Here is a 42,607-nt window from a genome sequence, read left to right as displayed (position 1 = left end):
CAACAGCAACAGCAACAGCAACAGCAACAGCAACAGCAACAGCAACAGCAACAGCAACAGCAACAGCAACAGCAACAGCAACAAAAGTCTCAAAACGAAGGGAAAGAAGCGCAAGGACAACAATCACAAAATCAGCAAGATTCTGAAAATAAAAAAGAAAAACAAGAAACGGAACAACATCAACCGCGACGAGATGACAAGCAAGCGAAGGATCAAGGTGAACCAATACAGGCTAAAGCGCATCCCGAAAAAATGCATCAGGATGATCCTGAGTTCCGTCGACTAGAAGCAGTAGAAAGTGCTCGCGACCCAAGCTTTTTGATCCGTGCGCAAATGCAACTTCAAGCGCAACAAAAACAACCTCCACAACAATCTCAAAAGGAGTGGTAAGCCTGTGATGAACAAAGGCGTAAAACTGGTCTTTATTTTTGTGGCCAGCCTAATATCCAGTTTCTCGGTGATGGCACAGACACTTCAAGCTAGTGTGAATAAAACACAAGTAGCCAAGAATGAAGTGATTAACCTCAGAATCATTTCAGATACTGAGCTCAGCTCAGACTCAATCGACTTCAGTGTTCTAGAGAAAGACTTCTTCTTGGGTCAACCTCGTTATGGCCGCTCTAGCAATAACATTAACGGAAGAAAATCAGTGCGTACCGAGTGGAGTATCTCAATTGCACCAATGAAAGAAGGTGTTCTGACTATTCCAAGTTTTTCCGCTGATGGTATGAGAACGGAGCCGATCAAACTGCGTGTCAACGCGAGCCAAACAGACCCCAATCTTGATGATCTATTTAGCTTCAATATTACGGTCGACAACAGTACGCTCTACCCTCAGCAATCTGCAACATTACGTATACAACTTCTAGTTAAAGCGGACACTCGACGCCTAGATAACCCGCAAATAGTACCTCCGCAGATTAAAGGCATGAAGCTTGAGGCACTGGGTGGCTTACAACAAAGACAGAAGATCTTAAATGGGTTAGAAGTAGCGGTCATAGAGCAGTCGTTTCGCTTAACGGCCAATCAACCAGGCACTTATACCTTGATAGGTCCTAAACTGACTGGTTCTTATATTTATGGCGACAGCTTGACGGGCTCAACCAAAATAATGCCTATCAACACCAAAGCGGAACGCATGCCAATCACGGTCAAACCGATTCCGAGCGAATTTAAAGGTGAATGGCTTCCTGCTTCAGCGTTAGAAATGACACAGAGCTGGCAAGACGATCAAGGTAATCTACTGTCGACTAACGCGATCAACACAGTAAAACAAGGCTCTTCACTCACTCGAACCATTCAAGTTAAGGCTCGCGGTACACAAGCCGAATATCTGCCACGAGTCAATATTAGTTACCCGAGTTCACTGCGCGTGTATCCCGAACAACCTAAGTTCGATAGCGCGAGAGATGGCACCGTTACCATGACGGTGAAGCAAGTCATTATTCCTACAGAGGCCGGGAAATATACCTTACCAGGATACGACGTGAACTGGTGGGACAGTCAAAATGATGAAGCGAAGAAAACAACGTTACCAGAGCTAACATTAGACGTAGAGAAAAATGACACTGGGCTAATCACGTTGCCGGAATCGCCTCTTTCAGCGCCTTTAGTGCCAGCCCCTAGTCCTGAATCAAGCGGCGGTGTAAACAGTCTCTGGCGAACGTTAACCTTTGTTTTCTTAGGGCTTTGGATAATGACATTGGGAATCGCAATTTGGGCATGGAAAAAGCGGTCAATAACAGCGAGTGGAACGGTTTCAAATACTGAACAACCACTTTGCATCGACGCGCTAAAAAAAGTCATCGAAGAGGGCGATGCTGCGAAAATTGAACGCTCTGTAAATGAGTATTTAACCACTCATCAAGACAGGTTAAACCCTGGTGACGTACAAGCAATTAAGCAAGAGCTTAATGCCATGAATCAAGCGCGTTTTAGTGCTAACCAACAACCTTGGAGCCCTGATTCGCTGTTAGCGAAAATTCAAAACCTTGGCAAAGCAAACGTAACGAAAACCGACCACCAACTCGAAAAGCTATAAATAACTAGATAACAATGGCAGCTCTCATGAGCTGCCAATTCTCTTATCCGGCCAAATTTTGCTTTAGCGGTTTTATCTAGAGCACCAACCGCCGCTTCTTCCCTATCAAGTTGCTCTTATGAACATCACTTACTCAACAAAACTTGGGGCTCGTATTCGTATCGCCTTACACAATTTCGCCCATGATTCTTCGCTTGATAGAGTGCCTTATCCGACAACTGATATAAATGGTCGAAATTAAAGTCTTTGCCTTTCGCTTTATAACAGGAGTAACCGACTGAAACGGTAAGTAACTCCCCTTCTGGGTTATGTCGATGCTTTATCCCCTCGCCCTCGATGCACTGACGAATGCACTCTGCTCTCAGTCGGACCTCCTCTTGCTCAGAACCAATCATGAGCAATGCAAACTCCTCACCTCCGATACGGCAAAAAACTTCATCTTCACCTTTGGTATGATGATCCAAGATATAGCCAATTCGCATCAATGCGATATCGCCTTCGAGATGACCATAGTGATTATTGAATAAGCCAAAATGGTCAATATCAATCAGGATCAGGCCAAACGACATGTCGTCTTCACACTCTAGGGCACAATATTTTTGCATCACATGTTCTAACATGCGGCGATTACCAAGACGCGTCAAAGGATCGAGCTTAGAAAGTACCTCAAGCTGTCGATTGGCTTCCTCCAACTCTTTTGTTCGGTTCTGAACCTCCAGCTCTAAGTTTTCGTTTAATTCGCGAATCGCCTCTTGAGCTTGAGTACGTTGCAATACTTCAGCTAAGCTGGACGCGAACATACGAATCACTTCACGTAACTGAGAAGTTAACGGCGCACGTGTCAGCAAATTATCAACAGCGATAAAGGCGATAGGACCACTGCTATTTGAAGTCAATACCGTCATCGCAGCCCAACCAAAGCCAACAATATTACAGTCATGATAAATAGGCACTGATTCTTCAAATGCGACTTCGTTTGGCATTGAGCGAGCCAAATTTATAAGAGAGAAATCTTGGGTTTCGCCAAAGAAGTAAGATTCATCCACCACGTTACCTTGAATATCGGTACCCCACGTTCCTTGCATGTAAGAGCAATTTTCATCAGTTAAAAACACCGCCATTCGATCAATACCAAGATTTTTAATGGCGAAAGTGACGGCCGATTTGCATACTCCACTGACAGTAGTGCAACGTGATAACTCAACCATGCTTGAATGCAACATGCGTACGTTTTGTTCTTGGCGCTTACGAATGTAAATTTGAGAGAAGAGTGAACCAAACGAGTCCAACATCTGTTTTTGATATGCCGTTATCGGCTTACGATGAATAAAGTTATCTAGCGCGAACCACCCAAACGGTTCATTGCCATCGCGTAAAATCAACATCGCATTCCAGCCCTGCCCGATGACCTTGCCTGCTGTGTATATTGGCGCGTCTTCTACAATCACTAAGTTGCTCTCAAGGCTAGATAACGCGGTGATATACTCCTCGCTAAGTTGATGTAAATCGTATTGTGTGTGAAATTCATCAATCGTAATTCCTGACTCATCCGTGCCGTATGTACCACTGAAGCTGCGCTTTTTCATATCGAGAAGCATCAGTGTAGAGCGATCAAACCCAAGTCGTTCACGTAACGCTTCGACGGCTTTGTAGTACAAGTCCTTTAAAGAATCAGGATTAGAGATTTCGAGTGCAACTTGCTGAACTAACTTCATATTTTCGATAAAGCGCTCGCGTTGGCTAATCTCATCAACATATTGCGCTTCACGAATATCTCTGTGCCTGATCTCTTTCGAGGCATTTTTTTCGGCACGAATACATTGCCAACGCGCCGCTGCAAGCTGCATTGCGTCGTAACTTTCTTCATAGATATTATGTGCCGTGCGAGCATGAACAGATTGAATCAGTAGGTAGGTACGTTTGATAGGCGTGTTGTCGAGCATCATGATGTAACTATCACCACCTAAATCTCGGGTGTGATTCCAGTTACAAGTGTTGATCGCCAGAGGTATGATGCTTTCAGAGGTATCAAACTGACTTGCCCACTCCCAGAATGTCTCAGGATAGTTTTGGGTTGGGTAAAGCTCTCCGCGAGAGAAGCTCATCGAATGACGAGGGTTAATTGAAGGATCTTCAAAAATAGCGAGGGCTTGAGGGGAGAACAGACTCTCTAAATGATCAAAGATTGCCTCCGCTAGCAACCGATGGTCCCTCGTTGAAGACACTTTTCTTGTAAAACTTCTTAAACTCACCCTACCAACCTAATCTACTTTTTTATCCTCGATAAAAAACTACTTAGGCCATGATATGCAATCAATACGTTCAAATTTGAGCTGTTAAGTCATTCGCAAAATTATCAGACTTAGTGTTACATTCGAGAGCTCTTCAGCACTTTTAAAGCCATGTTTCACATAAGTTACATACTTTATAAACTGGGGAGGAAAGTTGTACTTATTTACAAGATTTTTTGTGTTGGTAGGCGTTATAAGCCCACGACTTAAAAAGAAAAAGGCCCCTCATCAAGAGGGGCAAAGTTACCATCGCTTATAGTTATTTAGTTATGCTTGTAAATACGGTGGATTAACCGAAATCACCATTTACGTAGCCTTGAGTACGGTCGTCTTGAGGGTTGCTAAAGATCACTTGCGTATCGTTGTGCTCGACCAGTTCTCCCATTAGGAAAAACGCAGTGCGGTCAGAGATACGACGCGCCTGTTGCATTGAGTGAGTCACGATAACGATGGTGTAGTTCTTCTTTAGCTCTTCCATCAACTCTTCGATTTTGTGTGTCGCAATTGGGTCAAGTGCCGACGTTGGTTCATCCATCAGAATCACATCAGGCTCCATCGCGATTGTACGTGCAATACATAAACGTTGCTGCTGACCACCAGAAAGACCGAATGCGTGTGATTTAAGGCGATCTTTCACCTCATCCCAAAGTGCAGCACCGCGCAGCGAACGCTCTACCACTTCATCAATTGTCTTTTTGTCTTTGATACCTTGAGCACGTAAGCCGTAAGCCACGTTCTCGTAAATGCTCATCGGGAATGGGTTTGGCTTTTGGAATACCATGCCGACTTTGATGCGAAGGTCAGCAACATCAATGTTGCCGTAAATATCTTCGCCGTCCATCGCCAATTTACCTGTAATTTTCACGCCTTCGATTAGATCATTCATTCGGTTCAAACAGCGTAGAAGCGTTGATTTTCCGCAACCTGACGGGCCGATAAGTGCAGTTACTTGGCGAACTGGAATTGGTAAGTTGATCGATTTCAGTGCTTGGTTGTCACCGTAGAATAGGTCTAGGTTTTCAATATCAAATTTGTTCATTGTCTTAATCTCTTAATTCTTGAATTCGTGTCTTTTAACGTGCGTTCTTAATTAGTGTTGTTAGTAAGTTGCGGTGTTAAAACGTCTAGCAATCAGTTTCGTTACCATGTTGATCAAGAGAACAACTACGATAAGCACTGTTGCCGTACCGTAAGCCTGATTCCATTCTTCAACGGTAAACAGTTCGGTAGTCAGTTTGTATAGGTGAACGGTTAGCGTACGACCTGAATCCAATAAAGAATCCGGAATACGTGCAACCATACCTGCTGTCAGGAATACTGGAGCAGACTCACCAATGACACGACCAATACTTAGAATGACCGAGGTTAAGATACCTGGCATTGCGCTTGGAAGAATCAAACGCCAGATAGTGTAAATCTTAGAAGCACCGAGGCCATAAGAGCCTTCACGGTACGTTTGTGGTACTGCCATCAACGCTTCTTCCGTTGTACGGATGATAACTGGCAGGATTAGGATACTTAGCGTCAATGCACCCGACAGAATCGAGAAGCCAAGGCCAAGAATCGCCACGAAGAAAGTCATACCAAACAGGCCGAAAATGATCGACGGGATACCCGCCAATGACTCGGTACAGAATCGGATGATTTTCACCAAACGACTGCCCACTTTCGCGTATTCGGTCAAGTAGATTGCCGTCATGATACCGAGTGGCGCTGCCACTGCGATAGAAGCGATAACCATGTAAATGGTCGCCACAATCATTGGGAAGATACCGTGCTCTTCACCTGTGCGCGTATAGTTATCAGTAATGAAGTTCCAATCTACGTGTTGTAGACCGTTTGATAGGATGTACCAGATAATCCAGAACAAAAAACCTACCGTTAGTGCTGCCGAGATCCAGACAAATGCGTTAAAGACATTATCTTTGAACTGGCGTGCTTTTTTTAGTTTTGCGCGATCCATAATAGTCACCTTTAACGAGCGATTACTTCGCTTTTTCTCGGTTTAGGTACAGTAGTACAGCGTTCAACGACATGATGAAGACCAGAAGTACTACACCTGTAGCGTAAAGTGCGTTCGCGTGAACACCACTTGCGTAAGACATTTCAATAGCGATGTTTGCAGTTAGTGTACGAGCCGAATCAAGGATGCCTTCTGGCATTGCCGGCGCGTTACCCATAACCATGATAATCGCCATGGTCTCACCCAATGCACGACCGATACCCAGTATCACACCTGTCATGATGCCTGAGCGAGCCGCTGGAACGAGCAACTTAAAGATGGTGTAGATTTTCGATGCGCCCAGTGCCAAAGAACCTTCTTTATAAGTACGAGGGACAGCGCGGATAGACGTTTCAGAAACCGTAATTACTGTTGGTAGAATCATCACACCAAGAACAATAATACCGGCCAAGATAGTGTTACCTGCAGGTACATCAAATACTTTCTGAATCAATGGAACGATAATAACCAGACCGAAGAAACCGTAGACCACTGAAGGAATACCGGCTAGCAGCTCAACCGCTGGACGGATGATGTCTGCTAATCGCTTTGGTGCGATTTCAGCGATAAAAATGGCGGTCAGAACACCAATTGGAACCCCAACAATGACAGCACCAGCCGTCGATACGATAGATGCCACAATCATGGTTGCGACACCGTAAAGCGCAGGTGGTAACCAGTTTTGTCCTAAGACAATGCCCGATACGCCTGCTTCTTGGAATGCCGGAATACTCTCTCGAACGATGAAGTATGCAATAACGGCTAATGAAACAATGCCGATTACGGCACTCGTTAGGAACAAGCCGTGGAAGATGCGCTCTTTCCAGTCTACACGACGCTTCTCGCGTAGGCCTGACTTGCTGATAGCTCTAGCGTCAGTATTCATAAGCTTTTCACTATTTGTTGCGATGGTCATTTAAAAATCTCACGGTTCTGGGCAATGCCGTTGAACACAATGGATAGAAAAGGCTCAGCCCGAAACGTTGGGCTGAGCAAACTTTAGAGTCCCGATGGGATTAGTTAACTGAGATGTAACCTTTTTGGTCAACTAGCGCTTGCGCTTCGTCAGTTAGCATCCAGTCTAGGAATTTTTGCGTTTCTGTTGATGGCTTGCCTTCTTTGTAAAGAACAAGGAATGGACGCGCTACTTTGTAAGAACCGTTTTTAACGTTAGCTACCGTTGCATCAACGCCGTCGATTGCTAGCGCATTAACAGTGTTGTCTACAGTACCAAGAGAAATGTAACCGATTGCGTATGGGTTAGATGCAACCATTGTTTTCAGTGCGCCGTTACCGTTCGCAACTTGAGCACGTTGAGAGATAGCTGATACCTTCTTACCAGAAATCTTCATTTTTAGAGACATGATGTCTTCAAATGCGCCACGAGTACCAGAAGCTGTGTCACGAGTAATGGCTACGATTGGCTTGTCTGCACCACCGACCTCTTTCCAGTTTGATACTTCGCCTTTGTAGATTGCAGTCACTTGCTCGGCTGTTAGACCTGGCAGTTTGTTTTGTGGGTTAACAACCACTGCAATACCATCACGAGCAACCACTTCTTCGATTAGTGTTGATTCTTTTTCAGAGTCTTTTAGATTACGAGAAGACATACCAAGGTCTGCTGAACCATTTTTCGCTGCTTTTACACCAGCTGAAGAACCAGGACCTTGAACTTCGATAAATACGTTAGGGTTCTTCTTCATGTACGTTTCAGAGAAAACTTCCATCAGTGGAGTTACGCTGCTAGAACCCACTGCAGAGATAGTTTCTTTAGCAGAAACAGGAGTCACTGCCATTGCGCCTAGAAGTGCGATTGCACCGATTACTGTCTTTTTCATCACAATTTCCTTAAGTGGCTTTATTGCCGTTGTGTTTCACTTGAACGGTGCTCACTTTAGAATTTGAATATGACAGTTGTGTTTCACTTAGTTGAACCCTCTATGACACGTTGTCATTTCTAACTATTAATTCCGCGACTTATCCCTCTCTCAATTTGAACGTAACGTTTTTATAACGTTGCCTCATGTTCAAGATGATAACCCCATCGATTTTGGTACATTTCATAACAATTAGATATGAGTAACTCATTGATTTGGCAAATGTAACAATTAAAATCGAAATGCTTATTTATAAAAAAGATAATAATCAAACCGATAGAGGGTCAATCTCATGCGTCAATTTCTTAGTACGCTTTCTATTAAACTTCAGGTTTTTCTGCCTGTTCTATTCACAGTTATATTACTCATCATTGGACTGAGTGTCGGAATCGGTAAACTCGATCAAGCATTCAATAAGGTTTCGGCTTCCACCCATAAGCTAATCATTCACAAAGAGGAACTTAGCCGCATCGTAGACAACACTTACGCCATGCGCATCAAAGCCATTTATAGTCTATTTAGAGCCGAAGATGTTCAGTCTCTCAACCAAGAGCTTTCTGAGCGACAAAACAAAAACCGCGATTTTCTTAACTCCATCGACAATCTCCCTGGCGTTCAAAATGAAGTCAATGCTATGCGTAAGGCCATGAATCACTATGTTGATTTCACTCGCGTTACCATGACACCTCTGCTCACCACTAAACACACTTCTGATTACACCACCTCTGATTTCAATCAAAAGTACGAATCTGCAATGGCTGAGTATCGATTAGCTGGCGAAGCGATGATCAACGCCATCGACAAACTATCTAAACAATTGAATCAAATCGTCACCGATGAAGTCGAAACGAATGGCGAACAACATTCAACCACGCTAACTTACAGCGCCGTCTCGCTTGCGGTGATCTTGAGTGCCGCTTCACTTATTAGTTGGGTACTCGCCAGCTACATCGTTGCGCCGATTCGTAACCTTCAAGTAACGATGCAGGAAGTCGCGAAGGGAAACCTACTAGTTAAGGCCGAAGCCATCGGGAAAAACGAAGTGTCTCAGCTGGCTCGAGATGTAAACCAGACCATAGAAAAACTACGTGAAACTGTAAGCGCATTGGTTCGCATTAGTGAAGATGTGGCATCAGCATCAACCGAGTTAGCAACTGTTATGACTCAAAGCAGCGTCAACTCGGATCAAGAAAAGCAAGAAGTTGAGCAAGTAGCCTCGGCGATCAATCAGCTAGAGTCGACCGCAGCTGAAGTATCGACCAATGCACAAGAAGCCGATAGTGCATCAAATCAAGCACGTACGTTAACCTCACAAAGTATAAGCATGTTTGGGGAAAGTACTCGCGCAAGTGAAAAGATGGCGGAACAACTTAACGAAGCCGCTGCCGTCGTGACTTCGCTAAAAGATCAATCAGAACACATTGGTCGCGTGATCGAAGTGATTGAAGGTATTTCTGAGCAAACGAATCTACTTGCACTGAATGCAGCGATTGAAGCTGCACGAGCGGGCGAAAGTGGCCGAGGCTTTGCGGTAGTGGCCGATGAAGTACGTATGCTGGCAGCGCGAACTCAGGAGTCCACCAAAGAGATCCAAACCATTATAGAAGAGCTACAGCAACAATCTGGTCACGCAAATGAAAGTATGCATTCCAGCTTAGCCATGTTGTCAGACAACCAAGCTCTGACACAAGAAGTTAGCCAATCACTTGCTAATATCAGTAATGCTATCGCCGATCTGAACTCAATCAACACTCAAGTTGCAACCGCATCAGAAGAGCAGAAACAGGTCACGGCTGATATCAACAACAACTTAACGAACATCTATGAACTAGTGAGCCAGAACGTCACTGGCATTACGCAATCCGCTGCTGCCGCTCAAGAGTTGTCTGGTTTAGCAGAAAATCAAAAACATCAACTTAAGCAGTTCCAAGTTTAAATACTCTGCTCAACACGATAAGTTCCAAAGGTTAGAAAAGAAAAAGCTCCGCACTGGCGGAGCCTATCATAAAGGCAAAGCTATCAACCCTTATTAACGTAATAATTATTATTCATCTGTCACTAACAAGAGAGAGCTTTTGAAACTTGAGTTTAACGGATCTCTATTGAAAACCTCACCATTAGTCGTATCAAAAGTTGCAACATGCTTACCGTCGCCATTAGGTGTGTTGCTCCAGACATAACGCCCTAGAACATCATCTCCATCTTTCAGACTATAGCCGCTAGCAAACCCTGTACTATTTATGGCTGGGCTGTGGCAAGCTCGCTCAGTTAGAGATACTAGCTCTTTGATATTTGCTAGTCGCCAATTTTTTTTGTCAGCAAAATTGTGAAGAGGATGGTTGCCGTCCTTATTACGAATTTGTTTGGCTGTGGAGAGAGCGAGTTGCCATGACATTGTAGATCGCGTCCCCTGGCATTCTTGGTTTCCTACATTCCATGTCATACCAACTGGACAGCGCATCCATGTTAGACCTGTTTTCAGGTCAGTTACGGTACCGCTCTCAGAATATGTATAACGCGTGTTAGGTGCCGTTTTAGCAAAGTCAGTAGAACACTCTTGTGCAGCTATTGCAGTTTGAGAAGCCAAAGTAAGAGATAGTACAGTTATTAATTTCTTCATCTTATTGCCCCTTAACTGCGACTAGACGGATTGGGAATTGGTAAGAATCATCGGCACCCGCACTTGTGTTGCTTGATCGAATCTCGACGTATGAAATAGTGCCTCTATCTTTGCCCCGGGAGACAATCGCAGGGAAATAAATCTCGCCATCAATAAGTTGTGATGATGCATTCGTAAACTTAAAGTCGCTATGCCAAAACGCACCATATCCTAAATAAGGGCTACCTATGGTTTGCTGTGGAAAGTATTTAACATTAAAACCATAGACGTTGTATTTTGCATATTCATCGTTCGGAGCAAACAGTGTTTGTTCACCAAAGTCTAGTAAGTCATAAGTCTCACGGTAAGTAGGCAAGCGCCAACCAGTGATTCCACATAACGATTGTTTGTTTATGTACTGAACATATTGGCTAGTGGTACAAACTTCATCACCAGCGTCTTTACAACCTGCAAGCTCTACATCTTTGCTAAATGGCTTAAATGTTTCAGACTCAAACGCAAATAGGCGATCTTTAAATTGAACTGAGCTCGCATCCGCACTTTTGTTTTCCCAAACAAGACCAGTACGCTCGTCCATAGTACAAGCCCACTCAGTCGCATCTGCAGCTAAAGCAGCACCTTGTGAATCTAACTTAACGAACTTAAAGCCTGCGCCTGTCGACGTTTGCTTGTCCTCTTTGTCGAAGCCGTATTCTGCATCTTGACCAGGGTAAGACGCTTGAACCTCTGCTACGTCTGCTGCTCCTTCAGCAAAATAAAGAACGGCGCCCGTATCGTTACTACCAACCGTTTGTTCAGCAACCGCTACAATTTCTTCAGCAAATGCACTCACTTCCACTTCAGACAGAAGATCAGAGGCCAATGATTTACCCTGGAAGCTAAGGCTTTGAGCAAGCAGCGCTACGCCTTGGGTCATTTGTTGTGGCTGCATTGCAGCTAATAGTGCAACCGTGTTTTGCTCTAGCTTATCTAGCTCGCTGGCTTCTGCGTTAGACATTACCGTTCCAGACAGAGAAACACCGGCATCGGTGAGTTGTGCTTTCACAATCTCTTCAGCTTGAGCAACGGTTTTACCGTCAACCACAAGACCTGCGAGCAACGTTGTTACACCATTGACCGTGTTACCCGTTGCTAAGTTTTGGCCCGGAGCCGCAAGACGCAACGTTTGGTTCGAACCTTGATCAACTTGAGCAAGAATGGTGCTGGTTAGTACGTTTTTGTCGCTTGAAGTCAGGCTAAATTTACCGGCATTATCCGTTTTAGCACTCGGTTCAGTGGAATCACAAACGTAGTTTTGGTTTAAATCGATACATACTGGCGTATCAAGAAGTGTACCTGCAGAAACGATGGTGCCAGCTACATCATAGGTCGGTGCCGACGTGTCACCACCAGAACCTCCGCCACAGCCAGCAAGGGCTAGTGACATAGCAACGAAAGAATATTGAAACTTCATAGATTTTATCTTCTTTTGATTTTAATTAACGAGAGCGAATCACTCTCACCATTGAAAGCAGGAAAAGTCCTAACAAGGTCCAAGGCGAACCACTGCCACCTGAACCACCGCCACTGCTTTCTTTAGTGGTATCAGCACTACACTGATACTGAGCAAAGTGACTCACACCCCACTCTTTCAACACCCCAGAGTTCCCTGACACGCGGTCAGACACTTCGAGACGCCAAGTCCCCCAACTCGGTTGACCGACAAGTGCTTGTAACTCCTCGTCATACTGAGCGGTGAAGTAACCTTTAAATCCTTTGGTATTGCTTGATTGATGGCTAAGTAGCACGACCGATTTGCCTTGTGGAGACACTAGCGTCACTTGCAGATCTTGCAGTGAGTCATGTTCGATGTTCAGGTAAACCGCAAACGAGTCATCAATCGTGAGTGACTTGTCCGATAGCGTCTGAGAGAACAGCCTGTCGCCCTGCTCTGGCAAAGCGGAATTCACTGATTGAGGCTGGATATCAAGCTCTGGCGTACCATTAACCAGCATCACCTTTTCACTCCACTGGTGAGTCTTTAAGCCTTCTGCAAATTGGTAATCCAATGAAATAGAAGAATCGAATTGCGCGCCACACATCAGACTGCTTGGTAACGCCACCTTCATTGAGGTCGAGTCAGAAAGCGTTTCATCAAAGTCGAAAACGGATGCGTTGTTTAGCTGCCATTGCCCTTTGATGCTCGCTTCGCGGCCAGTTTGACTTAGGTTCACACCCACGTTTTGACCTTGTGCGATGTATCGAGCGTCATAGCGAACACGAAGAGGCGCTTTAAGTAAGTTGTGTCTGTTGAAGCTGTCCGTCAGGAATTGGGCGTAATCTTTATTTGGGAACAAGGTGTTTGCGGCATACACAGTCGATTCCGCAAGATCATGCATTTTCACGCCACGACCAATGCCATACATCCCTTCAAGAACAATGGCGTCAAACTCGCGGAACACGCTATCGGTATCATCACCGTATCGTTCAACCGATGCTTTAAGCGCTTGGAACAGTGGCGTTGACCATAGCTCGTCGCCTAGTTCACCGCCCACACTAACGTGCGCTGGATACTCTGAGCTCTCGAAATAACGCGCTCTCTGGTTCCATAAACTACGAGTCGTATTGCGTGTACCAAATACACCATCCCAGTTAAACACCGTGTCTAATTCGAATTCTTGACCACGACTCGAAGCATCTAAATATTGAAGACGGTAACTCGCACTGCCTGCCCAGTAATCGGCAAAACCTTCTGCGATAGCCCCAGTATGGCCGTATGCCCAGTCCGGTACGATTTGGTAATGAATACCATGTCCAAGCTCATGTATAACTACGTCAGCATCAATGGCATCAGGAGAAACCCCACCGACACCCAGCATGAGAGCTTTCGGGCCGTAATAGTAAGTAGAATTATCTTTGGATAGCCCACGAGCATCAAAACGAAGCGGCTCGTCAAACAAATCGTAACTTAGGCTTGTCAAATATCGGATCGAGCTATCAAGGTGATAAAATGCCATCAATTGTGGGAACGCATTGTCACCAAACTCAGTACTTTGCATTTCATCAACACTATCAAACGTTTGAACACCTTCCACGCTGAGAAAATCCGACGTATCAAGCACAGGGGATTCTCCAGGTGCTGAGACGGCAAATAAGCCCGTAGCATCCACTTGCTTTACTCTTAAGTTAGACAGGTAGAACTTTCCTCCCGACTGTAAAACCTCAATCGACTTGGTCACGTACTCGACAGGCTGAGGGTAATCAGACAGCGCGGACCACGTCGACTCTGGCGCGGCTTGTTGCTGCATGGTGCGTAGATCGGGGCTAAATAAAGGCACCTCTATATCAACCAGATTTCCGGAGCTCAAAGCTGGCGGCTCTTGTGCTTGTAGTTGACGCGGAGATTCTAGTTCTGCCGCAACCGTTGGCTTGCCATTGCGAATTACCGTATCTTCAAGGCTTTTAAACACTCGCACAACGTAGTGACTTTTATCGGTTGTTACTACTAGGGTGCGCTGTGCTTGATATTCACCGTTTACCCAAACATCAAAATTGTAATGCTCACCAAGCTGAGATTGGGTTTTGTAACGGAACTTAAACTCGCCCGCTTCTGAGTAGTGGCTGTCTAGATAAGTTTTCGCTTGCGCTTCATTCGTTACCACAGAGTCCGTTACGGGATAATCCCACTCTGCAGCCTGTGCCGCAGGGGTACAAGCAATAAGCAGCGAAAACGCCAATGGTTTTAGCTTCATGATTTCGTCCTAGAATTCGTATTTTGCAGTCAGCGTGAAGTAGCGCCCTGGCTCAGTTGAGTAACGCTTACTTTCCTCAGCGATACCCGCTACGTCTTGGTATCGGATGTATTCTTTGTCGAACAGGTTGATGATGTTTGCGCTAACACGAAGGTCTTTGGAAACGTGGTAAGTTGCGCCAATATCAAACGTATTCCACGCACTTGTCTGCGCGCAATCTGTCGCTAGACCAAGCGTGGTCTGGCATTTAGGAACGCGATCCATTGCCGCGGCCCAGTTCCAAGCCACGTAAGCATTGAAGTCTTGGTTGGCGTATTTCAGTTGAGCGTTACCTTCGAATGGCGTAATGCTTCGAACGTATTCACCTTCCGCGTCTTTGCCATCTACGTAGCCAAACTTAGTGCTGATGTCCCATTGTTTGGTGATCGCGTAACCCGCAGAAAGCTCTGCACCATACGTCTCGACACCATCGAGGTTTTGGTATTGTTTAATGTAATTACCATTGCTTGAGTCAAAGCCCGTGGTCACAACGTCGATGAAGTTTTCAAACTTGTTGTAGAACAAAGACGCATAGACATACGCACGACCGTTATCGAACTTGTTACCGATTTCAAATGAGTCGGAAGTTTCAGCTTCTAGATCCATGTTTGGTGCAATGACAAACGGCGTGAGCGGCACAAAGTCGTGGCTTACGAAGCCATACGCTTTATCGTATTCCGGAGCACGGTAACCATGGTTATAAGATACATAAGCAATGTTGTTGGCAAATACTTCACGAGAAACCGAAAGACTTGGAGATACCTCTGAGCTATCCATGTCTTTTAATGGGAAGCCGCCCACTTCACCCGCACCGTCTGGCGTGAGACGGTGCGCATCAAAGCGTAGGCCACCTGTGATGGTCCATTTATCCAGTTCCACCATGTCTCGAACGTACAAACCAATGTTATAAGCACGAGCAGGAGCGAAAGGTTGTTTGGTCGAAGGTGTTACTCCGTTCCAATCAATCTTGGAGTCGCTATCTGTGCGTTCGTAATAGTCAGTAGAAAGCTCGACACCGTAAGCCAATTGGTGCTCAGCATTTGCTGCATAAATCGTATTAGTGAAATCGCCACGGAAGCCAATTGTTTCGTCAATGAAGGTTTTGTGTTCCAGCTCGCGACGCTTGGTGATCAAACCATTGTGATCCACTTGGCGCATTAAACGGTTGGTGTCTTCCACCACTTCGGTGTGACGCCAGTAAACTTTGGTATCCAACTCTTCGAACCAAGTTGGATTAATCGGAGTCACCTCTGCACCAATATAAGCGCTGTACTCTTCTGTGGTTTCATCCTCAGCAAAGTCTTCAATATGCCAAATTCCATCAGGTTGAATGGACGGTGAACCCTCCAAACGCTCTTGGTTCTGGGTGTAGAGTTCCGCTTTGGCTTTCAACATCACCTCTTCATTGAAAAAGTGGTTGATCGTATAAGCACCGCTGTAACCATCGAGGTCGCGGTTATACAAATCTTCATCAAAGTTACGTGTCTCTTGTCCTTGCCAGTATGAAACGTTAAACAAACTCTCTGTATCACCGGAACGGAAAGCTAGATTACTCGTGCCTTTGTACTTGTTGCTGATATCGGTGTAAGTACCGGAAACATCGGTGTAGAAGTCTTTGTCTTTTAAGAAATCACCCGGCTGGCTGGATTCTAAAATCACCACACCGCCGATCGCGCCAGAGCCATGCACCGAAGAACTTGCCCCTTTAATGATTTGCAGCGATTCAAAATTGGATAAATCAAAAGTATCTCGCCCAACGGCATCATTAATGTCATTCGCACCGAAGCCATCCGCAGAACGAATGCCATCACGAACGATCATAATGCGGTTACCCGTCATACCACGGATGGTAATGTTTTGCGGACGTCCTGCACCGCCCGTCACGCTTACACCAGGTTCGTTACGCAGCACGTCATATAGCTCGGTCTCGCCTCTTTCTTCGATTTGCTCGTTTGTGATAACCGCGACACTACCTGCCACTTTTGACAATGGCTGATCGATTTTATTGGCGGTTACCACCACCTCTTCCATTGAGAAAACCTTAGATTCGGCGTGCACTTGACTGGCAGCAAGTACCGAAAGTACTGCCGCTGACACTGGGGTAAGCTTCATTTACTGCTCCGCTTTAGATGTTTTAATGAGTGATAGTAGAAATGCGTATTCTTTTGCTTGTTGTTCTTGCGCTTGTCGTGGGTCCATTTGGTGGCCCGAATTAAAATCAGTTTGCAACAAGTACGGCCCGTTGCGCTCACTTAACGCTGAAACTTTAGCCAGATACTTTGCGCCTTCCCAATATGGCACGCGCTGATCAATTAAACCGACTTGAACCAACATGGGTGGGTAAGCGTTTTTATGGATATTGAGAATCGGATCGTACGCCTTCATTAACGCCAATTGTTCAGGTTTGGTTGGGTTACCCCATTCGCCATACTGCTGTGTGGTAAGCGGAAGTGAGGTATCCGACATACTTGCAACCACATCAACAAAAGGCACTTTAAGTACGACACCTGAAAACAATTTAGGATCTTGATTAACCGCTCCGGCCACCAACGTACCACCAGCACTAGAACCGATGGCGAAAACCTCTCTATTGCCACGTTCGAATGTTTGCAGCGCCTTCGCGGCCGCGACAAAATCACCAATAGAATTGGCTTTTCGCACACCACGGCCTTGCTCGTGCCATTCATCGCCAAAGTACCCACCGCCACGGACATGGGCGATAGCGTAAATCACACCTTGGTCGAGTAAACTGATAACCTGAGGTATAAAGTACGGTTTCATCGTAAAACCATACGCGCCGTAACCGTAAATCATCACAGGAGATTGTGGGTGCAATTTGTCTTTGCGATACGCCAAAGAGACCGGGACAGAAACGCCGTCGTGCTTAATAAAAATACGTTGGGATACATAACGCTGACTATCAAAGTCTTGGTAAGCATCTTGAGAGTACAAGGATTTATTCAGCGTTTTTACATCGAACTCTTCCCACTGAGGAGGCGTAGTCATCGACATGCTTCGGATACGAATTTTGTTTGATTCAAAATCGCCCAATGTGCTTAGCCAAGCGACATTACCATCGTGTTCCAATGGCAGTATCACTTTTTCCTGCCCTTGGTAAGAATACACCGTCAATGTCGACAAGTTGTTTGGCTTACTAAGTGCCACAACTCCTGCATCATAAAGGTAGAACTGTTCAAGCGGCTCACGAGGATTGGTAAAGCGTTGCCATGTTGCGCCAAGCGGTGCGAGTTCGGCTTGGTAAAGGGCGAACTTTCCTTCCAGGTTGCTTTTAAGATAAATGTAACCTTTCGCCACATCCGCGTAATATTCCACACCCACTTCAGGCTTTCGCAATGAATCTGAGACAGTGCCCGTTTCTAGGTCGACAAGCTTCTGCTCTGTTGTTGACTCGTTGTTGCTTTGCAGCACAGCATAACGGCTATCTGCCGCACGATAGAAAGAAAGTAACCAATCTGACTTGGGTTCATTCCATAGGACTGTTTTTGCTAAAGATTCAGTGGAGATACGTAAGATCTGATGAGGTCGCTGGGTGCGCTTTTCTTTTGCAACGAGGAATGCCACTTTCCCGTTAGGTGACAACAATACGCCACTATCGACGTGCGTCGCCAGTTCCGTAGATTGACCGGAGAGTAAATCAACAACCACAGCACGATATTGTTCGCTGCCGTCGATATCTTCCGTGAAAAGTAGCGTGTCACCATTCACTTGCCATTGACCAAGTTGGTAGTACTGATGCGCAGATTGTCGTTCATCGAAATCGAACACCACGTTTTCTGGTGCATGTTGACTCGCACGGGATAATAGTAAGTAACGACCATCGCGACGCATTAGCGTCCACTCTCTTCCACTCACGATCGACCATGGCTTATCACCTTTGTCTGCCACAATGGTATCCCACTGCGTTAGTAGGTTTTTTGTCAACGTCTGATAACTTTTTTGGTGCTGTTCAGTTTTGTGGTTTTGTTCTGTTAGGTAGGTAAGAACTCGCTCATCTTTACGAGCATCATCTCGAAGCCAGTTGAAATCATCAGCAGCAAAGCCAGAACTAGAGGTAATTATGAGCCCTAAAAAAACATGAGTAAATTTCATATAGAGAGCGAATTCATTTATAGGATTAATACAATGGCGCGTATTCTGCCCTTAAATAAAAATGAGATCAATTATCATTTTCATAATCATGTTAGATTTTTATCTAGTGTGTGAGGAAAAACGTTTGCTTTGACCGAGGTTATAAAACTTAATAACTTCCTAAATTAGCGTTCTATGCTGTTTATATACAACCAGACAGATATAAAAGCTGACTAACGAGTGAGTATGGAAAGACGCTATTTCACCTAGCGACAGACATAAAAAATCCGAGTGCGAACACTCGGATTTTTAAGAACTAAAATCAATGGGAAACTACAGCAGCTTTTACTCTTCAGAGCTCGGTGCCGCTGGTTTTTTCTTAGGGATGAAGACATCATCACCCACAGATACGTTTTTGTAGAAGCTCTTGTCACGCTTAGCTGGTTTTTTCGCCGATTTTTTCGCTTGAGGGCGAGCTTTCTTTGCTGTCGCTTTCTTATTGCGGAAATCTGGTTTAGGTGGCTTAAGGCCTTTAAACTTACCTTTCAAATCTTCGAACACTGAAAACTCAAGAGCTTGTTGTAGGTATGATTCTACACGTTTAAAGCTATCCCAGTCTTTTGGACCAACAAGAGAGATTGCATCCCCTTTATTTCCAGCACGACCAGTACGACCAACTCGGTGTACGTATTCTTCGGTATGCTTTGGCATATCGAAGTTGATGACGTGTGTCACAGTTGCAATATCCAAGCCGCGGGAAGCAACATCAGTCGTTACAAGGATCTTAAATACTGCGCGCTCAAACTGACTCATAATGGTGTTACGTTGAGTCTGGTTCAAGTTACCACTTAGTGCTACAGCCTTCAGTTTCTTTTCGTTCAGCTTTTCTGTTAGTCGCTCAGTATCATCACGCGTTGCCGTAAAGATAATAACTTGACGGTATTCAGCCTCAGAAAGAACACGAGCTAAAATTGCCTCTTTATGATCTAGGTGATCACACAAGTAAAATTTTTGCGTGATATCTTTATGTTCTTCGTTAGAAACGCCGATAGCAATTCGCTTTGGCGCATTGAGCATTTCAGCCGCGATTTCATTGACGTCTGCATGATCTAATGTCGCAGAGAACATCAACGTTTGACGACGACGATGCTTGGCTGCTTTATGAATGCGACGAAGCTCTGGTGCAAAGCCCAAATCCAACATACGGTCTGCTTCGTCAAGAATCAGCGTTTCCAAACCATCCAGATAAAGCGAACGATGATCTAAGTGATCAGCCAAACGTCCTGGTGTCGCCACGATAAATTTCGGGTAACGACGCAGAGCTTTTACCTGATCGTTAAAGTTCTCACCACCCAAAATCAGTGCTGCTTCATAAGATAGGCCAGCTAGCATAGAACGAAGCTCACCATATACTTGTTTCGCTAGCTCACGAGTAGGAGCAAGGATTACCGCGCGAGGGTCTTTCGCAGAAAACGATTTTGTCTTTAAAGACTTATGAAGCATTGGCAATACAAACGCCAAAGTCTTGCCCGAACCTGTTTTCGAAGATGCCAATAGATCCTTGCCTGCAATCGCAACAGGAATCGCCTGTTGCTGAATGTCAGTCGCTTTTTTAAAATCGTAGTGTTTTAGGTTCTTCAACAATCGGTTGTCTAGGCCTAGATCTTTAAATTGCAAAGTATTCTCCAATAAATCAGTCAGCGTCTGAGCGCTCTGTAGTGTCGTTTCCGCTCTAACGCAGCAAAAAAATAAAGCTCGGTATAATACCGCAAATCATAGGAGTATAGATAGAGATCACACAAACTAATTCCCTGTGGTAACGGTAAAACATCATTTGTGGCTCAGTTCAGAGCAAAGACTAGCCTTTTTGATGAGCAGCTGGACAGGAAGTTTAGAGAAAAGCCGTTCAAATATGCCTTCTATCCATCAACAAAACGACTTAAATAGCAGTTATTTGGGCCAATAAACTTTCATTTGTGTCAATATCGTCTAAATTATTGATATCAGGAACGTGGCAAATACACCTGCTATGAAAACTGTTGTGAGAACGAAATAAAGGATAGGTAGTTAAACTTTGTTAAGTTCAGGTAAAAGTTGACGTCAGGTACTCCATGAAATTCTTGGGTTTTTTTGACTTTTGCTACATCATGTACTGATAAAATGTAACCACATTTAACCTCGCTACTGTATAAAATAATAGTTAGTGGCGAGACTTTCACTATAAGCAAGGAGTTCTTATATGAACAAAACGTTGATCGCAGCTGCAGCAACTTCAGTACTTCTACTAGCCGGTTGTGCTTCTTCTGATGACGCAGCTACAGCAAATGCAGCAAAATTAGACGAACTAAGCAACCAAGTTAGCCAACTAAGCCAAGACGTACAAGCTCTTCAATCTGACGTTCAAAAATCAGGCGCAGCAGCAATGGCTGCTCAAGAAGAAGCTGAGCGTGCTAACGAGCGTATCGATAACATCGCTCAGTCTTACACTAAGTAAGATTTGATACCGCGTCTTAACGCCCGTTAAGGCGCGGTTATTTCGACAGGAACCCCATTCTGTGCAGCGATTGCTGCTTTAGCCTTCACGTTTTTCATACCGAATTCATCCAGCCACCACTTTAACTCTTTCGGCACTTTGAGTTCATCTTTCTCGCCATTACTACGAGTCAAAGGCTCATGTGCTTCTAAGAACACACTTCTGTCAGGCTCAAGTGTCATTTTGATAGGCTGGTTAATGATGTTAACGTCTTCGCCGTTACGAACCTTGTCAAATAACCACTCAATGTCACTTGGGTCCATACGAATACAACCCGCGCTGACTCGCATACCAATCCCAAAGTCCTTGTTGGTACCATGAATTAGGTATTCGCCATTCCCGTAAGCTAAACGCAATGCAAACATACCAAGTGGATTATCAGGCCCCGCAGGAACAACGGCTGGTAGGTCAATGCCCTTTGCTTTGTACTCGGCACGAATAGAGGCTGGAGGAGTCCATGTAGGGTTCGGTCGTTTTTGGCTGATACGCGTTGTCATTACTGGGGTATCGCGCCCTATTCGGCCAATTCCGACAGGAAATACATGGACAATATCTTCTCCTTTCGGAAAGTAATACAAGCGCAGCTCGGCTAGATTAATAACGATACCTTTATAAGGTACGTCTGGGAGGATTAGCTGTGTCGGAATAGTAAGAACATGCCCCTCTTCTGGTAAGAAGGGATCCACGCCTTTGTTTGCGGCCATTAAACCTAGCATACCCACATCGTAGAGCTTAGCGATATTTGCCATGGTTTCGCCTTCTTGCACGACGTGGTTTTCAAGGCGACCAATTAAACGGCTTCCATCCTCTGGTAATTCGTACATCTTAGCGAATGATAGACCACTCACTAAAGATAACGACACAGATAGCAGGGTACGTTTTGCGAAACTCATTGATCGCTTTTTGCTAAGCATTTCACTCTATTCCTTGGCACTTTTAAAGAGCTGTAAGGTTATCTCTCTTTCTGTCTTGTGATCAACCATCGGCTTGTGATATTCCAGTAAAGAAAAGCCCTCCCAAGTCCAAGGTTTATGGATGTATTTGTTCGGTACACTTTTGATTTCTGGTACCCAGTGGCGCACAAATTCACCATTAGCATCGAACTTTTCGCCTTGGCTTATCGGGTTGAAAATACGAAAGTATGGCTGCCCGTCACAGCCCGTAGAAGCAGACCATTGCCAGCCACCATTGTTCGCTGCAAAATCGCCGTCCACCAGCTTACTCATGAAGTACGCTTCTCCCCATCGCCAATCAATATGTAAGTCCTTGGTAAGAAAACTCGCGACAATCATACGTAATCGATTGTGCATCCAACCTGTTTGATTGAGCTGACGCATTGCTGCATCAACGACTGGGTATCCTGTTGTTCCTGTCTTCCATCGCTCAAAGGCTTTCTCATCATAGGACCACTGGATTTTATCCTCCCAATCGATAAATCCTTTGCCTTTGACGAGTTTTGGTTCGAAAACCAATAGGTGCTGATAAAACTCACGCCAAATGATCTCACTTAACCAAGTTGCTTTCCCTTCTGTAAGGTCATTTTGTTGATTTTCAGCATACAAACGAGCAATACACTGCCTTGGTGATAGCGCGCCAATCGCAAGGTATGGAGACAGTTGGCTAGTGCCATCAATAGCTGGAAAGTCTCGCTCGCTTTGATACGCGTCACTGCGCTCCCGTGCAAATTCCCTAAGCTGCTTCAAAATATCATTAGTCGAAGCCAGCCAGTCTTCACTGGATTCTCGAGGATAGCTAAATGTGAAGCTTGAATTAAATCGAGCCGACTCTAATTGTTCGAGTACCTTTTTATTGAGTGGCGCTTGCTCGTGAGGTTTTACTACCGTCGGCATATGGAACTGCGTTAACCAAGCACGCTTGAATGGCGTAAACACCTTAAAATATTCGCCTTGCTTATTAAGAACCGTCGTTGGCGCGTGCACACATTTGTCATGAAACAGTTCAAATTCGATATCGTGAGAAGCTAACGCTTCACTTACTTGTGTATCGAGCTCTCGTTCGTTCACCTCATAGTGAATGTTTGCCATGACAGACGTAGCTTCAAGTGTTTCCGCCCACCCACTAATCACATCTGTACAATCGGAAAACGACGGTACCTCTTTGTACAAAAAGGGAATATTAAGGCTTTCAAGCTCCTCGTTAAGACAAGCTAAGCGACGAGCAATGAGGTCTGCCTGCATCGGCGCCATGTGATGCTCCCGCCACTGCTCTGGCGTCGCGATAAAGCAAGCGACGACAGGCTGACCTGAATCCAATGCCGCTTTGAGTGCCGTGTGGTCTAACGTACGTAAGTCACGTCGAAACCATACTAAAATCATGGTAGCTCCTATCTTTTGTCTACTAAGTTAGGTGTAATTTCTCTATCACTTCAGAGCACCCCATCCGATCACCTAGTTGTGCGTGAAGCATTTTGATGGACGCTACTTGTTTAGCAGCTAGCGCTTTGTTGGAGAAAAGGTAGATAAACGAACCATTTTCAACGACCTCGTGATCTAGTAGACCAGAAACATCATCAACCTTATCGATCAAAGTCGTGTGATACCCTTGTTCGCAAAGCTTCGCTGCTTGAATCCAACTCTCAGACTCTCTGTTTTGTTCAAAGCTAATGAGCAGACACTTTCCTTTGGAAGCGGCTTTGTTTTCAGAATCGATAACAAGGGCAAGTCGAGTGATCAAACAAGTCTGAAATAACCCGACCTGTAAAGATCGCAGCGATCCTTTCACCATGTCTAGCGCATCAAATACTGGGCTAATAAACTGATCAATAACGAGTTTTAGTGGATACTCTTTAAGAACAGAGGCAAGTAAACTCTCTGCTTTTCCTCGATTCAGGGTAGACAGCGCAAGCAGCATGTTTTCAACTTCTTCGAGTGTGCGAACCTCGTTTTTGACTTCGACATCGGCGCTTTTTCCTAGCAGCCCCTTCACTTTACCAATCGAAATCCCCTTCGCGAGCCAACTCTGGACTTCGCGAATCGTATCGAGATCTTGCTGGCGATAGAGTCTGTGTCCTTTTTCTGTTCGCTGAGGCTGGATCAAGTTGTATCTTCGTTGCCAAGCTCTCAGCGTAACTGGTTTTACACCCGTGATTTCTGCGACATCTCGGATCGCGTATAGTTTTTCTTCTGAACTACAAACCATAGCGTAATCTCATCTCCTGCGGATACGGTTCTAAAAACTTCTGTTTTGCTAAATACTCGTCTGGGTAAGTATTTAAGTAATGCTTAATCAATGTAAGTGGTGCTAACAGAGGCAGCATTCCGATACGGTAGTCGTGAATCACTGTCGCTAACTCTTCTTTTTCTTCTTTAGTTAGTGAGCGTTTGAAGTATCCTTGTAAATGCATCAACACATTTGTGTTATTTTTGCGGCTAGCCCGATTCGTTAACGCCTTCATAAGTCCTAAACGATACTCTTGGTAAAAGTCTTCAATTTCATAATTAGCGACATCAGCGACTAAGCGGCCAAGGGAGCGGTATGACTCTGGGTGGTGTGCCATTAACGTCAGTTTGTAGCGCGAATGAAAGTCGATGATTTTGCCACGAGTAGGCTCACCATCCATCGAGTCGTAAAAGTCATTTAGACAAAATACTCGAGTGATAAAATTTTCTTTCAATACAGGGTCGTTAAGTCTGCCATCCTCTTCAACAGGCAACCAAGGCATTTTTTGCATCAATGTTTGTGTATACAAGCCAACACCTTCTTTCGCAGCACTGTTCTTGCTGTAAACCTTGACTCGCTCCATGCCACAAGTTGGTGACTTAGCACAAACGATGTAACCACAAAGCTGCTCGCTTTGAAGTTCATCTACTTTATTGGCCGAGTAAGTGAGCATATTGTCGGTATGATCATTTTCTGGATTTTTGGTTTCAACCAATGCAACACGCTCTTCATTAGAAACAAGACGAATGGTTGGACGGGGTACTGGCATACCTACGCCGACTTCAGGGCATACCGAAATAAAGTCAAAATACGGGCTAAGCTCTTTAGTCACAAAGTTGCTCACCTTATGACCAGAGTCAAAACGCACTCGTTCACCCAAAACACACGAACTGATACCTACTTTGATCGAAGATTCCATGATGACGCATCCCTATACAAAAAGTTTTGTTGTATAACTTATAGCAAGCCTTTCCAGATTGTACAAGAAAATAAGTTGTACAATTTAATCGTTTTACTTCACTCGAAAGTATTTCGATCAACCAGCTTTCAGAAAAAAGTTTGGCCCAAAAACAAAGAATTTGTGCGCGCAATCGACAAACTGCTCAAAAGCAAATCGATTGCTCTTTTGGTTTCAACAGATTTAGTTATCAATAGGAGTTGCAGTTTCTAAATGCGTGGTTTTTGTGACTAAGCTCTCAAGGGGCTACTGTACGTCCCGATATTATTGCCTCAACGAAAACGAACAAGTTCAACAGAATTGGTAATAGCGTTCTATAATAGAGGCGTTTTATCAAAACAAAACTTTGGAGAGCACTTATGGCAACCCCACACATTAACGCACAACCAGGTGATTTCGCTGAAACAGTTCTGATGCCAGGCGACCCGTTGCGCGCTAAATACATCGCTGAAACGTTCCTAGAAGATGTGAAACAAGTTTGTGACGTTCGCAACATGTTCGGCTTTACTGGCACTTACAAAGGCAAAAAAGTTTCTGTAATGGGCCACGGCATGGGTATCCCGTCTTGCTGTATCTACGTACACGAGCTAATCGCTGAATACGGCGTGAAAAACGTTATCCGTGTGGGTAGCTGTGGTGCAGTACGTGACGACGTGAAACTAATGGACGTTGTTATCGGTATGGGTGCTTCTACAGACTCTAAAGTTAACCGTATCCGTTTTAACAACCACGATTTCGCAGCAATCGCTGATTACGGTCTTCTAGAAGAAGCAGTTAACCAAGCACGCGCTCAGGAAGTGCCAGTAAAAGTAGGTAACGTATTCTCTGCAGACCTGTTCTACACACCAGAAGCAGACATCTTCGAGAAGATGGAAAAACTAGGCATCCTAGGTGTAGACATGGAAGCGGCTGGTATCTACGGCGTAGCAGCTGACCTAGGCGCGAAAGCACTGACTATCCTGACAGTTTCTGACCACATCATCCGTGGTGAAAAACTAAGCTCAGAAGAGCGTCAGAAGTCGTTCAACGACATGATGAAAGTTGCACTAGAAACTGCAATCAACATCTAAGAACAAATAGTAAGTAATAATTTGCAGCCAGAGTTATGCTGGCTGCCCGAATTATCCCGAGGGGGCGATTGTGTCTAACGGCGAACTGCCAAAAGACGCAGATGGGTTACAACTCAACTTTTGTAAAACATTGGCGTGTGACAACTTTGGATTGAGTGATGCAAAGCGTTACGTTCTGCAACATGCGAACCCTAAGCGTCCGGCGATGGTATGCCGTGAATGTGGAGCTTTCCCCCCCTTACTTAATAATCGCGATGTCGTGAACGAACTTCATCGCCTGCGGCACGTCCACAGTGACGGGTTGCCTGCTTGCCGTAATGATGATTGCGACAACTTTGGACTTTCTGTCCACACTCACAAACACCTCTATCACGCTTTCGGTTACAGTGGCGATCGCCAACGTTACCGCTGTAAAGTGTGTCAAAGTACCTTTGTCGACAAGTGGTCTGGTGCCAACAAGAAGCTTCAATTTCAAGAGAACTTGATGGGTTTATTGTTTACGGGATATTCCGTACGAGAAATCTGCCGCAAGCTTAGTATTAATCCAAAAACCTTTTACGATCATGTTGACCATATAGCTAGCCGCTGCCGCCGCAAGCTGGCAACCATTGATGCGCGCTGGGTAAACCACGCAACGCATTATGAATTGGCCTCAAACTATATTGCATTGCAACCGAACAGCAATAATGGTGTGTATTGGATTGTTTCTGGCGAAGCGCATTCTGGCTATATTCTTTGCCAGCACGTCAATTATTCCGCTGATGAAGAGCCAATCGCAACGCTCGATCATAATCCTTACGATGAGGTGTCTCGTTTTGTTTCCCAGGAGTACGTAGCGGAAGCAAGTGAGCCGCTTGCGGAACCTTCTCATCACCTCAGAGAGCGAATTGACCAAAAATACCAAACAATTTTGGCTCGCGGTAACGTAGAAGACCCTCTTGGTAATCTATCTGTATTTCATTACCCTTCAAAAGGGGCATTAGTCCGTCCGCCATACACCTCGTATGCACACTATTTGCACGTACTTGATATGTGCTGCCCAAACAAACGTGTATCTCTATACATGCCTCAAGATCCCCTACTACGTTCAGCTGCACTGAGCGTTTGTTTACCTCGTATTAAAGAGAAAAGTGTCGACTTGATGTACGTAGAAGAGGACGCTAGTTGGGACATGAGCACTCCCTTTGGCAAAGTCGATATCGCCTATATGAGTTGGTGGCGCGATCGTTGGGCAATCTCTAGTCAAAACGAAAACCACAAAGGCATTTGCTACCTCGCTGGCGATCAAAATGAGCCTGAAAAATGGTTTAACGTTGCGACAACTCGTCATGTGAAGTTTTATCAAAACCGCTTTCAGATTCTTTTCGAAAGCTTCATTAACGAGCCACGTCGCAAATTACGACCTGCTGGTATTTTACCTCTTTTAGATATATTCAGAGCTTGGCATAATTTGTGCTATCAGGATAAACAAGGTCTTACCGCTGCACAAAGGTTGGAAGTCTCTGATGCACCTTTGACAATCAAACAGCTCCTATCGTAGCTATTCTATTGGTAATTTAGATGTAGTAATTAGGGGTTGTAACGGTATACATTACGGCCCCTGATCGTTTACCAAAACGTTATCCGCATCGCTTTGGTAAAGAAACATGCATCTAACCACTTAATATTAGGTGTGATTTCCAGTTCGATAGTCATGGATGTGAACGTTGGATAAAAACCAAATTCAGCTAGAAGATGATCTCACTAAGCTTAAAGGCCAAATAAAATCGGCCCCTAAACATACCTTTAATATTGCGCAGCAATATCGTATCCGCGCGGAACAAATTTTATTTGTGGACGGAGAGATCAAAGCCTTACTCATCATGGCGCAATGCTGTTGGTGCCTAATGGATTACCGACAAGGCTTAAAACTCGTCAAAGACGCTTACAGCAAACAAACACAGCTTGAAACCGACGATCATCTCCCGGAAATTCTCCATCTTTTTGCACTCCAATATTGGGGCCAAGCAAAGTATTATTCCGCGCAACAATATTGGATTAATGCGCTCGAACAATCTGCTCTTGTTGATGATGTTGAAATTCAAATCGAATCTCTAATTGGGCTTGGTAATGTATGGCGCATCACTAATGAACACCAACTTGCCGCTTCAACTCATGAGTTAGCCGTTAAAGTGGCAAACAATGTTCGTATTGCTTGGTTAGAAGGCAAAGCGCGCATCCTATTAGCTTGGGACTATTACTTACTAAATAAGTTTGTCGAGATGCTTACGGTACTGGATGGAGCAACCGAAGTATTAAAAGATCATGGTGACAGTACGTGGCAAGCCGAGATCTGGGACTTTAAAGGGTTAGCACTGCTTGGACTAGAACGCCTTGATGCGGCCGAAGAAGCCACCCAAAAAGCCCACCAGCTCGCCATTGAGCATGATCTCGTTTGGATGAAAGCACACTCTTTTATTAGCCGAGCAAGACTTGAGCTTTTGCGCCAAAATACAGACAGCGCTGCCAAGTTGCTACTTGCAGCAGAAGAGTCTGCACTCAGTTTCGACCACGGTGAGCTACTCAGCCAAATTTGCTTCCAACAATCACGAGTCGCTGAAGAACAAGGAGACTTTGAGTCTGCGTTTAACGCGTTCAAGAAATACCGTAAGCACGCACTCAAAATGCTCAAAGAACAAACTCACCGAATCAGCATGGATAAAGCAAGAGGCTCTAAACGCCAACTAGAGCAGCGAGCACGTAAGCTGATCAATCATATTCGCTCTCAACACGAATACGACCCTGAAAAACAGTTCTCTAATGTCGTTTCTGAGACCTACTGGTGGGAACAGTTAGTTTTGTTTAAAACGGAGCTCAAACGCTCTAACCACGCCATCATTATGATTCAGCATTCAAACCCCGAAGTTCTCGATGTTTGTACCGAGCTCGTTCATGCATTGACAACCTCCAGCGACCTCATCTCGAGAATTTCCAGTAACAGGCTAGCAATGTTAATTGCAGAAAAAGGTCAAGCAGCAGAAGAGGTCTACCGCACTGTCCAAGCGATGTTAGACATCTATCCATGGAAGCGACGCGGAATCAAAGGCCCTAAACCGATACTGTATTTGCAAGATATCCTGACCTTCCCATTCACGTTAGAACAGCTCGAAGAAAGTTATATTGAGGTAATGAAGAATGGAACAACTGCTTAGCAAGGTGACTGACGCAGGTATCGATCCTTCTTCCGTTTCAGGTGAAGAAGCGATTACGCTATGGGAACACATAGGGTTACATATTGCGTCAACAAACCGAGAGAAAGCGCATTGCTATATCATTAGCGCCGAGTATCGAAGAGAGATCAAACAGCTCAACGACAGCATTAGTGAATTGAAACAAGCGCTTGAGTTGCTTGTTTTACCAGAGGATGTAGAAGATATTCTTTCTGTGAAAGCAAGCTTGAGTGAGCGTTTAGTTGAAGTAGGTGACTACAATGCGGCATTAACCGAGTATGTTGCTTCAACCAATATCGCCGTCGAGTACGGCTATATTGATGAGTACGTATTGGCCATTATTGGAATGGGTAATTTGTGCGATGCCTATGGGGATCACCAACGTGCATTACGTTATTATCAAAAAATAGATGCTATCGATCACGCTATTGGCAGTCGATCCCTACGCCTTCGTTACAAGCTGTACATGCTTGCCTGTTATATCAGCTTGAACCGTACCGCAGACGCCAAAGAGCTATTGAGTGAATGTGAAGAACTGAGCATTCTCGTCAGTGATAAAAACCTCGCCGCACAAATTCACCTCTACCGAGCCAAATTACATCGTCTGCAAGAAGACTACCCCAGTGCGTTGCTGGCTATTTCGAATGTTCAGTATACAACGGGTAGTGCCACGACATACTGGTTATCTACGATGGTCAAAATTGAGACTGCGTATTGTCTAAACGGTGTAGGGCACACCTCTTTAGCTAATTTAACGTTGGACTCCATCAGTAAAAGGATTCAAAAGCAGCTATCTCCTATCGTTACTCAGCATTTTTATAACGCGATGAGTCAAGTTTACGCCTCTCAAGGGTTGTATCAAGAAGCATTAAATTGTGAAAAAAAAGCGCATAGAATCGAATCTGATCTTGTAAAACATATTCCGATCGGTGAGTTAGGGTCTGCTCAACTACGCCGACTTTCACGCTTTGAGTTACGACTCAAACTCATTTTGTCAGAGCTAGAAAACAAAGAACTAAAAGAAACCACCAAGCAGCATAAAAATACTGTTGCTCAGCTACAGCAGGACGTCTTTACCGATCCACTTACGTCTTTACACAACCGACGCTGGTTAGAAGTTAAACTAAAAGATCTACTTCTGCACGATACTGCATTTGCATTGATGGTCATCGATATCGATCACTTCAAATCTATCAATGACGAACTAAGCCACTTGGTTGGCGACAAAGCGATCAAAAGTGTGTCACAGGAACTGGCGTCCTACTTCAGATTTAAAGGCGCATCGTGCGTACGATTTGGTGGTGAAGAGTTCCTCGTGATCCTTGAGAATACCCAACTGGAACGCGCAGAAATGCATGCCGAGAATTATCGTGAACGGATTTATCAATATGGTTGGGACGATATTCTTGGTGAACGGGGGCTGACAGTATCCATAGGGATTACCTTGCATCGAGAAGGCGAGAATACTCAGCGAACTTTTTATCGTGCAGACAAAGCTCTTTATCGCGCCAAAGCCAATGGCAGAAACCAAGTCTGTACCGAACTTTAAACCATGCCCCGGTTGACACCTGGGGCTTTAGTATACTTTTTACTTATCCTTCCTATATCACTTCACTGCTTGTTTAAATAAGTACTCAGCAACACCTTAACTGCCAATAAACATCAGTGGATACTTACATCGCATAAACATAATTCCTACATAAAAACCGCTTGATTCACCTGTAGTTAAGACAAATACTTAAATTGTTAATTTACGTAGATTTTCCATTTCGCAATACGCACAGGTAGGTAAGATGTTTCTAGACTATTTTGCACTTGGGTTACTCATCTTCGTTGCTTTAGTGATCTTTTACGGAATCATTGTCATCCATGATATTCCATATGAAATCGCCAAAGAGAGAGAGCACCCGCACCAAGACGCAATTCACTACGCTGGCTGGGTCAGCCTTTTCACTTTGCATGCGCTGTGGCCATTTTTATGGATCTGGGCAACATTATGGCGCAAGGAACGCGGCTGGGGTTTTAAACAACTAGAACAAGAAACACACGACATTCATCACCGCCTTGAAGAACTCATCGATGAAGTCAACGAACTCAAAAACCAAGTATCGATGTTGAAACAACAAAAGATTCAGCAAAAGCCTTTGCCTGAACAAAGTAAAGAGGACGAATAATGGACTTATTGCTGATTCTGACTTACGCAGCTCTTTGTATTGCCATTTTTAAAATTTTCAATATTCCTCTAAACAAATGGACCGTTCCAACCGCCGTACTTGGCGGCGTAGTGTTAGTGGGCACACTCGTGCTGCTTATGAACTACAACCACCCATTTACGCAATTGGGTAACCAAGTGTTCCCGACTACGCCTATCGTCTCTGGCGTGCGTGGCCGCGTGGTGGAAGTGCCAGTCCAAGCCAACCAACCGCTCAAAACGGGCGATATTCTTTTCAAAATCGATCCTGTGCCTTTTGAAGCAGAAGTTGCTCGCCTTGAAGCGAAAGTCAAAGAAGCAAGCCAAGGTGCGTTGGGTTTAGAGTCTGATCTAAGAGAAGCAGAAGCTGCTGTATTGAAAGCGCAAGCGGACAGAGATAAAGCACAAAGGGAGTTTAGCCGATATCAAAGGGGCTTTGATCGTGGCGCGTTTACTGAACAAGATTTAGATACTCGACGCCAAGCGTATAAAGCGGCAGAAGCCATGTTAGACGTTGCGATTTTGCAACAAGAACAAGCGCAAATCGCTCTGGACTCTGAAATCGGAGGCGAAAATACCCAAGTCGCGCAACTTCTTGCCGAGCTGCGTAAAGCAGAGTTTAACCTAGAGCAAACCGTCGTTCGTGCGCCAACCGATGGTTACGTTACGCAATTGGCTTTGCGTCCTGGTGTTATGGCTGTGCCGTTGCCACTTGCCCCGGCAATGACCTTCGTACATACCGAAGACATTACGTACACCGCGGCATTCAGACAGAACTCATTACAACGCTTGAAGCCAGGCTTTGAAGCAGAATTTATGTTCCGCGCAATTCCGGGCAAAGTGTTCCGTGGCGAAGTCATTGACGTGATTCCGGCCATTGGTGAAAGCCAAATTCAAGCGCGAGGCGCTCTGCTTGGGACTGATGCCTTGCGCACGAGCGGACGTGTTTTTGCGAAGCTGAAAATTACCGACGACTTGAGTGGATACCACCTACCAATGGGTACTGCGGTTGAAGTTGCAGTTTATTCAGACAGCTTTACTCACGTATCAGTGATGCGCAAAGTGCTTATTCGTATGAAGAGCTGGCAGAACTATTTATACCTCGACCATTAATGAACATATAGCGCATTCATTTATTGGTAAAAATAACATCAAACCGTGTAATCAGGGGCTGACGATCAGCTCCTGATTCATTCTAGCCATCCAGATAGATAGCATTCCCACTTTTATTAATATTCTGTATAATGCGCGCCTTATTTTTAATGCTTGCTAAAACCAAAGCCAGTCAAAGGGATGCGTGAATCAAATCACACATTTCCTGAAGAAAAATAGAGCAAACAATAAGCAGCTTGGTTGTTTTGAATATATGTTACACAATCAAATAACTAACGCTTTCCAACAATATAAATGAACGTTCTTTAAAATCGACTATTGAACTGAGGTTATCTATGAATCTTTCCGCTAAAACTGTTGTGGTTATTGCAATCGGTGCTGCTCTTTACGGTATCGGCGGCTTACCTATGTTTGGCATCCCTGTGTTTGCAAACACAACGCTAAAACCAGCAATGGCAGTATTAGCATTGTTCTCAGTACTATTTGGACCACTTGTTGGCTTCTTGGTTGGTTTTATTGGTCACTGGGTTACTGACCTATTTGCAGGTTGGGGCGTATGGCTCACTTGGGTACTTGGTTCAGGTATTGTTGGTTTGATTATCGGTCTATTCCCTTCTCTAACGCGCTACCGTTTGGAGAAAGGTGATTTCAATATGAAAGACTTCGCGTTATTCGTAGTACTTGCGCTATTAGGCAACGTATTTGGTTACGGTTGCTCTGCATTCCTCGACACGATTTTATACGCAGAACCGTTCACTAAAGTGTTTACCCAGCTTTCTATTATCGCGATCGGTAACACCATTCTTATTGCTATTGTTGGCTTCTTCATTCTTAAGTCTGTCGCTAAACGTAACAAGCAAAGCCGTAACTTAACAGAGGCTTAATGTCGAATGACAATCGAATTTTCTAACTTCTCTTTTAGATATGAGTCGCTGGACAAACCGACGCTAAAAAATATCAATCTAAGGATAGAGAAAGGAGAGAAAATCGTCATTATCGGTCCAAGTGGTAGTGGTAAATCTACTCTTGGGCAATGTCTTAACGGACTGATCCCACACGCAATCAAAGGGGAAACCAGTGGAACATTGACCATCAATGGTCAAGACACCGCCCCTTTCGACATGCACCAATACACTGAGCAAGTTGGCACCGTACTGCAAGATACGGACAGCCAATTTGTCGGTTTGAGCATTGGCGAAGACATTGCATTTGCGCTGGAGAACCAGCTAACTTCAAATATCGACATGTACCCATTGGTCAAAGCCACGGCCAAAATGGTCGACTTGGAACAGATGCTAGAACGCTCACCCCACGATTTATCTGGCGGGCAGAAACAGCGTGTTTCTTTGGCGGGCATTCTCGTCGATGATGTCGATATCCTTTTGTTTGATGAACCACTAGCTGCGCTTGACCCTAAAACGGGTAAAAAAACCATCGAGATCATCGATGATCTACACCGCGAAACGGGCAAAACCATCGTAATCATTGAACATCGTCTTGAAGACGTTCTGCATTGCTCAGTTGACCGTATTATCTTGATGGAAAGTGGCAAAATCATTGCCGATACAACGCCAGATGAAATTTTAGCGTCGCCTTTGCTAGAAGATTACGGCATCCGCGAACCGCTTTATATTTCAGCACTGAAAGAAGCAGGCTGCGCGATTGAGGGCGATGCAAAACCTTCTAGCTTAACTACCTTACCGTTGGAGCAATATAAACCGGCAGTACAAGCATGGTTTGATGGTTCAACAGCACAACCGCCCAAAACGCCAGCCGAGACTTTGCTTGAAGTCCGTGGCCTCACCTATTCTTACGACGGTGAGAAAAACGCGTTAGAAGACGTGAGTTTTGACATCAAGCGTGGCGAGTTTGTCTCTGTACTTGGCAAAAATGGCTCGGGTAAATCGACCATCACCAAACTGATTATGGGCGTTATTGAAGCGGATAGCGGCTCAATGAGTATGAATGGTCAAGATCTTAACGAACTGACCATCTTCGAGCGCAGCCAGAAAGTGGGCGTGGTGATGCAAAACCCGAATCACATGATTTCCCATCACATGATTTTCGACGAAGTGGCCTTCGGCCTCCGTAATCGTGGCGTTGAAGAGAAACAAATCGAAGCTAAAGTCCTTGAGCTGTGCGGTTTGAGCAAATACCGCCACTGGCCAATCGAAGCATTGAGCTACGGCCAGAAAAAGCGCGTAACCATTGCGTCAATTTTGGTATTGGAACCAGAGCTTCTGATCCTTGATGAACCGACGGCAGGTCAGGACTATCGAAACTACACGTCTATGCTGAGTTTCATCGAAAAGCTCAATCGCGAGTTGGGCGTAACCGTGATGATCATCTCTCATGACATGCATTTAGTGCTGGAATACACCACGCGCTCTATCGTGATTGCAGACAGTAAATTAGTCGCGGATGCACCAATGACGCAGGTATTCAGCAGTCCAGAGCTACTAGACCAAGCAAACCTCACCACAACAAGTCTGTTTGAGTTGGCTACGAAAGTTGGCATCGAAGACACCAATGGCTTTATGCAGCACTTTATCAATGTAGAAAAAGCGCACCGCCAACAAAAAAGCGACGACGTAAACCAACTAGAGAAAGCGGTGGCATGAAAGACAATAAGATGAAGTTTGGTATCAACTACATCGATACCCAATCACCACTTCATAAGTTGAATGGCATTACTAAGTTCTTGCTTTTCATTGCTTGGGTAACGGTGGTGTTGACCACATTTGACTTGCGAATCATCGCACTGTTGATCGTGCTTGGTTTAGGCTTACTGAAAATGACCAAAGTGCCCTTTCATGTCTACAAACCGCTGTTATTCGGTACAGGCACGGTATTACTGATCAATGCCCTGTTTATGTTCGCGTTAGCACCGCAACAAGGTACTGAATTCATGGGCTCATCAACGGTTTTACTCTCGTTACCCGGTAATTACTCGCTCACTCAAGAGACGTTGTTTTACCTAGTAACAGTGACGTTGAAATACTTCAGCATGTTTCCAATCGCGTTGGTGTTTGTATTTACCACTCACCCGACGGAGTTTTCAGCCAGCTTGAACCGCTTGGGTGTACCTTACAAAATCGCCTATGCCGTAAGCTTAACGCTGCGCTACTTGCCGGAAGTGAAAAAGGACTTTGTTAACATCATGCACGCGCAACAAGCACGCGGAGTAGAACTGAGCAAGAAGGCTCCGTTGTTCAATCGTATGAAGAACGTCGCGAAGATTCTTGGACCTCTGATTTTCTCTAGTTTAGACAGAGCCGATCAAATCTCAAACGCGATGACGCTACGTGGTTTTGGCCGCCACTCCTCTCGCACTTGGTACAGCTTAAAACCACTGACCAAAGCCGATATGATCTGCATGGCTGGGATTGCGGTGATAGTGATTGCTGCGATCAGCAAGCGTGTGATGGACACACAACTGTTCTGGTATCCGTTTTAAATTCTGAAGCTTCAAACTGAACATAACGTGGTTAGTGTTGTGACCACGTTATCTTCCGTCTTTCCCCTCGATAACTCGCCTGTTGGCTTCTTGCTTGCAAGTATTCAAAAGAAGCGGTAATTTCAGCGGCTCGCTGATGTGCCAGAAAGTTGCTTATTCAAACGACCAACATGAACTAAACTCATCAGTTTTATCAGGGGCTTAATGATCAACTGCGCACTGCCTACAATGAAAAGCCAAGTACCACTTTCAATCAACGAATCATTCAAAAAGAAAAAGCTACCAATTAAAAACCAAATAGCAATGAGTAGGTCGTTTGCAGCACCTAACGCCTCATAGCGGCGCTGAATAACGATGTGACGGCTTCCTAGATCTAAATCCAACTCTCTGCCATGTATCTGCACTGTATAGCTCCCCTCTTATTGTTTCGCGTCAGTTATGCCCAAGTTATTTCGAAATACTTAGTTCTAAACCCTAACGGACGTGGCATGCATTGACAACCATTGGAGGGATTATCTATTTGCAATAAAAAGAAAAGGGCGCATAAGCACCCTTTTTAGCGAGTCTAATTACAGGTATTCGCTTTAATGATTAGATAGTGAGTACCAACTTAACTCCACTTCAACAAGCGAGTTTCGTTGCCTTCTTCCGGCTTCGCTGGAATATTGAGTGACAACAGCAAGCTCACTGCTGCCATACCAGCGCCGATGTAAAATACGCTAGCAGGTGAAACCAGCCAAATCACACCAAACGTAACAGGTATTACAACCGCCGCAATATGGTTAATCGTAAACGCAACGCCCGCGGTCGACGCCATATCTGCTGGGTCGGCAATTTTCTGGAAGTAGGTTTTAATCGCAAGCGCTAACGCGAAAAATAGATGATCGACAACATACAATGCTGCCGCCCACTCAGCCGTTTGCACCAAACCGTACCCGACAAACACGAAGATCAAACCGACGTATTCAAACATCAACGCTTTGCGCTCACCTACAACGCCGATAAAACGGCCTATTCGCTTCGCAAACAAGAAGTTAAAGACATAGTTAATCAGGAACAGCAACGTAATATCTGCGGCGGAGTAACCAAACTTTTCTACCATCAAGAAACCAGCGAACACCGTAAAAATTTGACGGCGTGCTCCACTCATAAACGTAAGCGCATAGTATAACCAGTAACGTTTACGCAGGATGAGCTTCTTGTTCTGAGGCACTTTTGTCTTAAATTGTGGGAAGGCAAATGCCATCACCAAAATGAGCACAAAACCTAAACCACCAGCCATTAAATAGACCGTTTTAAAATCAAGTTTGAGCTGTTCGAGCGAAACCCAAATGGCGCCGTAGGTAAACAGAGAAGCCAAAGCTCCAACAGAAATAAACTTACCCAGCATTTCTGGCGCTTCTTCTTTAGATAGCCATTGTAAAGACAAAGACTGCTTGAGTGTTTCAAAGTAATGGAAGCCGGTGGACATTAACAAGGTTGTAAAAAGTAGACCGTACAAAGTGGGAAAATAACCTGTTAATGCCGTACCAAGCGTAAGCATCGCCAAAGAGACGAGCATAAAGCGTTGCTCTCGGATAAACAGCAATACAAACACGGCGGTAAAGGCCAAAAAACCCGGAATTTCGCGCACACTTTGCAATAGGCCTATGTCGGCACCATCAAAGTTTGCTTTCTCGATAACAAAGTTGTTCAACAACGCCATCCAGGTAGAAAAAGCAATGGGCACGATAATGGAAATTAACAGGAGGAAATTTTGCGGCGTTCTCCAGCCGTGCGATGAGGTAGTCATGATGTTTCCTTTAAATATGAAGGCATCATCATAGCTTTAAATGTAACAAATTCGCAATATCATTATTATTTTCAGCCCAGAGCAAGCAGATATGGCTGAGGGATATTGTTATGAAGATAAACATCGCGCTTAACTCCTTGGCTAAGCGCGATGTTCAAGTATCAAGAGAAATAAAGCATGAGTAAATGTGCTCAGTGGCTTAATCAATGACTTTTACTGATAGGCGATTTTTAAATTCAAACACATGTTCTGGACATACATCCAAACAACGACCACAGCTAATGCAGTTTTGATCCATAACTCGACGATCTCCCTCTTTCAAAGGCTGCCGAAGCACTTCTGGTTCTGGGCAAACGTAAAAGCAATCCATGCATTTGGTGCAATCTTCGCGGCGAACAGCAGTAACGCGCAACAGGCTTTTTCGGCCTATCACGCCATAGGTAGCCCCCAGTGGACATAAGTGCCCACACCACCCATGCTCAACCAAGAGTAAATCCAACACGAACACCAGGGCGATCAACACCCAACCTGCGCCCATACCAAACACCAACCCGCGATGCAGTGCCGCCACTGGATCTAACCATGTCCAAAGAATTGCGCCAGACAGCGCACTGCCCAACATCAAAACAGGGATCAGCCAATAACGAATCACGGGAGACCAACGATAGCTCGCTTTAATGTTGAGCTTTCGACGCAACCACGCCGCCAAGTCTGTCACGATGTTCAACGGGCACACCCAAGCACAAAATGCGCGCGGCGCCAAAATCGCGTAAAACACCACGACAATCACTACGCCTAACAACGCATTAAACTCCGGAACATGCCCTGTCGCCAAAGCTTGAAGCACAATTAACGGGTCACTTAACGGCACGGTATCGAGCAACATACTTGATGACAGATTACCAGTTAGAATTCCCAGCGTCGGCCCAGCCATAAATAGCGCAATGATGGTGAACTGACATAGCCGACGTAAAATCAAAAACCGATGCGCGCGCCACCAACCAAGCTTTTCAAGCGCTTCTTTGCCAGCATTTTGAGCTAAATTCTTTGCCATTACTTACCTCCTTTTAGCGATTCAAGCGCACCTTCCGGCACAGGCGTCTCACTAGAGAGGATATTTTCGAGTGGTTTGTCGATCTCTTTCCAACCAAAATTGTAGTGGCTGCCCACTTTGCCTTTCGCCAAATCCGTCGGGACAACTTTAATAGCAGCGACATCCAACACGCACGCTTGTTCACACTTACCACATCCGGTACACACTTCGGAATTCACTGTAGGGATAAGTTTGGCGTGATAGCCGGTTCGGTCGTTGTGAACCATCTCTAACGTGATGGCTGCATCAATCAGCGGACAAACGCGATAACAAACGTCGCATCGTAACCCTTGCCAGTTAAGGCAAGTTTCATGGTCAATAAGAACCGCTGTACCCATTCGAGCATCATCAATATCGGTTAGTTTCGGATCCAGCGCCCCACTCGGACAAGCGACAACACAAGGAATGTCTTCGCACATTTCGCAGGGAATATCGCGTGCAGTAAAGTAAGGTGAGCCGGTCGCGACGGGTGAAAGTAATGTCGCAAGTTTCAAGGTATCGTAAGGACATGCCTGAACACACAAGCCACATCGAATACAAGCTGATTCGAAATCGCCTTCCGGCAGTGCACCAGGCGGACGAATAGGCACACCTTTGGTTTCTCGAGCTTGGCTTTGTAGCGATTGTAAGCCCAATACACACGCAGCTGCGCCAACACCAGCCGCAGTTCGAGCTGTATCACGCAAAAATCGGCGCCGACTTTGCGATATTTTAGACTGAGAGGATTTCATGCTATTTCCTCAACAAAACTCCCTTATCAAGTTAAGCATAAATAGCCCTAAACGTGTCGTTTCCCTATACCTCATAGGAGGTAACCCCATCCTCTATTGATTCAAGTCAACTGACGCACAGTGCCGTCGTCACAGTTTGACTAAATGCGTTTATTTACTGCGACATGAAATTCACCACGATACTCTGCAGTACGCGCCATTCTCAGTACAATAATTCAACACCTTTGCAATCTACTCGCTCAATTCGATGATAAATCACTACTAAAAATTCAAAAAATGACATCATAACAAGCTAATTTAAAAGGCATTTATCCATTAAACATAAAAAAACACTATCCAAATAAGAAAACTGTGGTTAGATTAAAAATTAAAACTAAAAAGCGAAGGAGAGAGGCATGGAAATTATCGTACGTCCAACGACCGTCGAAGACGCAGCGGCACTCGTAGAAATCTATTCACAACCAAAAGCACAACGTGAAACCCTGCAACTCCCAAAGCCTTCGCTCGCGATGTGGGTGGAAAGATTGTCAAACATACCTGATGGTGTTTATAGCTATGTCGCTGAAATTGATGGTAAAGTCGTCGGTAATATTGGCTTTCACCACTCTCTACGTCCAAGAACGATGCACACGGCATCGTTTGGCATCGGAGTACATGATAGTTTCCACGGACTCGGTATTGGTAGCAAGTTGATAGAAACAGTCACTGAACTAGCAGATAACTGGTTAAATGTGAGAAGAATTCAGATAGAGGTCAATGCCGATAACGACGCCGCCATTGGGCTTTATAAAAAGCATGGATTTCAAATTGAGGGTGAAGCGATTGACGGTTCCTTCCGTGATGGTGAATTCATCAATACCTATTACATGGCGCGCATCAGACCAGGCCAAAGATAAAACAAAGCCTCCTACTAATTGGAGGCTTTTCTTTTTAAACTTCGACTCACTTTCGTAAGTAAGCCAACGCTCTGCGAGTCAATGCTTCTGTGTATGGATTGATCTTCCAGTGGTCGGGACTCCAACCTTTCACAAATCGCTGAAAGTCTGCCCAAGCCACAGCAAACAAAGGACGCCATTCACGCTCGACTTCATTAGGGTCAAGATTCGGTTGATAGCCCATTAGCGCGTGTTGCAACTGAGCAAAATACGTATCCAAAACCCAAACTTCCATCTCTGCACAACGTTCTGGCTTAACGGCACTACTCATAAACAGTGCCACATCTTTCATGGCACACCCACATCCAACGTATTGAAAGTCAACCGCAGCAACGTTTGATTCTTCTTCATCAAAACAGAAGTTCGCCAATTTGGCATCACCGTGTACTAGTGTTTTAAACTTAGCTTGCGAAAGCGTTTGATCAATCAATTGAGCCGTATTTTGTAGCTCAGTGTCTTGCAATGCTTCAAGCTCGTCGGGTCTGGTTGCTAAGTGCCAGTATGTACCGATATGCCACAACTTATCAGAACGAACATTGATGTATCGCGCATGAAAGTTCGCCAACCAAGTGAGGCAGGCTTGTAGATGCTTTAGCTGTGCATCTGTGATGACTTTTGGAAAGCCCACCTCGGCGAGATCATCCATCACAATGAGCCATTCATTCTCCGATTGGAACGTTTTTAGACCTTGTGGTACTCGGCAGCGAGTATCCACCCCTCCAGAAAAATACTCATACCAATTCACTTCCACCTGATAAGAGTGCAACTTTCTTTGATGAGAACGGTCCGTATTCCAGCCTCTAGGATGCTCTGAAGGCTTAGGGAGTTTTACATGCTTAATGATCACCGAACGAGTAGAATAAGTAACTCGGACTAACTCCCCATAGCCTCCCCATAGCGATTGTATGACTTCTACAGAGCGGTAATTACCGAGATTGAGTTCCTGGCCAATATTTTGGTAGCATTGGTGGTTGTTACTCATCATGCGATCAGATGTGACCACGTTTGGTTCTTCTCCATATAGTGAATAACATATGGGCAAACTGGTTTGATTTGATAACCGAGTGACTCAATTTCTGGCAACACCGCTTCCATCATCACTTTTCCGTACCCCTTACCTCGCAGTGCTTCAGGAACAACCGTTGATGTAATGTGCATGACATTACCCTTAAGCTGATAAATCACCTTGGCTTTATAACCCTGCTCTAAATCAACCCAGAATGTACTATTCGTGGTCTCATGAGTTACTTTATGCATATCTTGCTCTCTAATTTTTGTTACAGATTGATTGAATCAAACTATATCACTGAATAAAATCGATACCATGCGAGAGTGCTGCTTCGCCTCACGCGATTACCTTCTTACATCAGGTACGACAATTATAATGAGAAATATGAGCCCAATTGCCAGAGACGGCAAGCTACCTCTGCAAAGCAAGAAGGCACCAGAACGTCAGGCAAGTACATTAAATAGCACCGATGCAATGGCAATGGTCGAACATGGCAGTGAAGTGAGCTTAAACGTCACCACCCCCGTTGGTACAAAGTTTATTACAACCAGCACATTTGTTGGCTGTCACGGCTTTGTTGCGTAATTCGATGGAACTAAATCAAGAAACTACGATCTGAGCGGCTACGCCCATCAATCGTCGTAGC

Annotated in this window: 34 protein-coding genes and 2 pseudogenes; 15 read left to right on the top strand and 21 right to left on the bottom strand. The window is 44.8% G+C overall.

Going from position 1 to position 42,607, the window contains the following annotated elements:
• Both R7127_RS18455 and R7127_RS18450 read left to right on the top strand, forming a co-directional pair.
• Positions 1-390, top strand: a pseudogene (locus R7127_RS18455) (hypothetical protein); the annotation flags it as partial.
• Between the two features lie 4 nt (positions 391-394).
• Entirely contained in the window at positions 395-2,041 is a 1,647-nt protein-coding gene (locus tag R7127_RS18450) for a BatD family protein (protein WP_064376399.1), read from the top strand.
• Positions 2,042-2,166: 125 nt separating this feature from the next.
• On the opposite strand, the gene R7127_RS18445 is transcribed toward R7127_RS18450, so the two are convergent.
• The 5 genes from R7127_RS18445 to R7127_RS18425 form a co-directional block, all read right to left on the bottom strand.
• The gene (locus R7127_RS18445) at positions 2,167-4,293 is read right to left on the bottom strand and encodes a GGDEF domain-containing protein (RefSeq protein WP_054574929.1); all 2,127 of its coding nucleotides are present in this window, start codon (positions 4,291-4,293) and stop codon (positions 2,167-2,169) included.
• Between the two features lie 328 nt (positions 4,294-4,621).
• Positions 4,622-5,371, bottom strand: a complete 750-nt coding sequence (pstB, locus tag R7127_RS18440) for a phosphate ABC transporter ATP-binding protein PstB (RefSeq protein ID WP_005375156.1) — start codon at positions 5,369-5,371, stop codon at positions 4,622-4,624.
• 60 nt (positions 5,372-5,431) lie between these two features.
• Positions 5,432-6,295, bottom strand: a complete 864-nt coding sequence (pstA, locus tag R7127_RS18435; protein ID WP_005383923.1) for a phosphate ABC transporter permease PstA — start codon at positions 6,293-6,295, stop codon at positions 5,432-5,434.
• 22 nt (positions 6,296-6,317) lie between these two features.
• Positions 6,318-7,250, bottom strand: coding sequence for a phosphate ABC transporter permease subunit PstC (gene pstC, locus R7127_RS18430; protein WP_005375154.1), 933 nt, complete (start codon positions 7,248-7,250; stop codon positions 6,318-6,320).
• Positions 7,251-7,350: 100 nt separating this feature from the next.
• Positions 7,351-8,172, bottom strand: coding sequence for a phosphate ABC transporter substrate-binding protein (locus R7127_RS18425; RefSeq protein ID WP_005375153.1), 822 nt, complete (start codon positions 8,170-8,172; stop codon positions 7,351-7,353).
• A gap of 331 nt (positions 8,173-8,503) precedes the next feature.
• On the opposite strand from R7127_RS18425, the gene R7127_RS18420 reads away from it, so the two are divergent.
• Positions 8,504-10,147 (top strand): methyl-accepting chemotaxis protein, encoded by a 1,644-nt coding sequence (locus R7127_RS18420; protein WP_064376397.1) that lies wholly within the window; start codon positions 8,504-8,506, stop codon positions 10,145-10,147.
• Positions 10,148-10,255: 108 nt separating this feature from the next.
• Here R7127_RS18420 and R7127_RS18415 read toward each other — a convergent pair whose 3' ends face one another.
• From R7127_RS18415 to R7127_RS18390, 6 genes are all read right to left on the bottom strand, one after another.
• A complete protein-coding gene (locus R7127_RS18415; protein ID WP_005375151.1) occupies positions 10,256-10,831 on the bottom strand; it encodes a DUF1566 domain-containing protein in 576 nt (191 codons plus the stop codon).
• A 1-nt stretch (position 10,832) separates the two neighbouring features.
• Positions 10,833-12,284, bottom strand: coding sequence for a DUF1566 domain-containing protein (locus R7127_RS18410; RefSeq protein WP_054574926.1), 1,452 nt, complete (start codon positions 12,282-12,284; stop codon positions 10,833-10,835).
• A 25-nt stretch (positions 12,285-12,309) separates the two neighbouring features.
• Positions 12,310-14,562 carry a proprotein convertase P-domain-containing protein gene (locus R7127_RS18405; RefSeq protein ID WP_172563919.1) on the bottom strand — a complete coding sequence of 751 codons (2,253 nt, stop codon included), beginning with the start codon at positions 14,560-14,562 and terminating at the stop codon, positions 12,310-12,312.
• 9 nt (positions 14,563-14,571) lie between these two features.
• The gene (locus R7127_RS18400; protein WP_064376394.1) at positions 14,572-16,713 is read right to left on the bottom strand and encodes a TonB-dependent hemoglobin/transferrin/lactoferrin family receptor; all 2,142 of its coding nucleotides are present in this window, start codon (positions 16,711-16,713) and stop codon (positions 14,572-14,574) included.
• Positions 16,714-18,711 carry a prolyl oligopeptidase family serine peptidase gene (locus R7127_RS18395; protein ID WP_172563920.1) on the bottom strand — a complete coding sequence of 666 codons (1,998 nt, stop codon included), beginning with the start codon at positions 18,709-18,711 and terminating at the stop codon, positions 16,714-16,716.
• Positions 18,712-19,035: 324 nt separating this feature from the next.
• Positions 19,036-20,379 (bottom strand): DEAD/DEAH box helicase, encoded by a 1,344-nt coding sequence (locus R7127_RS18390; RefSeq protein WP_172563921.1) that lies wholly within the window; start codon positions 20,377-20,379, stop codon positions 19,036-19,038.
• A gap of 550 nt (positions 20,380-20,929) precedes the next feature.
• Here R7127_RS18390 and R7127_RS18385 point away from each other — a divergent pair.
• Positions 20,930-21,184: an Lpp/OprI family alanine-zipper lipoprotein gene (locus tag R7127_RS18385; RefSeq protein WP_005375145.1), complete on the top strand. Its 255-nt coding sequence runs from the start codon at positions 20,930-20,932 to the stop codon at positions 21,182-21,184.
• Positions 21,185-21,210: 26 nt separating this feature from the next.
• Here R7127_RS18385 and R7127_RS18380 read toward each other — a convergent pair whose 3' ends face one another.
• From R7127_RS18380 to R7127_RS18365, 4 genes are read right to left on the bottom strand one after another with little or no spacing between them, the layout of a single operon-like run.
• Positions 21,211-22,137, bottom strand: coding sequence for a L,D-transpeptidase family protein (locus tag R7127_RS18380; protein ID WP_005383933.1), 927 nt, complete (start codon positions 22,135-22,137; stop codon positions 21,211-21,213).
• A gap of 6 nt (positions 22,138-22,143) precedes the next feature.
• Positions 22,144-23,559 carry a deoxyribodipyrimidine photo-lyase gene (phrB, locus tag R7127_RS18375; protein ID WP_047104510.1) on the bottom strand — a complete coding sequence of 472 codons (1,416 nt, stop codon included), beginning with the start codon at positions 23,557-23,559 and terminating at the stop codon, positions 22,144-22,146.
• 22 nt (positions 23,560-23,581) lie between these two features.
• Positions 23,582-24,382, bottom strand: a complete 801-nt coding sequence (locus R7127_RS18370) for a MerR family transcriptional regulator (protein ID WP_033906723.1) — start codon at positions 24,380-24,382, stop codon at positions 23,582-23,584.
• Positions 24,372-25,322 carry a YbgA family protein gene (locus R7127_RS18365; protein ID WP_017635475.1) on the bottom strand — a complete coding sequence of 317 codons (951 nt, stop codon included), beginning with the start codon at positions 25,320-25,322 and terminating at the stop codon, positions 24,372-24,374. The genes R7127_RS18370 and R7127_RS18365 overlap by 11 nt, the downstream gene beginning before the upstream one ends.
• Before the next feature lie 398 nt (positions 25,323-25,720).
• Between R7127_RS18365 and deoD the strand changes: the two genes are divergently transcribed.
• The 9 genes from deoD (at position 25,721) to R7127_RS18320 (ending at position 36,401) form a co-directional block, all read left to right on the top strand.
• A complete protein-coding gene (gene deoD, locus R7127_RS18360; protein WP_005375140.1) occupies positions 25,721-26,431 on the top strand; it encodes a purine-nucleoside phosphorylase in 711 nt (236 codons plus the stop codon).
• A gap of 70 nt (positions 26,432-26,501) precedes the next feature.
• Positions 26,502-27,971: a hypothetical protein gene (locus R7127_RS18355; RefSeq protein ID WP_005383936.1), complete on the top strand. Its 1,470-nt coding sequence runs from the start codon at positions 26,502-26,504 to the stop codon at positions 27,969-27,971.
• Between the two features lie 166 nt (positions 27,972-28,137).
• Complete coding sequence (locus tag R7127_RS18350) at positions 28,138-29,622, top strand: hypothetical protein (RefSeq protein WP_172563922.1); 1,485 nt, start codon at positions 28,138-28,140, stop codon at positions 29,620-29,622.
• Positions 29,606-31,189, top strand: a complete 1,584-nt coding sequence (locus tag R7127_RS18345; protein ID WP_064376389.1) for a GGDEF domain-containing protein — start codon at positions 29,606-29,608, stop codon at positions 31,187-31,189. Before R7127_RS18350 ends, R7127_RS18345 begins: the two co-directional genes overlap by 17 nt.
• Positions 31,190-31,433: 244 nt before the next feature.
• Positions 31,434-31,814, top strand: a complete 381-nt coding sequence (locus tag R7127_RS18340; protein ID WP_064376388.1) for a DUF3302 domain-containing protein — start codon at positions 31,434-31,436, stop codon at positions 31,812-31,814.
• Positions 31,814-32,944 carry an HlyD family secretion protein gene (locus R7127_RS18335; protein ID WP_005375134.1) on the top strand — a complete coding sequence of 377 codons (1,131 nt, stop codon included), beginning with the start codon at positions 31,814-31,816 and terminating at the stop codon, positions 32,942-32,944. Before R7127_RS18340 ends, R7127_RS18335 begins: the two co-directional genes overlap by 1 nt.
• 335 nt (positions 32,945-33,279) lie before the next feature.
• Positions 33,280-33,828 carry an ECF-type riboflavin transporter substrate-binding protein gene (locus tag R7127_RS18330; RefSeq protein WP_005375133.1) on the top strand — a complete coding sequence of 183 codons (549 nt, stop codon included), beginning with the start codon at positions 33,280-33,282 and terminating at the stop codon, positions 33,826-33,828.
• A 6-nt stretch (positions 33,829-33,834) separates the two neighbouring features.
• Entirely contained in the window at positions 33,835-35,565 is a 1,731-nt protein-coding gene (locus R7127_RS18325) for an ABC transporter ATP-binding protein (RefSeq protein ID WP_318148477.1), read from the top strand.
• The gene (locus tag R7127_RS18320) at positions 35,562-36,401 is read left to right on the top strand and encodes an energy-coupling factor transporter transmembrane component T family protein (protein ID WP_005383942.1); all 840 of its coding nucleotides are present in this window, start codon (positions 35,562-35,564) and stop codon (positions 36,399-36,401) included. The genes R7127_RS18325 and R7127_RS18320 overlap by 4 nt, the downstream gene beginning before the upstream one ends.
• A 122-nt stretch (positions 36,402-36,523) precedes the next feature.
• Here the strand turns inward: R7127_RS18320 and R7127_RS18315 are convergent, their stop codons facing one another.
• The 4 genes from R7127_RS18315 to napG form a co-directional block, all read right to left on the bottom strand.
• On the bottom strand, positions 36,524-36,805 hold the full coding sequence (locus tag R7127_RS18315; protein ID WP_025768568.1) for a YrhK family protein: 282 nt from the start codon (positions 36,803-36,805) through the stop codon (positions 36,524-36,526).
• Positions 36,806-37,011: 206 nt separating this feature from the next.
• Positions 37,012-38,193 (bottom strand): MFS transporter, encoded by a 1,182-nt coding sequence (locus R7127_RS18310; RefSeq protein ID WP_005375129.1) that lies wholly within the window; start codon positions 38,191-38,193, stop codon positions 37,012-37,014.
• A 199-nt stretch (positions 38,194-38,392) separates the two neighbouring features.
• The gene (napH, locus tag R7127_RS18305) at positions 38,393-39,247 is read right to left on the bottom strand and encodes a quinol dehydrogenase ferredoxin subunit NapH (RefSeq protein WP_017635480.1); all 855 of its coding nucleotides are present in this window, start codon (positions 39,245-39,247) and stop codon (positions 38,393-38,395) included.
• Positions 39,247-40,017 (bottom strand): ferredoxin-type protein NapG, encoded by a 771-nt coding sequence (gene napG, locus R7127_RS18300; RefSeq protein WP_262584384.1) that lies wholly within the window; start codon positions 40,015-40,017, stop codon positions 39,247-39,249. Before napG ends, napH begins: the two co-directional genes overlap by 1 nt.
• Positions 40,018-40,412: 395 nt before the next feature.
• Here napG and R7127_RS18295 point away from each other — a divergent pair, with 395 nt between their 5' ends.
• Complete coding sequence (locus tag R7127_RS18295) at positions 40,413-40,913, top strand: GNAT family N-acetyltransferase (protein ID WP_017820512.1); 501 nt, start codon at positions 40,413-40,415, stop codon at positions 40,911-40,913.
• A 46-nt stretch (positions 40,914-40,959) separates the two neighbouring features.
• On the opposite strand, the gene R7127_RS18290 is transcribed toward R7127_RS18295, so the two are convergent.
• The gene (locus tag R7127_RS18290) at positions 40,960-41,937 is read right to left on the bottom strand and encodes a phosphotransferase (protein ID WP_017820513.1); all 978 of its coding nucleotides are present in this window, start codon (positions 41,935-41,937) and stop codon (positions 40,960-40,962) included.
• Positions 41,934-42,209, bottom strand: a complete 276-nt coding sequence (locus tag R7127_RS18285) for a GNAT family N-acetyltransferase (protein WP_017820514.1) — start codon at positions 42,207-42,209, stop codon at positions 41,934-41,936. Before R7127_RS18285 ends, R7127_RS18290 begins: the two co-directional genes overlap by 4 nt.
• A gap of 127 nt (positions 42,210-42,336) precedes the next feature.
• Here R7127_RS18285 and R7127_RS18280 point away from each other — a divergent pair.
• A pseudogene (locus tag R7127_RS18280) lies at positions 42,337-42,531 on the top strand (hypothetical protein); the annotation flags it as partial.
• Between the last annotated feature and the right edge of the window lie 76 nt (positions 42,532-42,607).

Origin of the sequence: Vibrio sp. 1159 (assembly GCF_033340395.1) — a bacterium.
Lineage (GTDB): Bacteria > Pseudomonadota > Gammaproteobacteria > Enterobacterales > Vibrionaceae > Vibrio > Vibrio alginolyticus.
This window is presented reverse-complemented; position numbering and strand designations above follow the sequence as displayed.

Coding starts and splice junctions, on each gene's coding strand:
- pstB (WP_005375156.1), bottom strand. CDS start 5,371: ATGAACAAATTTGATATTGAAAACCTAGACCTATTCTACGGTGACAAC.
- pstA (WP_005383923.1), bottom strand. CDS start 6,295: ATGGATCGCGCAAAACTAAAAAAAGCACGCCAGTTCAAAGATAATGTC.
- pstC (WP_005375154.1), bottom strand. CDS start 7,250: ATGACCATCGCAACAAATAGTGAAAAGCTTATGAATACTGACGCTAGA.
- R7127_RS18425 (WP_005375153.1), bottom strand. CDS start 8,172: ATGAAAAAGACAGTAATCGGTGCAATCGCACTTCTAGGCGCAATGGCA.
- R7127_RS18420 (WP_064376397.1), top strand. CDS start 8,504: ATGCGTCAATTTCTTAGTACGCTTTCTATTAAACTTCAGGTTTTTCTG.
- R7127_RS18415 (WP_005375151.1), bottom strand. CDS start 10,831: ATGAAGAAATTAATAACTGTACTATCTCTTACTTTGGCTTCTCAAACT.
- R7127_RS18410 (WP_054574926.1), bottom strand. CDS start 12,284: ATGAAGTTTCAATATTCTTTCGTTGCTATGTCACTAGCCCTTGCTGGC.
- R7127_RS18405 (WP_172563919.1), bottom strand. CDS start 14,562: ATGAAGCTAAAACCATTGGCGTTTTCGCTGCTTATTGCTTGTACCCCT.
- R7127_RS18400 (WP_064376394.1), bottom strand. CDS start 16,713: ATGAAGCTTACCCCAGTGTCAGCGGCAGTACTTTCGGTACTTGCTGCC.
- R7127_RS18395 (WP_172563920.1), bottom strand. CDS start 18,711: ATGAAATTTACTCATGTTTTTTTAGGGCTCATAATTACCTCTAGTTCT.
- R7127_RS18385 (WP_005375145.1), top strand. CDS start 20,930: ATGAACAAAACGTTGATCGCAGCTGCAGCAACTTCAGTACTTCTACTA.
- R7127_RS18380 (WP_005383933.1), bottom strand. CDS start 22,137: ATGCTTAGCAAAAAGCGATCAATGAGTTTCGCAAAACGTACCCTGCTA.
- phrB (WP_047104510.1), bottom strand. CDS start 23,559: ATGATTTTAGTATGGTTTCGACGTGACTTACGTACGTTAGACCACACG.
- R7127_RS18370 (WP_033906723.1), bottom strand. CDS start 24,382: ATGGTTTGTAGTTCAGAAGAAAAACTATACGCGATCCGAGATGTCGCA.
- R7127_RS18365 (WP_017635475.1), bottom strand. CDS start 25,322: ATGGAATCTTCGATCAAAGTAGGTATCAGTTCGTGTGTTTTGGGTGAA.
- deoD (WP_005375140.1), top strand. CDS start 25,721: ATGGCAACCCCACACATTAACGCACAACCAGGTGATTTCGCTGAAACA.
- R7127_RS18345 (WP_064376389.1), top strand. CDS start 29,606: ATGGAACAACTGCTTAGCAAGGTGACTGACGCAGGTATCGATCCTTCT.
- R7127_RS18340 (WP_064376388.1), top strand. CDS start 31,434: ATGTTTCTAGACTATTTTGCACTTGGGTTACTCATCTTCGTTGCTTTA.
- R7127_RS18335 (WP_005375134.1), top strand. CDS start 31,814: ATGGACTTATTGCTGATTCTGACTTACGCAGCTCTTTGTATTGCCATT.
- R7127_RS18330 (WP_005375133.1), top strand. CDS start 33,280: ATGAATCTTTCCGCTAAAACTGTTGTGGTTATTGCAATCGGTGCTGCT.
- R7127_RS18325 (WP_318148477.1), top strand. CDS start 33,835: ATGACAATCGAATTTTCTAACTTCTCTTTTAGATATGAGTCGCTGGAC.
- R7127_RS18320 (WP_005383942.1), top strand. CDS start 35,562: ATGAAAGACAATAAGATGAAGTTTGGTATCAACTACATCGATACCCAA.
- R7127_RS18310 (WP_005375129.1), bottom strand. CDS start 38,193: ATGACTACCTCATCGCACGGCTGGAGAACGCCGCAAAATTTCCTCCTG.
- napH (WP_017635480.1), bottom strand. CDS start 39,247: ATGGCAAAGAATTTAGCTCAAAATGCTGGCAAAGAAGCGCTTGAAAAG.
- napG (WP_262584384.1), bottom strand. CDS start 40,017: ATGAAATCCTCTCAGTCTAAAATATCGCAAAGTCGGCGCCGATTTTTG.
- R7127_RS18295 (WP_017820512.1), top strand. CDS start 40,413: ATGGAAATTATCGTACGTCCAACGACCGTCGAAGACGCAGCGGCACTC.
- R7127_RS18290 (WP_017820513.1), bottom strand. CDS start 41,937: ATGATGAGTAACAACCACCAATGCTACCAAAATATTGGCCAGGAACTC.
- R7127_RS18285 (WP_017820514.1), bottom strand. CDS start 42,209: ATGCATAAAGTAACTCATGAGACCACGAATAGTACATTCTGGGTTGAT.